Below are 57,437 nucleotides of genomic sequence, written 5' to 3' on the forward strand. Positions count from 1 at the left end.
GTCGATGAAGAGCGTCGCCTTAAGACTGCCGTCAGGATCCTCTGTCGAATACTGAAGTAATTGTGAACGATTAATAAAGATTGGCCGATCGAACCTGAATTGATGATGGTTGCGAGTGGCAGGGAACAAGCCGATAGTTTTGACGTTGTCATGCCAAACGTAGTGGGCCCCCTGCTTTGCATTAGCCTTTTCGGTCGCGAGTTGTCCATGATCATCAATGATAAACAGTGAGTCACGTGCATTGCCGTTTTGGTAGTACAGAGTAATTGGAGAAGGTAAGCGACTATCAACCAGATTGGATGTGCTCACTTCTATTTCTCGGTTGTTGAGTTCGGCGATGGCTTTGAATGTGACTTGAGCACCGTTGTTGGTATGCGATGCATCCCAGAACAAGCGATAAGGTGGTGCGGTATCAGTGCCGATAAAATGAAACCCATCACCGGTATTTACATAAAAACGAACGGCACTGCTTTGTAGGGGGGTGGTGAGGCCATCCAGGCTGACTTTGAGATGAACTTGACCACTGAGAACTTCAGTTTTAATAGGGGTGTCAAACTTTACTGTTGCGGTGTTGGGGGCCGAAGGGACGGTTTGCTCGGCCTTATATACGGCGAAGCTGAGCCCTGGTAGATGTAAGTTCAGTTTCCCGTTCTGGTCTGGCTTCATGGCTTCATTCAGCTTGCTATTTGTCAGTAGTAATTGGTAACTGGGACGGCTTACTGGCAGTGAGACTTGTTTCTCTGTTGTGGCGGAATTAAATACGATGAGATAATCGATACTCTCTTGTTTTAACACTCGAGAGAAGGCGTAAATACCGGGACCATCACTATCGTGATACAAGGGATACATTGCTCCACGTCGTAGCGCGGGTTCATTTTTATATAACTGGGCGTACGCTCGAATACTTTTAAATAGCGGATGGTTATAATCAAAGTTTGAGTCTGCGGCGGTCTTGTTGGTGCCAAGTAGTGGGGTTGTGGCATAGCTTTGAGTCTTGGTTTTGAACATATCGACACGTGACTCTTTATCAGGCCCTGTGCCAACAAAACCCTGTTCATCGCCGTAATATAGGGTTGGTATCCCTCGAGCAAAAAACATAAAGGCATTGGCGACTTCTACTCGCTTGAGTTGCTCTTGCGCTGAGATGCCCTTGTTTTCTAAGCCAACAAAATATGCAAATCGGCCAATGTCGTGGTTTCCAATGAAATTCGCCAAGGTATTGGTTTGGGTATTTGGCGTGATATAGAAGTCATCATTCAAAAATAGTGAGTCAAGTTGTTCCGGCGATTCATGCTTTGAAAACACACTGCGAATGGTACCTTGGATACCAAAATCGAGTAAAGAGGGGAAATGCCCGGCTTTTAAATACTTGCTACGACCCGCTGCACTGTAATCAAAAGCTTCGCCAAAAATAAAAAAGTTGGGTTTACCCAGTTGTTTGGCGTATGACTGGATCTCATTATTCCAGGTTTGCCAAAATTCGATTTCGATATTTTTAACCGTATCGACTCGAAATCCATCGATATTGAAGTTCTTCATCCAAAACTTTGTGATATCAATCAGTCCGTTGATCACTTCTGGTTTGCTGGTATTTAAGTCATCGCCACCATTGAAATCCCCAAGCAGAGCGCTTTCACCAGCGTGATTAGTATCACCATAGTTGTGGTAATTACTGATATCGTTTAGCCAGGCTGGGTGTTTGATAGATTTGTATGGCTCAGGTAGAAAGGGGGTATAAGGGTGGCCGGAATCTGGCCCGCGATATGTGCAGTCGTAATAATTTACTTGTGTATTGCCATGGTTTATTACAAAAGGCGGATTTGCAAATGCTCCTTGTTCATCATGACATTCTCGAAACTTGATGGCATCAAACGTATGGTTGAGTACCAGGTCTAGATATATTTTAATCCCTCTTGCGTGAGCATTTTCAATCAGTGATTTGAGCTCGGCATTCGTACCTAAATGAGGGTCTACATTGAGATAGTCTTCGACCCAATAGCCGTGATAGGAGGCTGATTCAACTAAGTCTGAGTTAACTCTGATAGTGTGGTTTTTGAACACAGGACTCAACCACAGCGCAGTAACGCCTAAATTTTCTAGATAATCTAAATGCTCACTCAGTCCTTGGAGGTCACCGCCATGGTAGTAGTCTTCGTTGCTTGGGTCAAAACCATGTTCGCTGCGAGAACCTTTAATATAAGCGTTATCGTTATCTGGATTTCCATTTGCAAAGCGGTCTAGTAGAACAAAGTAGATAAACTCATCTTCAGGCGATCTATTGGGGTCCGAAATATCCTTATAGATATTATTGTTTGCAATAGATAATGGGCTCATAAAAATTAGCAGCGCTATGCTTGAAAAATATCCTATTTTCATTGTTTCTTATCTATCCCTGTCGTCGATCTCAAATCCATTTTCACCAGTATTTAATATATAAATATATAACTAGAGGTGTGATTCTTTCTTAGTGATATTCATATTATATGAGTATCACTAATGTATTTATTTGGTTTATGTTACTGGTGACGGATTCTAAGTTAACTTTGATTTAGTGTCTACGTTATTATTAATAATAAAGTCAGGAAATCGTTTTCATGTTTATTTTGTACTTTGATAAAGCGTTTTCAACGCTATTTTATTTTTTATTCTTGTGTATTTATTAATTTCATCTGTAATAAGTTTGTTATTTTGCTATTGTTTTTATTGTTATTTGCAACCTGCGTTGATTTATTTGTCTGTGTTTAGTTAGTTTTTATTTATGGATGCCATTCTCGAATGGTTTATGAATGCTTATCTTAAATTCGAAAAGGTTCGGTTATATGCGCGGCTTTAGATTACGGTTTTGGGCCGGTGCTTTTTTTTTAGCATTGCTATCTGGAAGTTTACTTTTTGATGCTTATATTTTGTTGAAAGATGGGATGTTAGCGCTTGCCTACCCCTATGAGCTTGATTATGGGGAAGGGCCAATTTTGTCTCAGACTATTTTACTGGGGCAGGGGCTTAATATTTATCATGACTTTTCGCAAGCTCCCTATACGGTGGCCAACTACCCTCCTGTTTTTCATTACTTTTCTCTTGCGCTCACTCCGTTCGTTGGGTCGTTTTTACAAGCGGGACGGCTGGTGTCATTTATGAGTACCTGGGGTGCTGCGGCGGTCATCGCCTGTTGTGTATTCAGTTTGTCGAATAATCTAGATATTTCTAAAAAAACACGGCTATTTGTCGCGATGCTGAGTGGGGCTGCATTTCTAGGATTGGACTACGTGTATATGTGGGCCGCGCTGATGCGGGTAGACATGCTCGCGTTGCTATTAACGCTCTGTGGATTGGCTTGGTTTATCTGGCGTTATCCAAAACAAGATGGGCTTTGGGTGGCTATCTTGTGGTTTTGTTTGGCTGCATTTACTAAGCAATCGACTTTAGCCGCACCGATGGCTGTTGCTCTTTACCTTCTGTTGAAATCGCGCCAAGACGGATTCCGTTTTAGCATCGCTATAGGAATTTTAGGCGCGAGTGGTTTGGCTCTCCTGGTATGGAACAGCGAGGGGGGAGCATGGCAAAATTTAGTGATTGCGAACAAAAATAATTTTTATTGGTCGGATGTCGCTAAGTATCTCGGGCTAATGGTTCGAGACAATTGGCTATATTTAGTCGCGAGTTTGTTGTTGTTAACATTTTGGTTATATCGAGCACTGAGAAGTCAGCTCGACCCGCGTATTTTACTGATAATCATCTACCTTGGGATTGCATTTTTAACCGCGCTTTCAATTGGTAAAGTGGGTTCTAATTTTAACTATTACATTGAGTTTCTTGCGCTTGCTTGCATTGCCTTTGGACTGGTTCTGCTGATTATCATTCGCCAATCGCAGCTTATTGCCTCTAAGGCTGGTTTAGTCGTGATGCTGATGTTCGCTGTCGCGGTCACAACTTTTCATAGTTTGAAATATCACGGTCAATTCAAAGCAAGTTATAGAAGTCTTAAAGTGGCAATGGGGGAGCGAAATATTCGAAATGAAGTGGCGCATCAACAGCAGTTAGATCGAGTCGTTGATTGGCTTCGTAGTCGCACTGGAGAGGTGATATCTGAGGACATGACCTTGCTCTCGGTTGCAGGCCAGCCCTTAAGTTTTCAACCGTTTATTATGACGCAATTAGCAGGGCAAGGCCTATGGGATCCTTCGCCAGTTGTCGAATCGTTACTCGATCGTCGTTATGCGGGGGCGGTTTTATTGTTTGACCTCGATAACGTGCCAGCTTACGCCAAAGCGAGGTTTAGTTCAGACATACTCAATGCCTTGAAGAGTCGTTATCAATTACGTGAGACCTTTGCGCAATATCACCTTTACGAGCCTCTTAGTGTTTCAGTTCCGCAACATTTTATTTTTTATAGCCGCGCTACCAAACCTGCATTGGGGCCCTTGAAAAAACCGTTGTTATTATCCGGTCTGCATGACTGGAATCAAGCTTCGCGGATGGATTATCAGGGGGATAATTGCTACGCAATGGTGTTGTCATTAACCCCAGGACATTACGACTTTCAGTTTAAAGATATACAAACCTCAGACATCCGTTTGGCATCCAGCCAATTGCGTCAACAGGGTAAAAAATTGAGTTTTGATATCCCAGTTGCTGGGGTTTACACGCTGTTACTTGAGGTAGCTGATGATGCTGCGTTTACCTTGTCACTTGAACCCAGTCATCACCTTATTTTGAACTATTTCGAAGTTGATCACTGGGAGCGAGAATTGGTCCCCTTGGATCGAGAGACCACGGGGATGCAGGTGTGGTACTTGGCTCCTTTTCAGCAAACTTTTTTTAGTGAGAAAGAGGCGCTGGAGTTTTTGCGTCTTCACTCAAGAGCTTAACAAGCTAAGCGAGGCCGGTAGTGTCCGGCCGAATGGAATACGTTTAGTTAATAAGGACAACATTTATGCAAATTGATGCTCGGCGAAGGTTATGCCTGAACGGTTTGATGTTATTCACGCTGTTGGTGTTATGTCGCGCCAATGCGGACGTTTATGATCCGCGAAATATGAATGAACGAAAAATGGAAGATGAAGTGGTCTACTTTGTACTTCCCGATCGATTTTATAACGGCGACCAAGATAATGATCTCGGAGGTCTCGAGGGGACGATTTACCAGCATAGCTTTAATCCGTCCGACACCGGTTATTACCATGGTGGAGATCTAAAGGGCTTACAACAAAAACTCGATTATATTCAACAGTTAGGCATTACCGCGATCTGGATGTCGCCAGTGCTTAAAAATCTGCCTTTACAGGTGGGGCCCGATGGCACAGAGTCTGCCGCTTATCATGGTTATTGGACCATTGACTTTACTCAGATCGATCCACACTTTGGGAGCAATCAAGATCTTCAGCACTTTGTTGATGAAGCGCATCGCCGAGGGATCAAAGTACTATTTGATGTTATTACCAATCACACCGCTGACATCATCAAGTTTCGAGAGTGTCATAATGCTCAAGGTCAATTCTTGACGAAGCAAACGGTTTGTCCTTATCGCTCTCTCGAAGAAAGTCAAACATCACCCTATACCCCTTTTGTGCCAGAAGCTTTTGCCAATATTAAAAAACCCACTTGGTTGAACGATATCAGTGTTTATCACAATCAAGGTGATACGACTTTTGCCGGTGAAGATGCCTTGAATGGTGATTTTGAAGGGATGGATGACCTTAATACCGAAGACCCGCGGGTCGTCAAAGGCATGGTGGAAATATTTAAGCACTGGATTGATGCTGGGATCGATGGCTTTCGTATCGATACGGTGCGCAATGTCAATATTGGCTTTTGGCGTGAGTGGGCGCCGCAAATTTTGGATTACGCGAAGCAAAAGGGAAAGCCAAACTTTTTTATGTTCGGGGAAGTTTACGATTACAGCGTCGAAAATCGCAGCGAGTACATGACCGTCGGTAATTTGCCTTCGGTATTCGATTTTAGTTTTCAAGGTGTGGTTCGTTCCGTTATTTCGAATGGTCAAGCGAACGAAGCGATGCATTATCTATTTTCTTCTGACGATTATTATATTGGTGCTAAATCGAATGCGGGCACCCTAGTCAATTTTGTCGGTAACCATGATATGGGCCGGTTTGCTTATTTCCTGCGTAAGGACTTACCTGAAGCTTCTGAAGCCGAATTGATTAAACGTTTTAAGTTGGCCCATGCTTTCATGTTTTTCGCGCGTGGTGTTCCTGTGATTTATTACGGAGATGAACAAGGTTTTGTCGGTGACGGAGAGGATCGGGATGCGCGCGAAGATATGTTGGCCAGTCAAACCGAGTCTTTTAATGACAACGATCTGTTGGCCACAGATGCCACGACTGCAGAAGCCAATTTCGACCTACAGCATCCTTTGTACTTAAGTCTGAAAAAATACATTGATGTATTTAAGTCAGAGACCGCGTTACGCCGAGGCAAGCAGTTCGAGCGCTATTATGACGATAACGATGAAAGTGCTGGCATATATGCCTTTTCACGGGTGATCCCTGAAGAAGGCTTGGATTATTTAGTGGTCTTTAATACCGCCAATCAAGCTAAGCAAGTGAGCTTGGATGCGACGGGCCAAACCTATCGGTTAGTCTATCAAGAGGATCCCGCAGAGCTAACGCGGCAACAAAATAATCAAGTTGAAGTAAGTTTGGCTCCACTTAGTTTTGCTATCTGGAAGTCGCAGACTGCTCTCGAAGCGGTGGATTTATCAGAGGCGGCACTCTCATTTACTGGGGTCAATAGAGGGGATGTGATTAGTGCCCGCAGTCGTATAGAGGTGACGGTTGACGGATTGAAACCAGCGGCAGTTGATTTGGCTAAAATTGAGTTTTCATATCACGAAAAAGGGAGCACAGAAGAAATTCAATTAGGAGCTGATTGGTCAGCACCTTACAGGATTTTTTGGACGCCTATTGGCATTGACGATGGGACTCAAGTCGAGTTGACAGCTACTTTGGTGAATACCCAGGGTCTGCAACTCAGTCAGTCGATTGATTTAGTGGTTGATCGACGGATCCCTGACGAAATCTCCTTGCACTACCAAAATGGCAATCGTCGTACTCAGGCATTTGCGATTAGCGACCAAGGGGCATTTCGCGGACCACTTGCGGTGGAACAGAACCAGATCCAACTACCGTGGGGCGATAATGATGCGGCACAATTTGTGGTGTTTGAGTCTTTCGATGTTAAAACCGGGCGCTATCAGTTTGACCGACCGTTTTTGGTTGAGCGCTCTCATTTAGTACAAGGAAGCCACCAACTCAAAGATGGCGGTCTTAAATCCGATATTTTTGTGAATAATCTGCAACAGTTGACTAAGCAAGAGCATGCGGTTGATCAAGCCTTACCCCCGACCTTGACACATATGGTCGACCCGCTTGAACAACCTTTTTTCTTGCGAGGTTCGATGAACGGATGGGCGGCCGTTGACCAAATGCTTAAGCAAGCTGACGGCTCCTATGCAGCCACTAGACTGGTTAAAATGGGAGGCAGTGAATTCAAGTTTTCTGACGCTAATTGGACGGCGTTCAATTTGGGAGGGGCGTATGGAAAACTTGGTTTAGTGCAGAGTGATAACCCGGCAAATCTTAACGACATCTTTGTTCGTGATGAGCTCTTTGAGTTTCGTTTGTTCACCATGTCTGATGAGCAAGGGCAGGTGTATCGCTTTCATCATTTGCAGCCAGTACCTGGGCCTTTGGCGAAACCTGTGGCCTTAGAATACCTACCGAAACATTGGAAAATTAAAGGCGATTTACGTTTTGCTTATCTTGATAAAAATAAATATCAGTTGAAAGTTCGTATTGAGCAAGCGGGGACCTATGCACTAAAAATGGATGGCATAGCCGTATCAGACAATAAAAATATTAAAGTTGATCAGAAAGTCGCTGTCAGTACTGGCGAGTCGGATGACTTAACTATTGCGGTGGAACATCCAGGCAGCTACATCTTTAGTTTAGATGCTAAGGATCTCGAGCATCCTAGCTTACTGGTTTATGAAGATACTCACGGCAAGGTTGATCTCGGCCCTTATGCCAAAACCCTATATTTACGGGGTTCGATGAATGGCTGGAGCACTTCTTTACCGATGGGGTACAGCGGGGCCAAACGATATTCGTTGGTCGTATATCTCAGCAAAGGGACTTATCAGTTTAAGTTGGCTGATGAAAGTTGGGGCCCAAGCAGCAATATTGGCGGCGATGCTTCAGTCGCCATCGCTCAAGAGATTGAGCTGGATACGGCGGCAGACAGCGGTAACTTAAGTATGACGCTGGTGGATGACGGGGTGTACCAGTTTACTTTGTTTGCTGCGAATAAGAGTAAGCCTTTACTCACCTTAGAAGAACTTCATCAAGTGATTATTCATTATTACCTGCCAACAGAACAACGCTGGGAAACTGAATTCGTGGATTTAGAACCACAACAAGCAGGCTTTGAGACTTGGTATATCGAATCGCTCGGGACGACATTCGCCAGCGAGCAAGAAGCTCTCGCGGCCTTGGACGCGAGCGAAGAAAGTTAAGCCTCGATAGTTCTAATTTGCTTACCGGTGTCTTTTAAACATCGGTAAGCATACAAGAAATAAGGAAATGTTGAGAATGAATCGCGGTATAAGCAACAAGGAAATCCAACGATGAGTGTTTGTCCTTTGGTGGTCGATCTCGATGGAACGCTGTTAAAAACTGATTTGTTATTTGAATCTTTGATGGCATTTTTACGCCGCCATCCACTGCAAGTTTTACGTTTATTTTGGTGGGTAATTCGGGGGAAGGCCTATTTTAAACATCAGTTGGCTAACTGGGTTGAGTTGGATGTGACCGTGATGCCCTACCACCTAGAATTGTTAGATTATCTCAAGGAACAACAAAACTTAGGGCGCAAATTGATCCTAGCAACGGGGTCGGATTTTGGTTTAGCCACTCAGGTCTCAGAGCATTTAGGGTGTTTTGATAGCACCTTTGGCAGTAGCTTGCATCTAAATTTAGTGGGTAATAACAAACGTGTATTGCTCGATAAACTTTATGGTGCAGGGCGTTATGATTACGCCGGAAATTCCGAGAGTGATTTGTCGATATGGGGATCTGCGCGTCGTGCATTAGTGGTGAACGCGAAGCAAGGGGTGCTTAAAAAAGCTGGTGTTTTAGCCCCTATCGAGCGGGTTTTTCTGCCAGAACGAGGGGTTTGGCGTGGTGCTATTCGAGCGATGCGTTTGCATCAATGGGCAAAGAACAGTTTGGTTATGGTTCCTTTATTTTTTGCTCATCAGTTTGCCGATCCAAATATTTGGTTGAAAGCCTTAGCGGCTTTTGTTGCCTGTGGTTTATGTGCGTCTAGCGTATATTTACTCAACGATTTACTCGATTTGACCGACGACCGCCATCATCATAGTAAACGCCGACGCCCTTTTGCCGCAGGGCAAACGCCGATCCCTTTGGGTTTGCTTATGATCCCGCTGCTGTTAATGGTTACAGCGGTTATTGTGAGCTGGCTCCCGCCGATGTTTGGCAAGGTCTTAGCGGGTTATTATCTGCTGACAATGTTATATAGCTTTTACTTGAAACGGGTGGTGCTGCTGGATGTGCTGGCACTGGCCATGCTGTACACCTTTCGGATTATCGCGGGCGGTTTTGCAGTTGGCATTGCGTTGTCTTTCTGGCTGTTGTCGTTTTCGGTCTTTTTCTTTTTAAGTTTGGCGATTGCGAAACGCTATACCGAACTCATGGTTGCGAAACGAACCCAGAAGCAGGAGTTGCGCGGAAGAGGCTATGAAACCGACGACATTACGCTGATTGCTTCCTTAGGGTCGGCGAGCGGTTATTTATCGGTGCTGGTATTAGCGCTATATATTAACAGCCCCACAATTACTGCTCTTTATACTCATCCGCAATTAATTTGGCTGGTTTGTCCGGTACTGCTGTATTGGATTAGTCGAGTATGGGTGATCGCCCACCGAGGCAACATGCATGATGATCCGATTATGTTTGCGCTCAAAGATCCAACTAGCCTGGTTTTAGGCTCGGGTATAGTTTCAATTATATTAATGGCGATTTAAATTATGAGTGAATTTCAGTCTTGGGGGCAGGTGCCATACGCTGAGCAGAATGTGTCTCCCTTTCTTTGGCGTCATCACAATCCATATCCGGAAGTTGATGCGCAGACCAATATTTTACCCTATGGCAATGGCCGTAGTTACGGTGACAGTTGTTTGAATCACACTGGAAGTCTGTTAAACATTCGACCGCTGAAACGTTTACTGTCATTTGACCGAGTGCAAGGGCGTTTAACTTGCGAAGCGGGGGTTTTGCTGAGTGAAGTTTTAGCATGTATTGTTCCTCATGGTTGGTTTTTACCGGTGACGCCCGGTACCCAATTTGTCACGGTTGGCGGGGCGATTGCGAATGATGTGCACGGCAAAAATCACCATGTTGATGGTACCTTTGGGGTACATGTTGAATGTTTTGAATTACTACGTTCTAACGGTGAACGTTTACTTTGTTCACTGCAACAAAATAGCGAATTGTTTCGTGCCACGATTGGTGGCCTAGGTCTCACTGGAGTGATTACTTGGGTGGAGTTTCGGCTTAAAGCGATCGGCTCGAATATGATTGATTCAGAGAACGTGAAATGCCGTAATCTTGATGAGTTTTTCTCTTTGGCCGAAGACTCTGATCAACAGTATGACTACACAGTGGCTTGGATAGATTGTTTGGCCAGTGGCGCATCACTTGGCCGAGGTATTTTCATGCGTGGTAATCATGCCTCGCAAGGGGTCAAGTCAGCGCCTCGTCTTTCCTTATCGGTGCCGTTGACCCCGCCAATTTCACTGATCAATAAACTCAGTCTGAAGGCCTTCAATTTTGCTTATTACCATAAGCAGATGGAGAAGGTTCACCAACAACGTACTCATTATCAACCGTTTTTCTATCCTCTGGATGCTGTGGGTGAATGGAATCGGATCTACGGACCTAAGGGATTTTACCAATATCAGTGTGTGATCCCTCTGGCTGATGCGAAAGCAGGGATGAAAGCGATCCTAACGGAAATCTCTGCTTCTGGCTCAGGCTCATTTTTGGCGGTGTTAAAAATGTTTGGTGCCGTCGCCTCCCCAGGATTGCTGTCGTTCCCTCAAGAAGGAGTCACCCTAGCCTTAGACTTTCCTAATCAAGGCGATAAAACGCGTCAATTAATGCAAAAGCTCGACGATATCACCTTCAATCATGGTGGACGGGTGTATCCAGCGAAAGATGCACGCATGTCAGCGGAGCATTTCCAACATTATTATCCACAGTGGCGTCAACTGGAAGCCTTGAGGGATCCTAGACATAGCTCCAGTTTTTGGAGACGGGTAACAGAATTATGAAAATATTAGTCATTGGCGCAACCTCGGCAATTGCTCAATCGGTCATTCGTTTGTACGCTGTCGAAAAGGCCGAAATTTACTTGATTGCTCGAGATGCAGAAAAGTTATCAACGGTGTGTGCTAACGCAGAAGTATTGGGCGCATCGCGAGTGCATAGCTGTTGTGGCGATCTCAATAATTTAGCATTTCAAATCAAAGCGCTTGATGATGCTCAAGTTCAGTTACAACGTTTCGATCTGGCTCTGATTGCACATGGTACGCTCCCAAATCAACAAGACTGCAGCCAGTCGGTGAATGCAACTCTTGCCGCCATTGAAACAAACTTCACGAGTACCGCCGCGCTACTCACTGAACTTGCGAACCGCTTTGTGACTTGGCAAGCCGGCACCATTGCCGTGATTAGCTCGGTTGCTGGCGATCGGGGACGTCAATCCAATTATGTGTATGGTGCGGCGAAAGGCGCTTTGAGTATTTTTGTACAGGGCTTGCGTAATCGGCTATACCGCAACAATGTTGATGTGTTAACCATTAAGCCTGGCTTCGTTGATACGCCCATGACGGCAGACTTTAAAAAGGGGTTGTTATGGGCATCGGCAGATCAAGTTGGGCTAGGGATTAAAAAAGCGGTTACTCGGCGACGTTCCGTGGCTTACTTACCTGGATTCTGGTTCTTTATTATGAGTATTATTCGGCTCATCCCAGAAATACTATTTAAGAGGATGTCGCTTTGAGTTCTCGTTTAATCGTTCTGTATATTTTATTCGCCATCGCCGCGACTTGGGGGAATTTGACCACTCAGTGGTTGAGTGATCAGATTTATAAAGGGCCGGGGCAGTTTTATATTTCGTTGTTTACGGGAACTTTTGTTGGGTTATTGCTTAAATATTGGTTAGATAAGTCTTACATTTTTTATTTTCAAACCGAAAGTCGTGGTGATGATATACAAAAGTTCATCTTATATAGTTTTATGGGAGTTATCACCACCGTACTATTTTGGGGGACCGAATTGCTTTTTGCATTGTGTTTCGTCGATCTAGAGGGGGCCAAGTATGTGGGAGGTATCGTTGGCTTGGCGATGGGCTACCTACTAAAGTTTTACTTAGATAAACGCTATGTGTTTGTTACTGCAAATTAGTCATAGGGTACGACTTGACGACTGCTTGGGGGCCTGACAATGAGTTAGGCCTTTCTATTTTGAGTGGAATGAAAAGCCAGCTCTCTGGGCGGGTACTATTGACGGACCAATGGATTTTGAAATTTGCGTGACTGGCTTGAGTGACCGTGGGTATACGCGTTTTTAGCTGTGTTGGCTAATCGGATGAGTGGGGCGTTCATTCATTTTAGGCCGAATTCAGTGCACTTGGCTGCTATTGCAAGTACACTTTTGGCTGGATTCGAGCAGCAAATGGAGTAACTAAATGATGGATATTCAGCCGATCAATGTCGAATTAATACCAGAAAATAGCGCCAAAGCACTCTATCCTGAGCCATTTGCGTCGATGGTTAAGAGCCGGCGTAAAAGAAAGTTAGGTGACTACTTTGGATTGATGAATTTTGGTGTAAATCTGACGACTTTAGCACCTCATTCGATCTCTGCACTCAAGCATCATCATTCTAAACAGGATGAATTTATATACATTGTTTGCGGAACACCAACCTTGATTTACGGTGAAAAAGAAATTCTCATGTCTGCCGGAGACTGTATGGGTTTTAAGGCGAATACAGGCATCGCCCACCAACTCATCAATCGGACTGCGTTTGAGGTGAGTTATCTAGAAGTGGGGGATCGAACGCTGGACGATGCCGTTGCATATCCTGATGATGACCTCGCTTTGATTCATGAAAAGGATGGTTCCTGGTCGGTATTACATAAAGACGGCTCAGCCTATTAGCCCGCTCATGTGTTCATCAAAACAGTCGCTAGTTAAGTTGTCGCATTGTAAGATGCTGGCGTCTGTTTAGCTTGGCTATAGAGAAGGATTGTGCGTGGAAATTAGGTTTGGACGGCAGTCAGATATCGCTGCAATTACCGATATATTTAACTTTTATATATTGAACAGTTACGCTCGTTTTGAAGAGCGCATATTCACGCTGGAGGATCGCCAGCAATGGTTTGAACAATTTCGGGCCGACTCAAAATATCAGCTTTATGTTGCCTGCCATGAGAATGACATTTTGGGTTTTGCTTGTTCTCAACAATACCGGGCGATTGAAGCATTTGACGATACTGTCGAGGTGACCATTTATTTACTTGAACGGGCAAAAGGGCAACGCGTGGGATCATTATTGTACCAGCGTCTTTTTAGCGAACTGGCTACTCAGAATGTTCATCGAGCGCTTTCTGGTATCGCGTTACCAAATGCAGCATCGATTGGATTGCATCAACAATTTGGATTTAGCCAAGTGGGAGTGTTTGATCAGTATGCGAAGAAAAATGGCCAGTATCTCAGCGCGATGTGGCTAGAAAAGGTGTTTTCTAATCATCCCGCTTAAGCATTCATCAGCCTGTTATGGGTGATAGCGAGCATTTAATTTTATAAAGTCAGTGGACTTTATTCATTGCAAATAAAACTGGGTGGTAACCACCCAGTTTTTTAATTCCTGCTCATCCTAGAAAGGGGCGTCGATATCAACCACATTCACCAGTTTATGGTTGACGAACTCCTTGACCCCTAAACCAATCAGTTCGCGACCATAACCGGAGTTGCGTATTCCTCCGAAGGGGAGATCTGCTTTTACCATGGTTGGATGGTTCACGAAAACCATTCCAGTAGAAATGCGGTGGGCAATTTGTTCGCCACGTTTTTCATCCGCAGTGAATACTGAGCCACCTAAACCAAATGGCGAATCGTTGGCAATATTTACCGCATCATCTTCATCTTTAGCGGGTAAAATCATTGATACTGGTCCAAAGAATTCCCAATAGTAAGCCGGATTATCGGCCGTAAGGTTGGTTAAAATAGTTGGCTGTACAAAAGCTCCCTGCTCTGGGACTTTAGGGCCGACTTCAGTTGCCGTAGCACCATAAGCCACCGCTTCTCGGATCTTCTGTTTCACTTCATCTGCGGCGGCTTGCGATGATAAAGGCGCTAATGTTGTTTCCACATCCATCGGATCGCCAGCCTTTAATGCGGCAACCCCTTGGCTATACAGGCTTAGAAATTCATCATAGACAGATTTGACAATAATCATGCGTTTCGAGGATACGCAGACTTGACCACCGTTCCAGTGACGGCCAAATACAGCCCATTTCACGGTTTTTTCGAGTTCTGCATCTTGCAGTACTACAAAAGCATCGGCGCCGCCAAGTTCAAGGGTTGATTTCTTCATTGCTTTACCTGCTTGAGCGGCCACAACTGCCCCAGCACCTTCTGAGCCCGTCAAGGCTACGCCGCGAACAAGTGGACTGCTAATGATTTTTTCAACTTGAGAGCGAGTGGCATATAGCTGTTGGAATGCGCCATTGGGTAAACCCGCTTCAGACATCAATTTAGCAAATGCAGCTGCGGCTTGAGGAACATTAGAAGCATGTTTGAGTAGTAAAGTATTGCCAGCAGATAGTTGTGGCGCCAAAATGCGGGCAATTTGATAGAAAGGAAAATTCCAGGGTTCGATCGCTAGCAGTACGCCGAGTGGTTCATGGTGTAAGGTTGCTTTACCTTCACTGGAGTCTGCTACTGGCAATGTTTCTGGGGCGAGCAGTGTTTCTGAGTGTTTAACATAGTATTCCATGATCTGAGCGGATAGCTCGACTTCGGCTTCAGCTTCAAGCAACAGTTTGCCCATTTCCAAGGTTAGGATCTTGGCATATTTAGTTTTGTTCTCTCTTAGTATATCGGCCGCGCGTTGTAAAATTTCTGCGCGCTGAGCAAACGATGTTTCACGCCACTTTAAAAAAGCTTGGTTGGCATTGTTTAGCGCCAGCTCGACTTCGTCGTCGGTCGCGTCAGCAAATGTTTTGATTAGGTCGCCAGTATAAGGATTCACGCTTGCGTAACTCATAAATAAAACCTCTAGAAAAATAGACTTTGGTGGTGAAGAGATGGCTGTCGGGTCATCGTGTATGGATAGACTGACGCAGCCGCTTAGCATTGCTTGAATGAAGCCGATTTGGCAGAAAAACAACAACTCAAATGGCTTAGGAATAAGATAAATTCTTTTCTTTAAACAAAACCTTAAGCGATTTCGATGAGGTAATTATGATGATAAAGAGTGGATAGAAGAAATTGTTTCAAACTATCTTATTGATAGTTTTTCCTGATGAGTCAACGTTGATACCACATTTTTGACCCCGACCTCATTTAAGCTGGGGCCTTCCGGTAGGGTTTGTGGTTGGTCTCTGGGTAACCGCTGGATTTATTTCAGCGGCGACACCTAGCGTTTTCAACTTTGCTTAAATACAGCGCTAGTGAAAAATGCAGCCATAAGTCATCAAGCCTAGGTGTAATCCTTGCTTGGATCGGTCAATATGAATTGCTTACAAATTGAATAGGAAATCAGCGTGTATCAACTTTACTACTATCCAAATAACGCAAGCTTAGCCCCGCATTTTTTGTTGTTTCATATGCAGCTCAAGTATCAATTATTGCTGGTTGACCGGAAATCCAATTTTCAAAAATCGCCAGAGTATCTAAAGCTAAATCCAGTGGGGCGAATACCGACACTGATTGATGAGGGGGGGGCAATTTTTGAAAGCACTGCCATTTGCATACATTTGTGCGAACAGCATCCCGAGCACCAGCTTATTCCTGACTTGGGGAGCAGGCTGCGCCCCTTGTTTTTTCAGTGGTTAGCTTATTTAAATAATACCCTTCAAGCGGAATTGATGGTTCGTTACTATCCGCACCGACACACCGACGATGCATGCGCCATTCCGAATATTGTAGCGGCACAAGATGAGCGGATCGCGGAAGCGTTAGCAGTGATTAATGCTCAGTTAGTGGGTAAACAATACTTGTTGGGTGAGCAGATCAGTGCATGTGATTTCTTCTTGTTTATGTTGGCCGAATGGTCATTACCGAGTAAGACCTCGCCTTTAGATTTTGAAGATTTGGCTGCCTATTTAAAACGTCTGTCGGCGCATCCAACAATTCGAGCGGTTTGCCAGTTAGAAGGGATTGATTTGACTCCTTTTGAATAACGGTGGGCTCAAGATGAGCCGTGATTGAATTCTCCTCGGCACGACCTTGGTAGGCCTTGCCGAGCGCAATCATCGTCTCTCCAAAGGCTTTATGCCTAACTATAATCACAATCCCAAAATCGACAAGCAAGCTCTGGCTTGATCTGATGCTGCGGTTTTGGCTGTCAGTAGACACTCTCGAAGTCTGTGTAAGATCAACATCTCTTGTTGAACTTTTGTTTTTACGGAAGCTGCTCGGGTATTTCGTCTATTACTGGCCTCAAAAGCTGCCAAGGTGTCCTTAAGCTCATTTTGTTACCACGAACAAATGGTTTTATATGTTGCGCAGGGTTCAGTTCTACATGATGCTCCATTGCTGAAAACACTCTGCCCTGCTAATGATAAAATTATCGAGGAAATTATCGAGGAAATTATCGCGAAATTATCGAGACAGCCATCTTAAGATACGTTAAGCTCATTTTGTTACCACGAACAAATGGTTTTATATGTTGCGCAGGGTTCAGTTCTACATGATGCTCCATTGCTGAAAACACTCAGCACTGCTAATGATGAAATTATCGAGACAGCCATCTTAAGATGCGATTGCATGAGTGACTGCCCCAGCTCATTTCTGTCAAAAAAACGCTTCAAAGGTGGTCAAATTATATTGTTGTTCGGTAGTTGCGGGCTAATCTTGGCTGATTTCATATTTGTGAAAGGTATCTTCAATGCTGAGGTCAAATCCAGAGAGCGCGCCATACTTAACCGTGCTTGAAGTTAACAAACGCATTTTATGCACTCCTAAATGTTGCAATATTTGCGAGCCGATGCCGATTTCACTGCTTGCATATGGACTGTTGTTGCTACCTTGATTCAGCTGATTCAAAATAGCTTGGGCACTGAGTTGTCGGCCAATGAGTACCAATATGCCACCAGTGAGACTGCTTTGGATTTGCTCCAAGGCGTCTTGAATATTCCACTTCTTGCTATCGATCTTAAATAGATCGAGTGGATAATTAAGCGCATGCACTCGCACCAGCGGGGCGCAGGCTTGGTCACTTTGAAAGTGCTCGCTTACTAGCGCGTAATGTAACTGTTGATCGATGGTATCTTGATAGGTCATGAGTTTGAATCTGCCATGTTGAGTATTCAGATGTTGCTCTAAAATACACTTCACGACTGTTTCGGTTTTTAATCGAAATTTGATTAAGTCAGCAATGGTTCCCAACTTGATATCATGTTTTGCTGCGAATTCTTCTAGCTGCGGCCGGCGGGCCATACTGCCATCCGGATTCAGAACTTCGATAATGGCACAAGATGGTTCAAGACCTGCAAGTTTTGCCAAATCACATCCCGCTTCAGTATGGCCCGCACGGATTAATACGCCACCAGGTTTGGCGACGATAGGAAAAACGTGTCCAGGAGAGACGATATCTGAAGGCAGCGCAGCGTCACGGCTGGCCATCTTAATGGTATGAGCTCTATCTTGAGCGGAGATCCCTGTGCTAATTCCAGTGGCGGCTTCAATGGAAACGGTAAAATTGGTGCCATATTGTTCGGTATTATTTTTTACCATAATGGGCAGTTTAAGCTGCTGGGCGCGTTGTTCGGTAATAGTTAAACATAGTAGTCCGCGACCTTCAGTCACCATGAAATTAATCATCTCTGCAGTGATGTTCTCGGCAGCAACTAATATGTCACCCTCATTTTCTCTATCTTCATCGTCCATCAGGATGACCATCTTCCCGAGTCGAATATCTTCAATGATGTCTTCAATGCTACTTAAAGTCATATTTCGTGCCCACTTGAATTTAAAATTACCGATGAATATATATGCTATCGTTGCAGTTTAGCACTTTCAGGTGCGATTTTCATGAGTTCATTTGTGCATGTTTCGTTATCTGGATACAACTTTATTCCAATATATAAATCCTTTTAAATCAGTTAATTAGTATTATTAAGGCTTGGTTTCATCCTTTCCAACAGGCTGGCGTATGGATCGTTATCAGTATTATTTTTGGACCGTTTGATGTGCGGTTACGAGCAATTTATATTCAATGACTGTGATGCTGCTCAGGTTTTGTACATCTCGATGTGGACAGATTTTGGATCATTCACTAAGCTGATTTTGAATAAATAACGTTACGTGAATATATATTCAAGGGGTGATTATAATGATAAATAAAATACTAACTATCAGCGCATTAGCGTTAGCGACTACCTTCTCTAGCTTGTCTATGGCTGATAACGGTTTAATAGCAATTATTACGCCGTCCCACGATAACCCTTTCTTTAAGGCGGAAGCGATGGGGGCAAAAGCGAAAGCAGAAGAGCTGGGCTACACAACCTTGGTAGCGTCTCACGATGATGATGCCAACAAGCAAGACCAGCTCATTTCAACTGCAATCGCGAGAAATGCCAAGGCCATTATCCTCGACAATGCGGGTTCTGATGTGACTATCGGGGCTCTCGAAAAAGCTAAAAAAGCCGGGGTTCCAGCCTTCTTGATTGACCGTGAAATTAATAAAACAGGTATTGCGGTTTCTCAAATCGTATCCAACAACTATCAAGGTGCTCAGCTTGGCGCAGAGAAGTTTGTGGAATTGATGGGAGGAGAGGGGAATTTCGTTGAACTCTTAGGTCGTGAATCTGATACCAACGCCCATGTTCGCTCTCAGGGTTACCATGATGTAATCGACGATTACACCGACATGAAAATGGTGGCTCAACAAACTGCAAACTGGAGCCAGCCAGAAGCGTTTAATCGCATGGAGTCTATTTTACAAGCCAACCCAAATATTAAAGGTGTGATTTCGGGGAACGATACCATGGCTCTTGGTGCCGAAGCTGCGCTTAAAGCGGCTGGCCGGAGCGATGTGATTGTGGTGGGTTTTGACGGCAGTGATTATGTTCGAGATTCCATTATTGCGGGCGCAAATATTAAGGCAACGGTCTTACAACCAGCCTGGGACCAAGCGCAAATGGCGATGGTGCAGGCCGACAAATATATTAAAACTGGCAGCACAGGCTTAGATGAAAAACAATTAATGGATTGTTTATTGATCGATGAAAGCAATGCGAAAAACTTAGATACCTTTGCAATGAAGTAAATCCAATAGGAGCTAAGGCTTGCTTTAGCTCCTTTTTCTACTCAGCAATATCCAGTGGTATGTAAAGGATAGTTAGAACATGAGCGTGATGAATTTAAGCAAGTTTTCTTTAGTTCCATTGTTTTGTGTGGCGCTATTGGGATGTGATGTCGTTAAGTTGGACCAAAATGGCAAACCAATTATTCCGATGACTGCAAAAGAGGCTGCATCTCTTCAAAATTTAACACCAGAGGTGCTCGCAGAAAAATTTTGGGGGGACATTTTAAAAGAAGCAAAGGTCAAATCTAAACCGCTTGAACAGGGGAATAGTGGCGGCCTCAAAAGCCAGTTTGTTCGCATTAGTGGAGTGGTTGACCAGGTTGATGATAGTAAAAAAGCCGCGACAATGACGGTAGTGACCGGTGACCAACATGTGGTGTTACAGATTGGCCCGATCGTACGTGGCAACTCCATTAGAGATGCGACCAGTTTCATTAATTTTGACGACTTTAAGAACCAAGTTCAGTTTGCTCGTTTATCAAAAGAGCTGAATAAAAAAGCAATCCAAAATTTTGCTCGTCCTGATAGCTCTTGGGCCGGGAGTCCGGTCGAAGTATTAGCGGCCGTGACTTATAAAAATATGGGTGTCACACAAGTGATTCCTCTTGAAGTTATGAAGAGGTAGTCGGCATGAATTCGATGAATAAAGACATCATCATGAGGGCAGAAAATATCTCGATGGTATTTCCTGGCACCAAGGCCTTAGACCGTGTTTCGTACAATGTATACCGTGGCGCGGTGAACGTGATTATCGGTGAGAATGGTGCTGGTAAGTCCACCTTAATGAAGATACTCGCAGGGGTACAGAAGCAAACCGAAGGGCAAATGTTTATCGCAGATCAGCCGATCGCTTTCGATAGTACTCGTGGTGCGGCTGAACATGGCATTGGTATGGTTCATCAAGAGTTGAACCTTTCAGAAAATCTTACGGTTGCAGAGAATATTTTTCTTGGGCGTGAGAAGCAGAAGGGTATTTCTCCCATCGATAATGCGAGTCAATGTGAGCTTGCAGCAAAACTCATGACACGTCTGAAACAAGATATTAATCCGAATGACCTGGTTGCCAACCTTAAAGTGGGTCAAAAGCAGCTGGTTGAAATAGCTAAGGCACTCTCAACTGAAGTGGACATATTGATCCTCGATGAGCCGACTTCGGCCTTGAGTAAAAAAGAAGTCGACATTCTGTTTGAGGTGATCCGTGACCTTACCGCGCAAGGCGTTTCGATAATTTATATTTCTCACCGTTTAGAAGAGCTGATGGAAATTGGCACTTACATCACGATCTTAAGAGATGGCAAATTCCAAGCCGAAGCCGCGGTTGAAGATATCAGTGTTCCCTGGATTGTGCGTCAAATGTTAGGCAGTGATCCGGTGGTCGATTTTCTTCCGGAAGATAGAGAGTTTGGAGTCAAAGTTCTCGAGGCAGAGGGCATTACTTATATTAATGAGTCTGAAGCAAAAGTGGTCAACGATGTGACCTTTTATGTTCGAGAAGGGGAAATTGTTGGTATTTATGGCTTGATGGGGGCAGGGCGAACCGAGTTGTTTGAGTGTTTGGTTGGGAAAGCGACTTACGCTGGCCGTTTTTCTTTAAATGGAAAAATTATTCGAGCCACCACCACCACTCCCGACCGAGTCAAAATGGGCATTGGATTGGTCCCGGAAGATCGCAAACAATCGGGTATTTTCCCGGTTAGTTCGGTGGCCAGTAACTTGACAATTTCAAGCCTTTGGAAGCGTTTAAAGGGGCTCGCTATCTCTGAGCAAGAAGAAGACAAGGCGGTTGCGGAAGCGATCGATAAATTGTCGATTAAAGTTTCTTCACCGAAAGTGGAAATTCAGGCTTTAAGTGGCGGGAATCAACAAAAAGTAGTGATCGGTCGTTCATTGCTCACTGAGCCGAAAGTGCTGCTGCTGGATGAGCCCACTCGAGGTATTGATGTTGGGGCGAAAGCAGATGTGTTTGAAATGATGGTTAAACTTTCCGAGCAAGGGATAGGCGTGTTGTTTTCCACCACCGATCTGAAGGAAATCATGGCGGTTTCGGACAGGATATTGGTGATGTCTAACGGCAAGCTATCAGCAAATGTTTTGCGTAGAGAGACCACCGAAGAAGAATTAGTACTAGCAAGTGCGCAGGGATTTTAATTATGAAAGCCAAAGTAATCGAGGGCATGGCGATGCCAACATCTCAGTTTAATTCAGCAAACATCGGTTTGATGTTATTGAAGTTAAGAACTTTTATAGCATTATTCATTATCTTAGGATTTTTCTCATTTACCGTGGATGGATTCCTTGCTCCGGGTAGTTTAATCATCATGGTTAAACATATCTCGATCAATGCTTTTCTCGCCTTGGGAATTACATTTGTCATCATCACCGCAGGTATCGATCTATCGATCGGTGCAACCCTTGGGTTTTGTGGCATGGTTGCAGGCTTCATGATTTCTAAGGGGATCGTGTTACCCATGTTTGGCATTGCTATATTTCCCAGTGTGTGGGTGATTGTGCCAACTGTAATGGTCGTTGGGGGGCTGATTGGTGCATTGAATGGAGTTCTTATCACGCGTTACAACGTTGCGCCCTTTATCTGTACTTTGGGCACGATGTATGTGATTCGGGGAGCTGCCATGTTGTTGTCTGGGGGAGAGACATTTCCAGGGCTACAGGGGAACGCGTTACTGGGTAATACGGGCTTTGACCAGATTGGTGCGGGTTATTTGTTTGGTATTCCGTATGCCATCTGGATGATGTTTGTGGTTGCGGCAATTATTGCATATGTGGCTAAAAAACTGCCCTTTGGTCGACACGTATATGCGATTGGTGACAATGAGCGGGCGGCTGAGCTTTCCGGAGTGAAAGTGAAAAACGTCAAGATTTGGGTTTACACCATATCCGGTTTGTGTGCGGCGATTGCAGGTATTGTGGTGACATCTCAATTAGTTGCAAGTCATCCTGCAACCGGTACAGCCTTTGAGATGAATGCGATTGCTGCCGTGGTTCTCGGTGGAACTTCTTTAGCCGGGGGACGAGGGACGATTACAGGGACGCTTATTGGTGCCTTTGTTATTGGTATTTTGGCTGATGGCCTAGTCATGATGGGGGTGAGTGAATTCTGGCAAATGGTGATCAAAGGCATCGTCATCATTGTTGCAGTTATTATTGATCAGATGCAAAGCAAGATGCAGTACAAAGCTGCGATTACGTCTCAGAAGTCTGTTGACTAGGTTTATTGTTGGAGAAGCAAAATATCGTCTTGTTCACATTTTGATCTTTTGACGCTATTTTTTTTCTCCCCATGAATATATATTCAGTATTGAATATATTGGAGGTTTGTTATGAATCCTTATCGTTTATCAATTGATGAACTTGCTAAGAAAGCCACCGATATTCGCAAACGAATTGTGGTGCTAAATGCGGAAAGTCCCGCTGGTGGACACACTGGTGCTGACTTATCGCAAGTCGAGCTCGTCACATCTTTATATTTTCGAATTTTAAATTGCTCTCCTGATCGGCTCGATGATCCAGAGCGTGATATTTACATTCAATCGAAAGGCCATGCTGCAGGTGGCTACTACTGCTGTTTATCTGAGGCGGGTTACTTTCCAAGTGATTGGTTAGCGAGCTACCAGCACCCTGATTCCAAATTGCCGGGCCACCCGGTGAAACACAAGACGCCGGGCGTGGAACTTAACACTGGAGCGCTTGGTCATGGTTTACCAGTCGCCGTTGGGCTTGCATTAGCGGCCAAAAAGTCGGGTAGCCAGCGAAAGATTTATGTATTGACTGGGGATGGTGAATTGGCCGAAGGAAGTAATTGGGAAGCGGCTTTAGTGGCAGCCCATTATGGATTGGATAACTTAATTATTATCAATGATAAAAATAAGCTGCAGTTAGCGGGCTTTACCAAAGACATTCTGCAAACCGATCCCTTGGATAAGAAATGGCAAGCCTTTGGAATGCAGGTGAGTGAATGTGAAGGCAATAACATTGCGTCGGTCGTCTCGGCTCTGGAAAGTTTGAAGCCCGAGGGAAAACCGCATGTGGTGATTGCCAATACCATTAAAGGTGCGGGGATCTCGTTTATTGAAGGGCGTCCAGAATGGCATCACCGAGTTCCGAAAGGGGAAGAAGTCACTTTAGCGTTGGAGGAGTTGAATCATGGCTAACGCAGAGCATTTTGCAAATATTATGGTTGAACGTTTTATCGCAGCTGTGAATCGAGGGGTCGATCTTGTGCCGGTGGTTGCCGATTCAACCTCTACCGCGAAGATTGCACCGTTTATTCAGGCTTTTCCAGATCGCCTCGTCAATGTTGGGATTGCCGAGCAAGCCTTGGTGGGAACGGCGGCCGGTTTAGCGCTTGGCGGAAAGGTCGCGGCAACCTGTAATGCGGCGCCATTTTTGATCTCACGTGCGAATGAACAGGTCAAGGTGGACGTTTGTTATAACAATACTAATGTGAAGTTATTTGGTCTTAATTCGGGCGCTAGTTATGGCCCCTTGGCCAGTACTCACCATAGTATCGATGATATTTCGGTGATGCGGGGTTTTGGCAATATTGAGATTTTTGCGCCGGCATCGCCCTTACAGTGTCGTCAAATTATCGATTATGCGATTGAAAAACAAGGCCCTGTTTATATCCGGATGGATGGTAAAGAACTCCCTGAGTTATTTGAGCAAGACTATCAGTTTAAACCGGGACAGATTGATGTATTAGCAACAGGCTCTGACCTGGTATTCGTGGGTATGGGCTCAGCCATGCATGAAGTTGTCGCGGCGGCCGAGCAACTTCGTGAGCAGGGAGTTTCGCCGAAAGTGCTGTGTATCTCTTCGATCCGACCGTGCGATGTTGAGCAGTTAGCCAAGCTTTTGGCAGGTATAAAACATGTGATTAGCGTGGAAGAACATAATGTCAATGGGGGCGTCGGTGCTTTGGTTGCGGAGGTGATTGCTGAATTTGGTACGGCAAGTCGTTTGAAACGGCTTGGGATCCCAGATGGTGGCTATGCCTTAGCGGCCGATCGTAAATCATTACGCGCACATCACGGGATTGATGCCAAGGGCATCGTGAGCCATGCGCTTGAGATGCTCAAGGAGAACTAATATGTCTCAGCCGTTTATCCTCGCCATTGATGAGGGGACCACCAATGCCAAAGCGATTGCCGTGAACCAAAGTGGCGAGGTATTGGCGAAGGGTAGTGTGGGTCTTGAATTGACTCACCCTCATCCGGGCTGGGCGGAGCAAGATCCAGAACAAATTTGGCGGGCAACTGTTGCAGCCATCGAGCAATGCGTGGTGGCGCTTGAGCCTGATTTGCTCGCTGGTATCGCGATCAGTAATCAACGCGAGTCGGTGTTAGTTTGGGATCGTAAAACTGGAGCGGCCTTAACACCGTTGGTGAGTTGGCAGTGCCGTCGCTCGGAAGCAATTTGTGAGCAGGTCGGCCAAAAGCCGGAAGCCCAACAAGTCAAAGCCTTAACCGGATCGGTGATCGATCCGCTTTTTCCTGCATCAAAGATCCGTTGGTTGTTAAATCATATCGACAACGGAACGGAGCGGGCATTACGGGGTGAGTTATGTGCCGGAACGGTCGACAGTTGGTTGGTTTGGAAATTGAGTAACGGTAAGCAATTTGTTACCGATGCTTCTAACGCTTCGCGTTACCAATTGTTCAATATTAATCGCTTTGCATGGGATCCCTTATTGTTAGATTTGTACCAGATCCCTATGCAATGTTTGCCAAAAGTGGTTGCCTCTAGCGGTGAGCGTGGCCTAACACAAGGTTTATCCTTTGTTGCCGATGGTGTGCCTATTTTGGCGCAAGCGGGTGATTCTCATGCGGCTCTATATGGTCAGGGTGGGTTTAACCCCGGAGTTGTGAAGGCGACTTATGGTACTGGTAGTTCGTTGATGGTGCGCATCGAACAGGCACCTAAACACGATTTTGGCGTGTCGACTACGGTGGCTTGGGATGATGGTAAACCCAGTTTGGCGATGGAAGGCAATATTACCCATACCGGCTCGGCGATTAAGTTCATCTCTAAAATATTGGGGATCTTGGATATCGACACGCTCAGCCAGCTTGCCTGGTCGGTCGAGGATACAAATGGTGTCTTTTTTGTGCCCGCGTTGGCGGGTTTGGGAGCGCCGCATTGGGACGTGAAGGCGCGAGGTTTAATTACTGGCTTAACCGATGCCGTCACACCCGCACATATTGCCAGAGCAGCTTTCGAATCGGTCGCATACCAAGTGGCTGATTTATTGTTTGCGATGGAAGCTTCTGCCGAAATCTCACTATATGAGCTTTCGGTTGACGGTGGACCTACCCAAAATCGTCAATTGATGCAATTTCAAGCAGATTTACTACAAAAACGGATTGTGAAACGCGATGTTGTTGAAGTTTCAGCTCTTGGCGCGGCTTTTCTTGCGGGTAAAGCTTTAGGCTGGTGGCCAGACGCCGCCAGTCTATCGAAGCTTTTGCCAGCGAGTGAAGTCATCACTCCAAATCCAAATATGATCCATATTCACAATAATTATAAGTCGTGGAAGCGAGCGGTTCAGCGAACTCGTTTTCAAGCTAATGACGGAGAGGTCTAGAATGAAAGATACCCAACAACAAACTACCTTAGCGGTTTTATTTGGTAACCGTAATTTCTTCCCAAGTTACCTGCTGGATGATGCCCGCAAAGATACTCAAACGGTGTGTGAAAGCTTAGGTATTAAAACCATTATGTTGTCAGATACCGAAACTCCCTATGGAGGGGTGGAGACCTATCAACATGCAAAAATTGCCGCCGAAATGCTCAAACAGCATAAAGATGACATTCAAGGGATCTTAGTTTGCTTGCCAAACTTTGGTGATGAAAAAGCAATTGCCGATGCCATCCGTATATCTGGTGTGAATGTTCCGGTACTAATTCAAGCGGAATCCGATTCGCTAGATAAGATGGGCTTAGCCACCCGTCGTGACAGTTTCTGTGGCAAGATTTCACTGTGCAATAATCTTCGCCAATATGGCATTCCTTTTTCACTGACAACTCAGCACGTATGTGAGTTGAAAAGCGATGTATTTCTAAAAGATTTAACTCAATTTGAAAATGTTTGCCGGGTTGTTAGCAAAATGAAAGGTTGCCGTGTGGGGGCGATTGGTGCCAGACCTGCCAGCTTTAATACTGTTCGTTATAGTGAAAAAATTCTTGAGCGTTTGGGCGTTACCGTTGAAACGATTGATTTGTCGGAAATTTTCGCAAGCGTAGACAATGTGCAAGATAACGATTTGCGGATTGCCGAGAAGCTGAGCTTATTGAAGTCGAATGCAGATACCCAAGAGATCGCCGAAGACAAGTTGCTAACAATGGCTAAATTGTTTGTGGTGATTAGCCAGTGGATTGCCGAAAACGACATTCATACCACCGCCATTCAGTGTTGGACCTCGTTGCAGAAAACACTGGGGGTAAATGTTTGTTCGATTATGAGCGTGATGTCTGGCCAGCTGATCCCAAGTGCCTGTGAAGTTGACGTGATGGGAGCGTTGTCGATGTACGCGCTGTCCATGGCTTCGCAAAAACCAGCATCGATAGCTGATTGGAACAATAACTTTGGTGAAGATCGCGATAAGTGTGTGTTATTCCACTGTGGTAACTTCGCGACCTCAGAATTAGATAATCCTTTTATGAGCACCGCCGATATTATTGGCACCACGGTGGGTTGTGGGAATACTTGTGGCGCGATAAATGGCCGGATGAAACCAGGTCCGCTTACTTATTTCCGCCTTTCTACCGATGACTTTACCGGGAAAGTAAAATCTTACGTTGGCGAAGGAAAATTCGTTGATGATGACTTAGATACTGTTGGCTGCCGCGCGGTGGTTCAGGTTAAAGAGCTGGAAACCCTACTCTCGCATATTTGTAATAATGGTTTTGAGCACCATGTTGCAATGAATCACTCGTCAACTGGGGATGTGCTTTATGAAGCATTCACCAAGTACTTGGGGGTTGAATGCTACCAACATAGTTAGTGGTTTGAGATTTCCATCCAAGATAAGTTTTTGAAAGCTTGTTGAGGGCCTTGACCAACTTGCCTCGCAAGTTGGTCTTTTTTAAACATAAGCTTTTCGTGAATTTATATGCAAAATTGAATATAATTGCGGGCAAGTATATCCCGTATATTTGTTGTAAGGATGATTATGTTGAAGAGAGACGAACAGCGATTATTAGTCAAGATTGCCACACTTTATTACAACGAAGGTAAAAAACAGTCTGAGATCGCGAAGAAGCTCGACCTTTCTCAATCATTTGTTTCTCGGGCGCTTTCACGTTGTACCAAAGAAGGCATCGTTAAAATTAGTGTGGTTCAACCTGCCAACGTGTACCTAAATCTAGAAGCTGAATTGCAAAATAAATATTCTTTGATGCAGGCGATTGTGGTGGATGTGGCAGAAAATGCCGATGAGTATATGATTAAACGGGCAATCGGCTCGGCTGCCGCGCACTATATGCAAACCTCTTTACCAGCTAGCTCCTTAGTGGGCGTTTCCGCTTGGAGTGGCACCATTCGAGAAATGGTTGAACAGTTACATCCGCTTAATGTAAAAGCAAATGGTGTTGTTCAACTATTGGGAGGGGTTGGAGTAAATGGCAACGCTCAGGCTTCTATGCTTACTCATTCATTAGCCGAACTACTCAATTGTCAGCCTCATTTATTGCCGTCTCAGAGTATCGAAAGAACAGTTAATTATAAAAAAATGCTACTCAATACCGAAGAAGTCAGCTCAGTGGTCAGCCTCTTTAATCAAGTGGATTATGCCTTGGTTGGGATTGGCATGCTGGAGCCATCTCATTTATTAAAGTCTTCTGGTAACTACTATAACCCTGACATGTTGGAAGAGCTCTCTAAACGCGGTGCGGTTGGTGATATTTGCTTGCATTATTTTGATGCTGACGGGAACGCCGTGTTAGCCGAAGATGAAGATCCGGTGATAGGTATGGATCTTAAGTTACTTAGAGACTGTCCTCGGGTGGTTGCCTTAGCTGGTGGTTTAGATAAATTGGCGGCGATTAAAGGCGCACTTACCGGTGGTTATTTAGATATTTTATTTGTAGATGTTCATACCGCAAAGAAATTGATTTAATCCTTTTAGGCTGGCAGCTTTGCTGGTTTCACACCCAGAGTTTGTGAGTTATTGAAAAACATAAACATGCTGTTTCTACTTAGCACATAAATCATCTTTGGCTTACAAAATACGCAGAATGATATCGCTTCAAGCCAGCTGAATGCTGGCTAACATGCTAAAACACCAGCAATACTTAAATCGACTGCTAATGTTGCCTGTTGCATCAATAAGCAGTCATCAAGGCTTTGATTAAAAAAGAGGATGCCAGCATCTTTATGATGCGTAGTGCATACTTCCCTTAGCAAAATCAGTCTGCTGAGTTCTGCGTAGCCATACTTTTTCGTGGAAGAAGTAAGCCACCGAGTTAATTGTTGGTTCAATCGTCGCCATCAGACCACCAATGAAAGAATCGCCGGTTAATGTATAGGTGACCATAAATGCCACACTGAAGTGAATCACCGCAAAGCTTATCGTTTTCACTTGTGTCATCGATTCATGACGTTTTAGAAATGAGATGTTCTGCCAAGCTTTTTCGTGAGCATAAAAAGCGCAGGTATTGATTGAAGGTTCAATCATGGCAATTAAGCTGCCGAGCAAGAAGTCACCGGTTAAAGTAAAAGCGACCAAGGTTGCAATGGTAAAGTGAATTGCTGCAAAAGTTATTGTCTTGATCATCGTGTTGCCCCTAAGAATTTTCTCTATGTCGATGTGGATATTATTGAGAATTATTCGCATTACTTAAAGTGGATAGTTTCGATGAGTACGATAGTTTTGGGCTATCGAAATTAAATAATTGATTGCCTGTTAAGTGAGGTAGGCAAAACTCAAGCTAAATCTGGTGCCGCCAAATGCTGAAGACATGTGTCATCGTTCGAGTAGAAGTGCTGCATGATGAACACATCGATGCTGGAGGCAGTTCTGAGTGCTGGATTGAACTCAATGAGAAAGAGATATCTAGACATCCACAGAAAGAGATATCTAGACATCCACCCCAACTAGCCAAATACCAGCAATAATCTAAACTATCAATAGTGTTTTTTTTGGAGTTATTGCCATGCCTCGGTCAAGACAGTCGCAAGTGAGCTTATCGGATACACCTTATTATCACTGTGTTTCCCGCTGTGTTCGGCGGGCTTTTTTGTGCGGTAAAGACCAACACACAGGTAAAAGCTATGAACACCGCCGCCAGTGGGTGGAAGACTATTTATTGCAACTTACTGCGGTGTTTGCCATTGATGTCTGTGCTTATGCAGTTATGAGTAATCATACCCATGTGGTATTGCACATCGATAAGGCTAAAGCCGAAGCCTGGTCCATGGATGAAGTCTTGGAACGCTGGCATCGTTTGCACCAAGGCACCTTACTGACTCAGATGTATCTCAATTCTGAGTTACGTCCAAAGTTAAGTGAGGTGCAACTACAGGCCATTCACGCCACAGCTGAAGTCTATCGGACTCGCCTTTTTGATTTAAGCTGGTTTATGCGCCATTTAAATGAATACATTGCTCGAGCTGCCAATAAAGAAGACCAATGTACCGGTCGTTTTTGGGAGGGGCGTTTTAAATCTCAAGCGCTTTTAGATGAAGCAGCCATCGCAGCTTGTATGGCTTATGTCGATTTAAACCCGGTTCGCTCAAATATAGCGAGCACGCCTGAAACCTCAGACCACACCAGTATCAAACAGCGCATTCAGCAAGCCAAACAAGGTCAGCAACCCAAGCCGCTAATGCCCTTTGTCGGTAACCCCAGAGAAACCATGCCTAAAGGCTTGCCTTTCGAGTTACAAGACTACCTGCAACTGGTGGAGCTCACCGGCCGCGTTATCAGAGAAGATAAACGTGGCTATATCGATGATGCACAAGCGCCCATTTTACAGCGCTTACAAATCGATGAAGAAAGCTGGTTAGCCTTGAGCACTGGTTTAGAGCATCACTTTGCCAGTGTGGTTGGGGCTGGGCATTCACTAGAGCGCTACAAGCGTGAGCATAATCAACAACGAATTAAAGGCATGGGAGCTGCCAAGCGCTGGCTCGATGTTGGCTAAGTAATTTATGGGCTGATTTTTTGTCGACCGAGTAGGTCTTTAGCAAACCTAGAAACACTGCGTCCACGAGCTTGCTTATTGCGCTATCTCGCCATAAAAACGTCTATTAATGCTACAACTTTTACATTCAGGTCGCTTTCTGTGTATGAGGAGTTGACGCTCATCGCATGATGTTGGTGGTTCAATTGAAGCCTTAAGATGGCTGTCTTGAATAACTTTCTTGAGCACTGGTTTAGAGCATCACTTTGCCAGTGTGGTTGGGGCTGGGTATTCACTAGAGCGCTACAAGCGTGAGCATAATCAACAACGAATTAAAGGCATGGCAGCTGCCAAGCGCTGGCTCGATGTTGGCTAATAAACTACGGCTTTATTTATTCTCGACCGCGTAGGTATTTAGCAAACCTAGAAACACTGCGTCCACGAGCTTGCTTATTGCGCTATCTCGCCATAGAAACGTCTATTAATGCTACAACTTTTACATTCAGGTCGCTTTCTGTGTATGAGGCGTTGATATTCATCGCATGATGTTGGCGGTTCAATTGAAGCCTTAAGATGGCTGTCTTGAATAACTTTGCGAAAAGGTGTTATTGTTGGTTTTGCTTTTAGAATGGGTGTCTATTTTATTCGTTTATTCAGTTTTCACGAGGGAAATTATGAATTGTACAAGTTGTAAAAATGGAGCGTTATTTCCGAGCTTTATTGACGGCCAATTTCGTGCACATACGTGCTCAAATTGCGGTGGTAACTGGATTTTAATCGAAGACTACGTTTCATGGAAAGAAAGAAATCAAGACTACAAATTTTCTGAAGATATTTCGATTGAAGAATCTGAAGTAATGGATAACAAAAAAGCTATGTTGTGTCCGTCATCTGGGACAATAATGAGAAAATTTAGAATATCTTCTCAAAATGAACATAAAGTCGATTATAGCTCTGTTGTTGGTGGGTTATGGTTAGATAAAGGTGAATGGGAATTATTAAAAAGCGAGGGATTAGCTGGTTGTTTAAATTCAGTAGTAACACAAAGTTGGCAGCGTAATATTCGTCAAGATAGCGCAAAGCAAAATCTTGCAGATATTTATGAATCTAAATTTGGTGTTGAAACTTACTCTAAATTAAAAGAAATGCGTGCTTGGTTAATGTCACAAGAACATAAATCAGATTTAAGAGCTTACCTTTTGGCAGAAGACCCTTATTCCGCAGAGAAGTAGTAAAACAACATAACAAGCCATTGCAGTGCTTGGCTTTTTACAGTGGGCTTCTCTCACTGCGTTCGTTATCTTAGCCAACAATAAAAAGTCCCTGAATGGGGCGTTGCATCCAAGATGGCTGTCTTGAATAACTTTGCGAAAAGGTGTTATTGTTGGTTTTGTTTTTAGAATGGGTGTCTAGTTTATTACTGCGTTGCGCATTCTCAAGGGCGTTGAAGTAACTCGCTACGCTCAAACAGACTTCAACTTTGCTCCCTTGTTCATTTGCGCTACTCGGCGAAGATGATGGGATTTAAAAGCGTAATCTTGGCTATCGAGAGTGTGAAAGGAATGGGTGTCTAGTTTATTTTCTGTAAAATGAAAGTGCGGTAAGCTTAGCGATACTAGAGCCGACGCGTTATGGCTTTACTGGCCATGAAATGCTTAATGAGGTCGGCATTATTCATATGAATGGACGGATCTACGATCAAGCCAGCGGGCGTTTCTTGCAGGCTGATTTTTACATTCCTCACCCAACGCAACCAACCTCATTCAATCGATACGTATATGCGATGAATAATCCGTTAAATGTTATCGACCCAAATGGGTATTGGGACACTTGGAATGACACTGGGCATAATGGTGACCCTGATGGGCCTCATGCTTCGGGTAATGATGGTTGGAAGGGAGACCCTTACTATTCGGATACTTACAAAGACAAATTTGGTCCCGTAGTCAATACCCAACCGGATGGTACTTACACTAATAATGTAACCACATTTGATGCTGGTACTATGACTGTAGTGAATGAGCTTGGAGAGTTTACCAAGCACGACATAACGGGATTCGAAATTGATAGAAAGTTGAATCGGTCTTCATGCTCTGGCCGCCCCTGTGGGAACCGAGGAGAGCGGCGAGGTGTAAAGATTGGACTTACTTTTAACTACACTAATCCAATGATTGTGGGGGCAGCTACAGTGAATTCTATTGTAGCAAAAGAACCATTGTATCCAGGTGGATATACACTTAGTTTAATGCAAAACCCCGATACGACAGAAGGGTATCTAGCTTTTGGCCCAGATTATGCCTTCGGTATATCTGCTGTAAAAGCCGTAAGTCTTGACGTCATGTATGCAGACGCTGACCCTGACACTGAAGCAACACTGGCGTTAGGAGTAGGAGTGAAAGCTCATTTTCAAAATGATAAGCTGGTAGGTGTTAGTCTCGTTGCAGGTTATGGCTTATCTAAAGTATCTAAGGCACTTACGGGGCAGTCAAAATCAACTTCTATGGAAGTGGGAGTTAGTCCTGAAATGGGGAGGTACGAATGGGGGAGTTAGAATTGAGTGGACTGCTATGCAATCCAATAGTTGAAAAGATTGTAATAGGTGCGTTTATAATCAGCTTTTTTGGTTTGATTATATCTAGCTTTTTTTTACATAAAGGGAGTGAGGATGTAGATAAAAAAACCTGGCTTCGAGACTCATTAGGGGGACTGGAAGTTTTCTTTACCGACCGTTACTTAGCTCCAGAAGCTAAAAAATGGCGAGTGCCGATGATTGTTTGCGTATTCATGATCGCTGCGTGCATCTATTTGTTTAATAAAGCGAGTCCATGTGCAATATGAAAAAATTAATGGAGTCAGAGTCATTTTAAATGCTTTAGCCTCTTTCTTAGGTAAGGCTCTATTTTGTGTACAAGGATGTCCCCGTGAACAAGTGATCCCTAGTACTAAAGCTGGACACAACTTTGTAGTTAATTGGCGTGTGTGGCATAGACTAAGTTACCTGAATGTTTAGCTTCACACGCTCATCGTAACTCATTGTTGTCCAAAAGTGAGTTACAAAACTAAGCCAAAAGATAACACCCTATTGTGGCTAGCTCTTTCGATGAGATTGAATTAGCGTTTCCGGTCGAGCTAATTATTTTTCAAAACGAAGACAATCTATTTTCTATGATTTCAATGTGTTAGAGACTTTTACTAAAAAGATTGTCTTCGTTCTATTCAAATAGTCTTCGTTTTAATTTCATCAATACAACTAACAATCCAGCCCGCAGGCGACGCCGGAGGCCCAGGCCCATTGAAAGTTGTAGCCGCCTAACCAGCCGCTTACGTCCATCACTTCCCCAATAAAATACAAGCCTTTTACTTTCGTTGCTTGCATGGTTTTTGAGCTGAGTTCATTGGTGTCGACGCCGCCGAGGGTCACTTCTGCAGTGCGATAGCCTTCGGTGCCGTTCATGGTGATTTGCCAATCATTGAGTTGTTTGGCAATGCTGTCGCGCTCGCCATGGCCCAATTGATTAAGCGCTTTGGCAAGCTGGGCTTGGTCAAACAAGGCTTCGACTAAACGTTTGGGAAGCCATTGGCTGAGGGTGTTTTTGAGGTTTTGTTTGGGGTGTTGTAACAGCACCTGTTCCAGCAGGGCTAGCGCATCTTGTTTTGGGAGCAGGTTAATGTGGATCGCTTCGCCGGCTTGCCAGTAGTTAGAGATTTGCAGAATCGCGGGGCCAGATAGGCCGCGATGAGTAAATAACAGCGCTTCGCTAAATTGGCTGCCGCAGGCGGCGGTGATACAGCAGGGGACGGCGATCCCGGAGAGCGCTTCAAAACGTTGTTTTTGTTCGTTATGCCAGGTGAATGGCACTAGGCCTGCGCGGGTTGGCAATAGTTTGAGGCCAAATTGTTCGGCAATTTTGTAACCAAAGGGACTGGCGCCAAGTTTGGGCATGGATAAACCACCAGTTGCGATGACCAGTGAGCTGGCTTGATAAGATTGGCCAGCGGCTTGGACTTCGAAGCTTTGTTCATCGAGCTGTTGAATACTGCTGATTTCGCTGCGCAAGCGGATGTTCACAGCAGCCCAGTCACATTCGGTGAGCAGCATGTCGACGATCTGTTTGGCGTTGTCGTTGCAAAACAGCTGCCCGTGGTCGCGCTGGTGGTATTCGATGCCGTGGCGCTCGACCAATTCGATGAAGTTACTTGAGGGATAGCGAGCTAAAGCTGATTTTACAAAATGCGGATTACTACACAGATAGTTGTTGGGGGCCACATTGATATTGGTGAAGTTACAGCGTCCCCCGCCGCTGATGAGTATTTTGCGGCCAGCTTTTTTGGCGTTATCCAGCACCAGCACTGAGCGCCCGCGATAACCCGCGGTGGCGGCGCACATTAAACCCGCGGCGCCGGCGCCAATAATAATTACATCGAATGTTTGTGTCATGCCTGCCCCCAAAAAATCAGCGGCATTGTACCGCTAGCGCTGCTCCGGCGCTAGCGGGGATGTTGCGCTTATTTTAAGGCGCGCCCAACGTCTTGGCTAAACGGCTCAGCAAGGAAGGTGATGCCCGCTAAGGGTGCCGGGTTTGGCGCATCGGGCTGAATGTTCGGATTGACCGGATAACTTAAACCGTCGAAACGCAGCAGCCGAAGCCCCGGGATCGCGCCGCCGCCGGAAACTTCCAGCAGTAGATCTTGCCAGCGGGCGTTGCTACTGTAAGCAAGGTAGAAGGGGGGGCGCACCAGCGTGGTTTTACTGAGGAAGCGATAGCCGCTGTCTTTGGCTTCAAAAATTAATAAGCTGCAGCCGCCGCTGCCACACCAGTCCAGATAAGTGATTATTTCATCTTGACCATCCCCGTTGAGATCAAATTTCCACCATTGGTAGCGGGTGCCATTTAGCGCGGTGCGGTGTAGCTTGAAGTATTGTTTGAGCGCGCCTTCAACTTGTGGATCGTAGTTGCTGCTGGCGAGCAGGCTGGCTGGCTCGAAGCGACGTTGGATATGGCTTGGCTCACTGGGGCTTGTTGCCGGTGCGGGGCCATTCATTTTCATCATATTTAAACCCAGTTTGCCCTGCTGCTGTTGCTCGGGGTCACGCAGTCGCAGCAACATACCGTCCCAATCAAAATACATCTGGCTGTTTACTGGTTGGTTTTGGCTTTGGCTTTGGCTCAGGGTAAGTAGCAGGCTAGTTTGATCAAGCGGTTGCCAGTAGCCTTTTTCAATAAAGCTTTTGTCTTGAGCGAGATAGTTATTTTGTAATTCAGCACTTAAATCTTGGTTGAGAGTGAGATTGACCATTCGGCCACTGCCTGATGCGGTGGCGAGTTTGGCTTGGTAGTTGCCGCTAAGTGGTTCAATATTTTGTTGAAAGGGGCGACGGGCGCAGCCCTGATAGCGAAGCCCTTGGTAGAGTAGCTCGGCGTGATAGGCATAAACGGTATCGGCCATGCTGTCGAAACACTGTTCGGCCTTTACCGCGAGTCGCAGCTGGTCAGCAGATTGCCAAAACTGAGTGCCTTGCTCCACACCGCTACGGTAAATTGGGTGGCTGCTCGTACCGGCGAGAGTACTCAGTTGCAGTTTGCCCTCGTTGATGTCGATTCGCCAGCTGGGTTCGTTTCCCATAGCGTGAAGCGCTGGGGTTTTGGCTTCACAGCCGGGGCCTTCGCTGGCCAGATACTGCCAGCTTTGTGGGCTGATCTTGGCCCGATAATCCGCTTCAGGCGCCTGCATACCCACGTTGTTGAAACGACCGTCAAATTCTACGTAGACTTGGCTGTGGTTGGCAAAACGGCTGAGCAGTTGCTGGTCATCGCTGGATAAATCGAGCCAATAGGCTTGCTCTCCTTGGCAGGGGGTGAATATTGTGGCCTCGGGTGAGTTGACTAACCAGCCCTTTAATCGGGTGTTTGGTTGATGAGGACTCGGTGGTGCCTCGGATGGTTCGCTTGGCTGAGTGGGGGACGGTGTTGGGGCGCAGGCTACCAAGCCGATACTCGCGAGGGACGCGATGCAAAGTCGTTTGATTAGCCTCATCGTGATTTCCTTTTATTTATAGCTTAAATGTACCGATTAAAAATTCCGCCACACCATTTTCTTTATTGCTAAGTGTTTGTTCTAAGTGAGGTAATGTCAACTTTAAGCGGTCGTGTGCGTTGGCCATGATTACCCCTTTGCCGACCAAAGAGAGCATTTCTTTGTCGTTAAGGCCATCACCAAAGGCAATACAGTGCTCTGGTGCGATGGATTTTTGCTCCAATACCGCTTGTAAGGCTGCGCCTTTGTTGGCCTTGGCTGTCATTACCTCAAGGCAGTCGGGTAGTGAGAAGGTAATATTGAGGCTGTCACCAAATTCATCGACCAGTTCCTTTTCGAGCTGTTGTAGTAATTCATGCTCGGCAACAAAAAATAGCTTACAGATATGCTGATGATCTAGCCGATCGAAGTCGGTCAACTGATAGTTAAAACCAGAGTGCTTGTTGAAGGAGCGGACGTATTCATTGTTTTCTTCAACGTACCAGTTGTCTTCGTGGTAAATATTTCGATGAAGTGGGTATCTCGCCGATAGCTCCAGAATACGAGTGATTTCAGCGGAACTCAGATCTGCACGATATAGAACTTCGCCGGCTTTATTGTGGACGCGGGCACCATTGGAGGTAATTAAATACATTGGAAAGTCGAATTGATCGGCGATTGGTCGCACATCGTTGTAGTGGCGTCCGGTGGCAATTAAAAACTTAATATTTTGCTCATAGAGGCGAGCAATGGTTTGTTGGGTATGTTCTGAAATTTGATGCTCTGCATTGAGCAAAGTGCCGTCAAGATCGGTTGCGATTAATTGGTACATATCGATTACTCCTCGGTGAAACTGCGACCGGTGGCTTTAGCCTCTGCTGAGACTGGTTTGATGAGCTTAAGCTCGGTGTTGTTCAAAAAAAATGAGAATGCTCGCCAAGGCTGGGTTGCGGATCTCATCACTCTCGAAAAAAATCTCATGTTTGGCCCCTATCACGGGCATCAATTGAGCGTTACTTGATTTACCTGCTGAGGCAGTCAACCTATGGAAAAAGGCATTTTGCCCTTCTGCTGTGACAATAGGATCTTGCTCCGCTTGTAATAATAATAGCGGAATATTGATGTGAGCAGCGTCTTCAATGCTCAGTTGCATGGCTTGAAAACTTTGTTGTAACCAGCGGTTACTTGGGCCGCCGAGTTGGATCGCTGGGTGCTCGACATAAGTTTGCAGGATTTGTTGATAGCGAGCCGGGCTATGGCTCAGATGATTGCGACTAAACTCACTTGGCCGATAGTCGCCTTGACCCAAAGCATAATGAGGTCCATAGCCGAACTGCCGCTCTAAGTGCGCCAGACCTGCGGCTAGCGTCTTCACGATAGGTTTAGGGAGCAGCCCCAAATTAATCCCGAACATGGGGGCCGACAGCGCCACGGCCTGAAAGTGATTTGGATGCTGCTGTAGGTAGCGAGCGGCGATGGTGCCACCCATCGAATGGGCTAATAAAAAATGCTGTTGGTATTGGCAGGGCAAGACAAACTGCTGCACCAGTTGCTGGAGATCATCAACAAAGTATTGAAAATTTTCGACATCCCCAAGTTGCCGGCGAGGGCTTTCTCGATCTGATAAGCCTTGGCCGCGATGGTCAATGATGAAAATATCGTAACCTTGCTGAGCGAGATCGTAGCCTAATTCGTAATACTTGAGGTAGCCTTCGGTACGACCCGGAGAGATCACAATGGCTTGATGTTTAGGCTGAGCGGCGTTTAATTTGGCGAAGTGAATACGCAGGCCATTCACCCCATAAAAGCTGGATAGTTCGGCATATTGTTGCCAGTAGGGCAGGATGAGCTGCTGATATTGCCTCTCGAGTTGATTTTCCTGACCGAGCAGATAAGGCGGTGTACGCATCATTCAACCTCGAATGTGTCGCTATTAATAGCTATGGAGTTGCGCATTATCTCAGCGAATGAACATAGTCACAATTGGCAAATTAAGGCGTTTGCTTGGTCGAGTCGAGAATTTGGCTTACAGGTGCTTTATTTAATCGCCGAAACCGGCCCGGGCGAGGGTGACTAACATTGGAATAAGCAGTAATACGCCGAGCTCTAAACGAATTAACCAAATCACCGAAGCGTGTTGGCGATAGCTAATCATGGACGGTTTGCCTTGTTTTAAGGCTCGTCGCCAGCGATAAAAGGTAGCCGATGGATACAGCGAGAGTAGAACGACAACGAAAAATAGCAGCATTTTTAGTGCAAAAAAAGGATTGTCGAGATAACTTTTGTCGGTGCTTTGAAATACAGATAATCGTAATGCACCGGTAATGAAGATTAATACGGTGGCGATGGCATGGGTGGCATCGGCCAACAGTAGCTTCTTGACATCGTCCTGAGTCATGCCTCGGCGAAAAAGAAAGGCTTCTGAGTACAATGCGCCCGCCAGCAACACAATTGCCGTGACATGCAACCCTGCATTTATGGCCTCAATTAAACTCATCGTTCAGTATCCAAGAAAATTTGTTGTTCTAGAAAACGCTATCAGCGCAGCAGGATAGTACTGCAAAACCATCCTTGATGCTATACCCTAACAGGCCTAAGTACTTGAGGTCTAGGGTATATAAGGACGCATTAATGAAAGCAAAGCTATCGGCATATGATTTGTTGTTGTTACCGCCATTATTTTGGGCCGGTAATTTTGTCACCGGTCGCTATATTGCGGGGCAAATACCGCCAATGTCATTATCTTATTGGCGTTGGACGATAGCCTCGCTGTTGGTCTTGCCTTTTCTTTATCGGAGTCTGTGGCAACAGCGGCGAGTGATTCAACGCTATTGGTTGCGCATTAGCTTACTCGCTTGTTTAGGCGTAGCTGGCTTTAATTCCTGTGTTTACATTGGTTTGCAGAGTACAACCGCGACCAATGCTTTGATTATTAATTCGATGATCCCGATCTTTATTTTGCTGGTGAGTTGCTTAGGCTTCGGTCAGCGAATGGGAATGAAACAGATCCTCGGTATTATATTGTCGTTTTGCGGGGTATTGGCCTTGTTGGTAAAAGGGCAATGGCAGTCACTGGCAAGCCTAAGCATCAATCGCGGCGACAGTTGGATCCTGTTATCGGCAGTCATTTGGGCGTTGTACTCCATTGGTTTACGTTTTAAACCGTCTCAGCTAAGCGGTTCCGCCTTTCTTGGTTCAACCTTGGTGATAGGATCACTGGTATTAAGCCCATTTTATTGGCTTAATTTGCCGCAAGCGGCTTTTTCTTTGAATCACGATAGTATGGTCGCCTTGGCCTATGTGGCGGTTTTCCCATCGTTATTGGCTTATCAAAGTTGGAATTATGGCGTGAAAGTTGTTGGCGCAAGTGTTGCTGGTCAATACATTCATTTGATGCCTTTGTTTGGCGCGATCCTCAGCGTTTCATTGTTAGGTGAGCAATTAGCGGTTTATCATCTGATTGGTGCCTCGTTTATTGCTGCTGGCTTATTGGTGGCCCTGCTTCCCGTTGGTTTGCTGCGCCGACGTTTTGTTGGTTCGTCTATTGAGGCGGAGGGCGCAGAGTCGAAGCATGTTGGCTGAATACTCGCGCTAAGCTGCTTGGTTCATTCAATAGTTTTTTCCTATCAAATAAATCAATGCAATCGAATTTAAGTATGGGCTAATTCGACTTAAGCTAGTCCTATGATTTTCTTGAGAGCATGATGATGTACCCAGCGACTAATTGTTTCGGCCCATGCCAGCAGACCCCAATTGTTGAAAACACAGCTTTAGTCGCCGAAGGGGGCGGACAACGCGGTATTTTTACTGCCGGTGTGCTCGATAGCTGGATGAGCTTGGGGTTCAACCCGTTTCAGTTACTGATTGGCACCTCTGCCGGTGCACAAAACTTATCTAGTTATATGAGTTGTCAGCATGGCTTCGCCCAAAAATCAATTACCGAGACCTCTCGCCATGCACGATTTTTCAAGTTAAGCCGTTCGCTTACCGGGCGAAGCATCATCGATTTGGATTGGTACTTTGAACAGGTGAATCGGCCAGCCGATCCCTTAAATGTGAACAGTGCGGCGTCTTTGTTACGGTATCGCCGTTTATTGTTTGCCACGACCAATACCCGCAACAAGGCGGCACATTATTTTAGCCCTAGTCGGGACAATTGGTTGCATCTGCTAAAAGCCTCAAGTGCCTTACCATATTTATATAAGGGGGGCGTTGAGATTGAGGGGGAGCACTACGTTGATGGTGGCTTGGCTGCTCCGATCCCTGTGGAAGAAGCTTATCGGCGGGGGGCAAAAACGATTGTGGTGATTCGAACCAAGCAACAGGATTATGTGGCTGAATCCCCTTGGAGCCAACGTTTAAAAACCTGGGTTTGCCAATCGGGAGAATGTCCGAAAGCGCTCGATTATCAGTTGATACATGAACAGGCTTACCAACAGTCTTTGGATTTTATGCATCAACCTCCAGAAGATGCGCAAGTGTTTCAAATTCACCCCAGTCAGGCTTTATCGAGTAAGTTACTCGGTAGTAAAACCTCTGCCCTAGAGCAAGACTATCAACTAGGACTTGAGGCCGGTTTTCGCTTTGTTGAACAGTTCGAGCAGACGACCCCGTTGGGAACTCAGTTGGCTTAAGCTTATTATGGATCGCTGAGCTCTGAAGGTTTTGTTTCGAAACTAACCAATCGGCTGCCTTGAACCGTAAGTTGACCTTCGAGGCCCTCGCTAAATTGCTCAAACTGGTTTTTCTTTAGTTGAAAGCGCCGAGATTCACCGCCGGTTAAGGGGGTGAATTCAACAAAGTAACGATAGCTGTCGGGCATGCTGTCACGTGATTTGCCAACTGGCTTGATGGTTTGTCGTTGATGCGAAGTGACCCGAACGTCTAAGCGATGTAGGGGTTGTTGCTTATCCCAGCGACGTTGTTGAATATGACGCCAAGCTTGGTATAAACCAAGGCCAACAATTATCGCCATCCCTGCCGCCCACCACCAAGGCATTAGCGCTTGCTCCGATGGGACTGAATGAAGTGATGAATGGTATGCATGGGTCCTTGGCTCCTGGGGTTTGAAGTGACTATTTATTGGTTTTGGCCTTTATCTGAGACCCTAACCAGTTATCATCATAGCTTGCTATGGAGTCAAGTTTATACTTTTTCTGTTGTATTTGAGTGTTAATACGCCAGCGTAGATTTGTTTAGCGACTCGTTATTGGCGATAAAAGCGCTTAGTATAAAGTGATGTCGATGGTGGATGGAAGGATGAGTGTTTGCTGAGCTTAAGTGGGCTGCGAATAAGATGCTGTAGAGTCATGCGCTGGCGCCACCGTTGGATGCTGATGGCGAGTTTTATTTGCTTGTTGGCGGACAAGCTATACGCCACTGAGCTGAGCGCGGATATGCTTCAGGCTCAGTTTGGAGGGTGCCCACAAGTCCGCACTAGCGGTGTTCGTCTGCAAGCGATCCCCCTGCGTGTTAAGGTGGAAAGTATTGAAATCGACCTTGCTTGTCTGTTGGCGCAAGGCAAGCATGCTCAGCCGTTTCGCTTGGTTTCGCTAAAGCCTCTTGCTCAGCAGTTGTTTCAAGGTTTATTGGACTTACCGAGCTCGGTGGTTGCGAGCTCGGTAGCGGTCGAGCGCCTGCAAGTTAAAGCGGGATCGCAGTCGCTATTTGATGGCCAATTACAACTCTCACAACGAGGCCAGCAATGGCTTGCCAGCTACCAACAAGAGGATGGTTTGGCAATTAAGCTGCAGCTGTTGCCAAAAGCTGAGACCCTCATCTTAGAAGGCCATATAGGGAAGCATAGCTTGCGTGCATTGGCTGGTCTGATTCAGCAGCCGCAATTGGATGGGCCAATATTTGCCGATGCAGATTTTTCCTTGCGGGGAAAAGCGGGCCAGCACTTACAATTAAATGCTCAATTTAAGTTACCTACTTTGGCAATGGAGGGGAAGGCTTGGCTGCAAGGCTGGCAAGATTGGCGGCTAAGGCTGGAGAGTTCTAGTTTTCGTTGGCAGGGGAAAAATTGGCCGAGTGTTGAGAGCAAAATCCAAGCAAAAGGTTGGCAAGTTGAGGTTGCCGATTGGCAACTTAAAGGTGAAGGCCAGTGGCAGTGGACGCCAACGATGCAGCTGTCGGGGCTGCTACATAGTGATAATGTATTACCCTTGCAACAGGCTCTTTTGCCTTTAGCTGAACCAGCAAAATTACTGTCGGGAGCTTTGGAATCACACTTCACTTGGCAAGCGGAACAACTGACAAGCCAGTTTAAACTCAGTGGCCTAAATGCTTTGTGGGGAGAGTTGGCATTGGCCGATGCTCAGCTCGCGGGGCAGCTCGATTATCAGCCAGATCTTGGTTGGAAACACGCGGGAGAGTTGCAAGTTAAGCAATGGGATATCGGTTTTCCGGTGAGCGATATTCAACTGCATTGGCAGCAGCCTAACTATGCCCCCTTGGAACAATGGCACTCGCTACTGTTAGACGATATCTCTTTTGGGTCTTTAGGTGGACGGGGCAGGCTTGCTCAATTGAGCTTGAAGCTACCGAGCCAAACATCTTTGCAGTTGAGCAAGGTCCAGTTATCTCAGTTGGCGACACTTTATCCCGAATTAGCTTTAAGCATGCAGGGCTCGGTATCAGGGACGCTTCCCCTGCAACTGAGCAGACAGGGTTTGGCAATCAAAGGCGGTTCGCTGGCGGTTGTTGAGCCGCATGGGCATATCGCTCTCACTCACCAATCCTTACTGGCGGTAAAAGCGCAGCACCCTTCTTTAGATTTTGCTCTAAGCTTATTGGAAGATTTTGATTATGAAAAGCTTGCAGCTGAGCTAGATTTTGCCGAAGATGGGCTGCTCGATATGCAAGTGCAACTGATTGGACGCAATCAACAACTGAGTCCTCGTTTGGTGACTTTGAACTATCGTCATCAAGAAAATATTTACCAGTTATTACGTAGTTTACGTATTGGCCAACAATTGTCAGGACAACTACAGCAATGGATAGACGACAGCGCTTCAGAAGTATCCCCTTTGCCTTAGCGGTAACTTTTGGGCTTATGGCTTGTACCCCAAGGGTGGAGGTAGCCGTAGATAAGCCAATTACGGTGAATTTAAATGTCAAAATTGACCATGAAATTCGAGTGCGAGTTGATAAGCAGCTCGATGATTTGTTTAACGATGAAAGCGGGCTATTTTAGGAGAGTATGATGAAGTGGAATAGCTGGATTTTAAGCCTATTATTGTGTTTTAGCTTATCGGTATCGGCGATGGACTTAGATGATGCCAAGGCCAAAGGTTGGGTCGGTGAACAAACCAATGGTCTATTAGGAATTGTAAGCCATCGCGCAGAAGTCAGTGATTTGGTGAATAATATCAATCAACAACGACTTGCCAAGTACCAACAAATTGCCAGGGAAAATGGCTTAAGTGAGCAGCAGGTCGCTATCCTCGCGGGAAAAAAAGCGATTGAACGTAGTCAAAGTGGTCATTACATACAATCGCCCGCTGGAACTTGGTTAATAAAACCCTGACCGTTTATACGTCTTAAGACGCTAAATAGCGTCTTACTTCGTGGCACACTTGTTGATAGCAGTCTAAGCAGGCACTTAGATCTTGTTCCAATGTTTCACTGTGCTTGAGTTGCTGTACACAGCGGTTTAGTGGAGTGCTACACAGTAAAGACGCAAGGCCTTGCAACTGTTGCAGTAAACCCTTTGAACAACACTGTTGTTGTTGCGCTTGAGTAATTAAGAGCAAGTCTTGCTCGCTACTCTGCAGAAAATCTTGCAACCAATGTCGAACCAGCGCTTCATCGCCAAACTGAGCCTTCAGTTTAGGCCAGTCGATAGCACTAAGCCGACTCATGGTTTTGGTGTGTAAATGGGCGAAGGAAACTGGGTTATGTTGGTGACTTCATGGATTTTTGCGGTGCCGATATCATCGACAGCATCGATGCGCAAAATATTATGCATCGGTACGTAGGTGCGGCTCACTCCGGAGAACTCAGTTTTTAATTTTTCTTCATTAGGATCGACCACGAGCTTGGTTTGAGTATCGAAGACTAAGTCGGCTAACTCAACGAAGCCGAACATTGAACCTTGGGAGACATCTCTGGCATAGAGCTCATAATTTTTGCCATTAGAAATAAAATTAACGCGATAAAGTTGCGACATGCTTACTACTCGTATGATGTAACTAATTACATGGATTCAAGAATCTGTAATATAAGACTATTTGATAAGGTTTCAAGCTGAGGCTGATTCTAACTAGATAGCGGATCTAAGGCTAGTTCGCTGACATTTATCAACAAAAAACTGCCTTTGCGGCTAATTCTTAGTTAATTCATCTAAGTGGACTTTATCCGCTAGTCTATTCAACTATGCTGTATTGAATAACACGATTCCTGTTCGATGGTGTTTAATTGTTGTCATCGGATGTAGAGGCTGCAAGCTCTGCCATCTCATTAGGGTCAACGCCTAATTCTTGGCAAGCATCTAAAAATGAAGCGCCAGTGTGACACATTAAAATATCAATTGCGGGCAGTAAATTAGGTGCTTCTGACATGTTTGGCCTCATTATATTGTTAATAAAAAGATAATAATGTTAAGCACTGTCCCATAGTTTCACGACAAGCCCTAGAGATCTCGATCACAAAAATACATTTACTCTACGGATGATTTAAGTCGTGGCTGTTGTCGCTTGGCGGCGATAGGCGGTTTTTTAATGAGCTTGCTGACTTTATGTTAAGCGTTTGTGGTGAGCTGAAAATAATTGTTATCGCTTAGCTAAGCTCATACACTGAGGCATTATTGTGACACCCGATGATCCGCAGCGGCTGAATTCGCGGCGGTTCGCTATTCATAACAAGGAATTACCATGCTTGAATACTATTCAATGGCCAAACATCTCCATATGACGCTGGCGACGCTGAGTATTATTGGTTTTGTTTTCCGCTGGTTGTTAGCCTTGAAAGGCTCAGCGATGCTCAATCGCAGATGGTTGAAAGTTTTCCCTCACTTGGTTGATACCTTATTATTGGTCGCAGCTATTTTCTTGTGCATTGCTTCGCAACAATATCCTTTGGTTGAAAATTGGTTGACGGTTAAGGTTGTATTATTAGTGGTCTATATCTTACTGGGAGTGTTTGCCTTGAAGCGTGCGCCGAACCAGTTGATTCGAATATTGGCTGGCCTGGCCGCCATTGCGGTGTTTGCTCAGCTGTTGGTTGTGGCGATAACCAAGTCGCCGCTCGGGCTATTGGCTTAAGTGTATGTTTCGATTATCACTGCGTTCACTGCTGCTTAATCTATGGCATTTCTCTATCGTTTATAGTGTGGTGCTGATTAGTATTGGCTATTGTGAGGTGATGCAGCTGGATTTTGAAGTGGTGGACCAGGGGATTAATCGGCACAAATGGAGCATTATTGGCCTATATTTTCTATATTTGACCTTCTGGTGGTGGCTTAATCCTTATTTTAGCCGCTTACGACGCTCCTACTAAATCAGGCCGCTTTACTTGTTGTGAGTGCGGTTAAAACGGTTCACTGTTGCTTGGTCATATGGGGTTGATTCGCTAAGATTTTTCTGGCCATACTAAGCTCAAATGCTGCTTGAAAAGTTCGAGTCAAAGTCTGCTGTACTGGCTTACGAGGTATGTGGGTTAAAATGCTCCGCAAACACCAGGCGCTTAACAAAGCGCTTCGTTGAATGGGCAGCTAAGCGAGCAAGCTCAATTGCCGCTTAATTATAACGCCAATAACTGGGTAAGAATAAGACCAATACTGTTAGTACTTCTAGGCGTCCCAACAACATGCCGATCGAGAGTAACCACTTTGCGGAATCTGGTAGCAGGTGAAAGTTATGATCAGGGCCGATCACTCGACCGAGACCGGGGCCCACATTGGCTAAGGCGGTCATCGCGCCAGATAAAGCGGTGACCGGGTCTAAACCGAGTAAGGCGAGGCCGCTAGCGAGGATGATCAGGGTAAAGAAGAACGCAAAAATAAAGGCGACCAAGGAGCGAATATGCTGCTCACTCACAACCCGGCCGTTATAGCGGTGTGGGTAGATACCGTTGGGGTGTAGTAATTGTTTGAGTTGGCGTGAAAATAAACCACTGGCTAATTGAAAGCGGAAAATTTTAATTCCCCCCGAAGTCGACCCCGAACAAGCACCCACCAACATTAAAAAGATAAATAACACGGTGGTGAAGTTCCCCCAATGGCTGAAATCGGTGAGGCCATAGCCAGTGGTGGTGATGATGGAAATAATATTGAAGGTGCTAATCCGCATTGCATCGAGCAATGAGAAAGTTCCATGCAGCCATAGCCAAAGGCTCATCATGCCGCCTAATACTAAGATGACGGTAATAAACCCTCGGACTTGAGCATCTCGCCAGATATAGCGTAAATCGCGGTGGCGTAGGGTTTGCACCAATAATAAGAACGGCAGGCCACCTAGCAGCATAAACATACTACTAACCCAATGACTAGCGTTACTAAAGTGTGCCATCGATTCATCGGAGGTGGAGTAACCGCCGGTGGAGATAGTCGTCATGGAGTGATTGATCGCTTCAAACCAGTCCATACCCGTAATATGGTAGGCAACAGCACAAAGTAACGACAGTAATAAATAAACCTTCAGCATATTACTGGCGACGTTTTTAGTTTTGGGCGTGTTTTTATCTGACCAGTCGGAAGATTCAGTTTGGAACAGCCGCATTCCGCCAACATTTAAAAACGGTAAGATGGCTACGCTGAGTACGATAAAACCAATGCCACCTAACCATTGCAACATCGAACGCCACAGCAAAGCACTCTTGGGCATGTCATCTAATCCGGCCAATACCGTTGAGCCAGTTGTGGTCAGGCCAGACATGGTTTCAAAAAAGGCATCGGTAAAACTAATGTGGTCGATACGATAGAGCGGCAGCGCGCCAAATAGACAGGCAACCAGCCAGACCGTGGTGGTGAGCAAAAACATTTCCCGAACCGATAGCTTGAATGTGGCCTTACTGCCCCAACGAATTAGCGCAAAGGAGGTGGTTTGAGTCAGTACAATGGTGTAAAAAAACTCAATGTAGTCGGGCTCATCGTAAGCCATACCTAAAGCGAGTGGTGCTAACATGAGTAAGCTGAGTTTCGATAACACTAGCCCGACGATAAACATAATCGGCCGTAGATTTGGGATAATCACCTGCGGTTACCTTAAATTACAGGAAGAAGGGGCTAGGTTGGAATAAACGTTCAACCTCAGGAATAAACTTCTTATCCACTAAGAACATCACCACGTGGTCATCTTGCTCGATCACAGTATCATCATGCGCGATAATCACTTGGTTATTGCGCATGATTGCGCCGATGGTGGTGCCCGGAGGAAGCTTGAGCTCGCCAACACTGCGGCCGACAACCTTGGAGGTATTATTATCACCATGAGCAATCGCTTCTATCGCCTCAGCAGCGCCATGACGCAAAGAGTAAACATTAACAATGTCAGCACGCCTTACATGAGTTAACAGCGCTGAGATCGTCGCTTGCTGCGGTGAAATTGCAATGTCGATGGCACTCCCACCGCCTTGTACTAATTCAACATAAGCACCGCGTTGGATCAACACCATGACTTTCTTGGCGCCCATTCGCTTGGCGAGCATTGCCGACATAATGTTCGCTTCATCGTCATTGGTGACGGCAATAAAGACATCGACCTGCTCAATATTTTCTTCGCTCAATAGTTCTTGATCGGAAGCATCACCACAAAACACTATTGTGTTATTGAGCATTTCTGCGAGCTGTTCGGCTCGTCGTTGATTATGCTCTATCAGTTTCACGCTGTATTGACTGTCGAGGCGTTTGGCTAAGGCGGCTCCAATATTTCCCCCTCCCACGATCATGATCCGGCGGTAAGGTTTTTCGAGCTTTTGCAGTTCTGCCATGACCTTACGGATGTGATCGCTCGCGGCGATAAAGAACACTTCGTCATCGGCTTCAATCACCGTAGTGCCTTGTGGCCGAATCGCGCGTCCTTGGCGGAAAATCGCAGCAACTCGGGTTTCAATGTCAGGCATGTGGTCCCGTAATACTGATAAAGCGTTTCCGACTAAAGGCCCACCATAATAGGCTTTAATGGCAACCAAACCCACTCGGCCACGGGCAAACTGCATCACTTGCAGGGCGCCAGGGTAGTCGATGAGGCGGCTGATATAATCGGTGACTAGCTGCTCAGGTGCGATCAGATGATCGACGGGGATGGCTTCGTTACAAAACAAAGCCTCTTTTTCCGCGAGTAATTCTTCTGAGCGGATCCGCGCGACTTTATTTGGGGTATTAAAGAGGGTGTAGGCGATTTGGCAAGCTGCCATATTGGTTTCATCGCTGTTGGTAACGGCCACTAACATGTCGGCGTCATGCGCGCCTGCTTCACGTAGTACACTGGGGTGGGCTGCATGCCCCAATACGACTTGTAAATCAAACTTGTCTTGCAGTTCTCTAAGGCGATCCTGATCATTATCAACAATAGTGATGTCTGATTTTTCGCCGACTAGGTTCTCTGCTAGCGTGCCGCCAACCTGACCCGCGCCAAGAATGATTATTTTCATTATCCTAACAATACCTCAAGCATTCATTGCCAATTTTTAGTGTTACCTTTGCTGCAGCTAAAGGCAAGCTTAACTGTTGCTTTTACGCAGACGCGCATAATAAAAGCCATCCATGTTATTGTCACCGGGTAAAAGTTGCCAGCCGGGTTGCTGAGCCGTTTCGTTTTGGTTAATTGGGAGCAACTCAGCATCAGCAGTTTGTTGCAAAAATGCCGCGATTTGTTGGTAGTTTTCTTCTGGAAGTACCGAACAGGTAGCATATAGCAATACGCCTCCGGGCTTAAGATGTTGCCACAGCGCCGTTAATATTTGTTGCTGTAGTTTTACTAGCTCGGCGATATCGGCTTCTCTGCGGAGCCATTTTATATCGGGATGGCGACGGATTACACCAGTAGCGGAACAGGGCGCATCCAGTAGAATTCTATCAAAGGGCTGCTGATTCCAACGCTCAGGTTGGCTGGCATCGGCACAATGTAAGGTGGCTTTTAGCTGCAAACGTTGTAGATTTTCACTAACACGATTGAGTCGAGTTTGCTCGGTATCGACCGCGACGAGTTCGGCCAGTTGTGGCTGCAATTCCAAGATATGACAAGTTTTTCCGCCTGGTGCGGCACAGGCATCTAAGACTCGTTCTCCCGCCTGGGCATCGAGTAGCGCAGCTGCCATTTGGGCTGCGCCGTCTTGCACCGAAGCTGCCCCTTGAGCAAAATCAGGTAACTTATTGACTGCTTGGGCTTTCTCCAGGCATAAGGCTTGGGGGGCTAGCTCGCTATGCTGGCTGCCAATTTCCAGCTGGTTTAACTGTTGTTGATAGTCTAGAGTCGTGCCTTGAAGGGCGTTGACCCGCAGCCACATCGGCGCATGTTGGTTATTGGCGGATAAAATATCCTGCCAACGCTGCGGATAAGCAGCCTTGAGTCGTTTGGTGATCCAGCTTGGATGACAAAATTGCAGACTATCGTTGGCGGTTAACTGCGGTTCAAGTTGCTCGCGTTGGCGCTCGGCATTTCGCAGTACCCCATTGACTAATTTCTTTAAGCTATGCAGCTTGAGTTGCTGGGTGGCTGAGACGGTCTCAGAGACTGCGGCATGCGCAGGTACCCGCATATAAAATAGCTGATAGAGCCCCACCATTAATAAAAAGTGGCCGTTACGGATTTTGCCTTTGAGGGGTTTATCCATCAATTGCTGTAACACCGCTTCGAAGCGCGGCAACCAGCGCAATACCCCAAAACACAGCTCTTTAACTAGCGCATGATCTCGCGCCACGACTTGCGGTAATACTCGGGGCAGCATTTGGCTTAAGGATTGTCCCTGGTCGACCACTTGAAACAAAATATTGGCGGCTGCCGCACGGGCGTTAATTTGTTTGAGCTTTGGCTGTTCAGCCATGTTTATTCTCCAGCACCAGACCGGGGCTAAACCAGTCCTTTCGGGCATTGAGTACATCGGCGGCGGCTAAGGCTTTTTTGCCCGGCAGCTGAATTTGTTCTAAGCGTAAGGCGTCTTTGCCAGTTGCAACCACTATTCCGCCCTTATCGGCGCTGAGTATGGTTCCCGGGGGGGCGGTGTTTGGCATGGCCACAACACTGGCTTGCCAGACTTTCACATTTTGCTCGGCGACCGGAAAATAGCTGACAGGCCATGGATTAAAGGCGCGAATACAGCGTTCGATAAATTCGGCGTCTTGTTGCCAGTTGATACAAGCTTCGGCTTTAGTTAACTTTTTCGCGTAATTCGCTTGCGTATCATCTTGCGGAGTAGCGGTTAACTTGCCTAGGGCCATGCCATCAACCGCCTGGATGAGCGATTGAGGGCCAACTTCGGCCAGTCGCTGATACAGGGATGCGCTGGTTTCATCCTCGGCGAGGGCGACTTTTTCAAGTAATAACATATCGCCGGTATCTAAGCCGATATCCATCTGCATGATGGTGACCCCGGAATGGCTGTCACCGGCCCAAATAGCGCGTTGGATCGGCGCAGCCCCACGCCAGCGAGGCAATAGAGATCCATGCACGTTGATACAGCCCAAGCGTGGGCTATCTAGGATGACTTGTGGCAATAGCAAGCCGTAAGCCACCACCACCATTAAATCGGCATTTAATTCCGCTAACTGTTGTTGTGCGGTTTCAGCTTTAAAATTCTCCGGCTGATAAACGGGAATTTGGTGTTGTTCGGCCAGTTGTTTTACCGGACTAGTTTGCAGCTTTTTTCCGCGCCCCGCAGGGCGGTCGGGCTGAGTGTAAGCCGCGACGATCTGATGTTCGCTATTGATGAGTGCTGCTAAATGGCGCGCCGCGAAATCGGGCGTGCCTGCAAAGATGATCCGCAATGGCTTCACGCTGTTCTCCAAATTTGATGTTTTACGATTAGCGTTTTGCAAGCTTTTGGAGCTTGGTTTTTAGCCGTTGGCGTTTGAGCGGGGAGAGGTAATCGATAAACAATTTCCCTTTCAGGTGATCTAACTCGTGTTGTACACAAATCGCCAATAAGCCTTCAGCTTCAAAAACTTGCTGGTTGCCATCGGTATCTAGTGTTTGTACTTTAATCTTTTCAGCTCTTGGCACATCAGCGCGATATTCAGGCACTGATAAACAACCTTCTTCGTTTAACTGTTCACCTTCACTTTCGATGATTTTGGCATTAATTAACACCAGGGGTTGATTGCGTTCTTCCGATACGTCGATAACCACGATCTGTTGATGAATGTTGACCTGAGTCGCAGCTAGGCCAACTCCTTCTTCTAGATACATGGTTTCAAACATATTTTTGATTATAATTCTAATACTATCATCAATATTCTTAACGGGTTGCGCTATAGTCCTCAGACGCTCGTCGGGAAAACGCAATACTTCGAGTGCAGCCATAACTTTAGTCTTTATTCAGGTTTTGGTAGATTGAAGGTAATTCTAGTCATTTATCTGACTAAAAAACAGCTTTGCATAATAGGGATGTCGTCGGGAGACACTATGAAAGGGATTAAATGGGCTTGGTTAGTGGCTGCGTTACTACTTGCTGGTAACCTAATGGCCGACACTTTGCGTTTAAAAGATGACTTCCCCGAAGTGTATGTGGTGAAGAAAGGCGATACCTTATGGGACATCTCGGCGCTTTATTTACACTCTCCCTGGTTATGGCCACGCTTATGGCAATTTAACCCACATATTGAAAATCCGCATCTGATTTATCCTGGTGATCGCTTATCGTTAATTTATGAAAATGGTGAGCCACGCTTAGTGCGCAAGCGGATCGTTAAGAAATCACCGCAGGTGCACATTGAAGAAAAACAGCAGCCTATTCCAACCATTCCTCTGGCGGCGATTGGCAGTTTCTTGTCGCATGATCATGTGATTGACCAGCAGTCGCTACAAGATATCCCTTATGTACTCGGTGATAACGATGCTGAGTCGCGGATTGCTTTAGGGCGGGCTATTTATGTTCGAGGTGAGGCCGAACCGGGTAAATATTACGGGATCTATCGAGTCGGTGATAAATATACAGATCCCGAGACTAAAGAAAATTTAGGGCAAAAACTGAATTTTATTGGAGTGGGTTTGGCGGAGCGCTTACACCCAAATAATATGATCCAGTTTAAGGTTGTTCAGGTACTAAAAGAAATTAATCAAGGTGACATCATGCTGGCGTTGCCTGACCAAGACCGCTTACCCGCCTATTTTGTGCCAAATAATAAGCAACTTGCTTCGCCCGGGGTGATTCTTTCTGCTGCCACAGATACCTCTGTAATGAGTCGTAACGATGTAGTGGTGATTAATAAAGGTATTCGTGACCATGTTGCGCCGGGGGATATGTTTGCGATTACTCAACCCGGCCAGGTGATGATTGATAAGGTACAACGCAAGTCCTACGAAGAGACGGCTAATCATTACGATAGATTGTTTAATAAGGAAGATCAGCGGGTGACCTTGCCGAATGAAAAAGTGGGCGAATTAATGGTATTTAAATCTTATGATAAGGTCAGCTATGCCATTATTACCGACAGTAGAGTGATGGTGCGGGCAAATTATTTGGTCGAGAGTTTATAGTTGCTGCCAAGCTTAACGCTTGAACAGTACCTGCGGCTGGCCGGAGTGCCCCGCTTTTCTCCCAGCCGCCTGTTGGCGGTCTTAACTCGTTGTAGTGTAGAACAATTATTTGCTGCAGATGCCAAGCAACTTGCTGCCTGGCAGTTTAGTGATGCGCAAATTAAGGCGCTGTTGCACCCAGAACAAGTGCGTATGTCGCTTGCCCTGCGTTGGTTAGAGCAGGAGCGATGTCATTTATTGGGTTGCTTCGACCCGCTTTATCCCGAATGTTTAAGACAAATACAGCGGCCCCCTTTGCTGTTATTTGTGCGAGGCCATCCAACCTTACTCAGCAGCCAGCAACTTGCAGTTGTGGGCAGTCGTCATGCGAGTTGGCGGGGCCTACAGCAAGCTCAAGACTTTGCTCGTCAGTTAACACAACAAGGACTAACTATTACCAGTGGCTTGGCTTTAGGCGTTGACGCTGCAGCCCATAAGGGTGCTTTGCAGGCGAGGGGCGACGGCACGATTGCAGTCGTGGCGACGGGGCTTGATCGCGTTTATCCAAAACGGCATCAGGCTTTGGCGCATGAGATTGCGGAACAAGGCGCGATGGTAAGTGAGTTTTGGCCCGGTACCGCTGCGAAGGCTAATCACTTTCCTCGGCGAAATCGTATTATCAGTGGTTTAAGTTTAGCGGTCTTGGTGGTCGAAGCCGGGCTGCCTAGTGGCTCTTTACTCACCGCAAATTATGCCGCTGAACAGGGCCGTGATGTATTCGCTGTCCCTGGAGCTATTGATGACCCTTTGCATGCAGGTTGCCATCACTTAATTCAGCAAGGCGCTAAATTAGTCACCTCTGCGGCCGATATAACAGAAGAGTTAGTTGGTTTTGTTGCTCAGCCAGAACAGCATTTAGCGTCGCTGGAGAAAAATATGCAAGAACAAGATTTGCCTTATCGGCAATTGTTGGATAACTTAGCATATGAGAGCACTTCAATTGATGATTTGGTCTTAAGCACTCAACAACCTGTTGATGCTGTACTGGCTCAGTTAACTGAGCTTGAGATATTGGGTGTTGTGGCCGTCGTGCCAGGTGGTTATGTGAAGCTGAGGAGGAACTAGTTATGTTTGATATCCTCATGTATCTATTCGAAACTTACATTCATAGTGATGTAGAGCTGCTGATGGATCACGATGAGCTTACAGAAGAGCTTAGCCGTGCGGGATTTCATAAAGAAGAGATCTATAAGGCCTTAGATTGGTTGGAACAACTTGCAGCCTTGCAAGATAGTGACAAACAACCTTATTTGAATCCTTCAGATATACCATCATTACGCATTTATACTGCGCCAGAAATTGCCAAGTTAGATGTTGCTTGTCGAGGTTTCCTACTGTTCTTAGAACAGATGAAAGTCTTGAATGCTGAAACACGTGAAATGGTAATTGACCGGGTGATGGAGCTTGACGGACCAGAACTTGAGCTGGAAGATTTGAAATGGATCATTTTGATGGTGCTATTCAATGTTCCCGGTAGTGAGTCGGCCTATCAGCAAATGGAAGAATTGTTATTTGATCTTGGTGACGGGCCTCTGCATTAAAGTGCTTAGGTTTGAAGCGATGATACACCGCTAACTGGCGGTGTTTCAGGCTGCTTATTGCTCAATCAGACACGCCGCTGTCGAATTAATACGCCTCAACCTGCAATTTTGTTATGCTTAGCCAAGTTGAATGAGGTGTAGCCATGTCCAAAATTGATCCTAAATTGTTTTCTGCGCATGAACATGCCTTAGAGAAAGAATACGAGGTTTGTCCCAAGTGTGGTGGTGAGCTGCAGCATCGCAGTAGTAAATCGGGAGCTTTCTTGGGATGCAGCCAATATCCCAGCTGTGATTATAGCCGTGCTCTACACCAGCAAGACCACTCCTTGGAGAAAGTTTTACCCGGTACTATTTGTCCCGATTGTGGTGAGCCCTTGATGTTGCGACAAGGCCGCTATGGCATGTTTATTGGTTGCAGTGCTTTCCCCCAATGTCAACATATCGAATCGGCTCAGCCGCAAGCCGAAGACTCGCCCGATATCCAGTGCCCTGCCTGCGGTAAAGGGCAACTGGCGAAACGTCAATCTCGTTATGGTAAAACGTTCTATGCTTGTGATTGTTACCCGAAATGTTCGTATGCGGTCAATGATAAGCCAGTCGCGAAAGCTTGCCCAGATTGTGGCTGGAAACTATTAGTACTGAAAAAAACCGCAGCAGGAATACGTGAAGTTTGTCCGCAAAAAAACTGTCAGTATAAGAGTGCACCAATCGAGCAGAATTAAACTGGCGCAAACATTAAGAAAATAGAAAGGGAAGCGAGCTTCCCTTTTTGCTGGCTTTATATCGCACCGCGTGTGAGATAAACAGTTATACCAATCTAACTCATGATCGGTTCATTTCTACTGGCCTAAATCACCGCTAACGGCGTGATGTATTTTGTCATTAGAGCCACTAATTACTGATTATCGGCAGATTTATGCTGCGCAATAAGTTGAGCACATAATGAGTCGGATTGGTATTAGTCTTCGACGTTCAGCTCTTTGAGTTTACGGGTGAGAGTATTTCTCCCCCAGCCTAATAAGCGAGCGGCTTCTTGTTTATGCCCATGGGTATGTTCTAAGGCGGTGGTGAGCATGATCCGTTCAAAGTCGGGCATGGCTTCACCCAAAATATCAATTTGTCCCGAGACTAACTGTTGCGACACCCAAATTTTTAGCAGGGTTCTCCAGTTTCCTTCACTATTCTCCTCGTGTTCGGTGACGACCGGTTTGCTTAACTCAGTCGGAAGATCCGCCGGTAATACTTCTTGACCACTGGCCATCACCGTAAGCCAGCGGCAAACATTCTCGAGTTGTCTTACATTACCTGGCCAAGCTAGTTGCATCATGAACCTTTGGGTATCTTTGTGTAAGGATTTACTCTCTACATTTAGTTCTTTGGCGGCCTGGCTTAAGAAGTGTTTGGCGAGTGATGGAATGTCTTCACGACGTTCACACAGGGATGGTAAGTGAATTCGAATCACGTTGAGGCGATGGAATAAATCTTCACGGAAGTCGCCTTCGGTCACTTTCTTCTCTAGGTTCTGGTGGGTTGCCGCAATGATCCGTACATCCACTTGAACAGGTGAATGGCCTCCGACCCGATAAAACTGTCCATCCGCTAATACCCGTAATAAACGAGTTTGAATATCTAGGGGCATGTCACCAATTTCATCTAGAAATAGGGTACCGCCGTTGGCTTGTTCGAAGCGTCCATGACGAATATTGTTAGCACCCGTAAATGCCCCTTTCTCGTGGCCAAATAGTTCTGATTCGATTAAATCTTTAGGGATCGCGGCCATGTTTAAGGCAATAAAACTGCCATTTGCGCGGGGGCTGTGTTTGTGCAGTGCATGGGCAACCAGCTCTTTACCGGTCCCCGATTGACCGTTAATCAAAACTGAAATGCTAGAGCGGGATAGGCGTCCAATCGCCCGAAACACTTCTTGCATCGCAGGTGCTTCACCAATAATTTCTGGTGCGGGAGAACTGGGTTTGCTACTGACTTTATTACCTTTTTGCTCGCGGGAAACGGCAACGGCCCGTTCGGTTAAGGCGACTGCTTCATCAATGTCGAAGGGTTTGGGTAAGTATTCGAATGCGCCCCGTTGATAGGCATTTACCGCACTATCGAGATCGGAGTGGGCGGTCATAATAATCACCGGCATTTCTGGAAAATGGGTCTGGGTTTTTTCGAGTAAACTTAAACCATCCATGCCTGGCATTCTAATATCAGAAATAACCACATCGGGCTGCTCGTAATCGAGCTGCTGTAGCATCAATTCTCCATCGGCAAAGCTTAAGCAGTCGTAGCCCGCAGTTTTTAATGCTTTTTCCAACACCCATCTGATAGAGCTGTCGTCATCAACTACCCATACTGTTGCTGCCATCTTAGTACATCCTTAACGTCTTAGGGGAAGATGAATGGTAAACTCGGTGTGACCCGGCCAAC

55 protein-coding genes and 1 pseudogene (2 of these 56 running past the window's edge) are annotated in these 57,437 nt (G+C 45.8%); 35 read left to right on the top strand and 21 right to left on the bottom strand.

The window, feature by feature from the left end:
- Positions 1-2,334, bottom strand: the 5' portion of a protein-coding gene (locus ACRRSY_RS01030) for an alpha-amylase family glycosyl hydrolase (RefSeq protein ID WP_432464186.1). Its footprint begins 1,221 nt before the window's first position; only the first 2,334 of its 3,555 coding nucleotides appear in the window; its start codon is at positions 2,332-2,334; its stop codon lies off the left edge, out of view.
- Positions 2,335-2,819: 485 nt separating this feature from the next.
- Between ACRRSY_RS01030 and ACRRSY_RS01035 the strand changes: the two genes are divergently transcribed.
- From ACRRSY_RS01035 to ACRRSY_RS01070, 8 genes are all read left to right on the top strand, one after another.
- Complete coding sequence (locus tag ACRRSY_RS01035; RefSeq protein WP_432464187.1) at positions 2,820-4,865, top strand: hypothetical protein; 2,046 nt, start codon at positions 2,820-2,822, stop codon at positions 4,863-4,865.
- Between the two features lie 65 nt (positions 4,866-4,930).
- Complete coding sequence (locus ACRRSY_RS01040) at positions 4,931-8,530, top strand: alpha-amylase family glycosyl hydrolase (RefSeq protein WP_432464188.1); 3,600 nt, start codon at positions 4,931-4,933, stop codon at positions 8,528-8,530.
- Positions 8,531-8,641: 111 nt separating this feature from the next.
- A complete protein-coding gene (locus ACRRSY_RS01045) occupies positions 8,642-10,060 on the top strand; it encodes a UbiA family prenyltransferase (protein ID WP_432464189.1) in 1,419 nt (472 codons plus the stop codon).
- Positions 10,061-10,063: 3 nt separating this feature from the next.
- Positions 10,064-11,368, top strand: a complete 1,305-nt coding sequence (locus ACRRSY_RS01050) for an FAD-binding protein (RefSeq protein WP_432464190.1) — start codon at positions 10,064-10,066, stop codon at positions 11,366-11,368.
- A complete protein-coding gene (locus tag ACRRSY_RS01055) occupies positions 11,365-12,099 on the top strand; it encodes an SDR family oxidoreductase (RefSeq protein WP_432460659.1) in 735 nt (244 codons plus the stop codon). The genes ACRRSY_RS01050 and ACRRSY_RS01055 overlap by 4 nt, the downstream gene beginning before the upstream one ends.
- The gene (locus ACRRSY_RS01060) at positions 12,096-12,503 is read left to right on the top strand and encodes a GtrA family protein (RefSeq protein WP_432455056.1); all 408 of its coding nucleotides are present in this window, start codon (positions 12,096-12,098) and stop codon (positions 12,501-12,503) included. The genes ACRRSY_RS01055 and ACRRSY_RS01060 overlap by 4 nt, the downstream gene beginning before the upstream one ends.
- 283 nt (positions 12,504-12,786) lie before the next feature.
- Positions 12,787-13,260, top strand: coding sequence for a cupin domain-containing protein (locus tag ACRRSY_RS01065; protein ID WP_432460660.1), 474 nt, complete (start codon positions 12,787-12,789; stop codon positions 13,258-13,260).
- A 94-nt stretch (positions 13,261-13,354) separates the two neighbouring features.
- Positions 13,355-13,861 carry a GNAT family N-acetyltransferase gene (locus ACRRSY_RS01070; RefSeq protein ID WP_432455054.1) on the top strand — a complete coding sequence of 169 codons (507 nt, stop codon included), beginning with the start codon at positions 13,355-13,357 and terminating at the stop codon, positions 13,859-13,861.
- Positions 13,862-13,978: 117 nt separating this feature from the next.
- Here the strand turns inward: ACRRSY_RS01070 and ACRRSY_RS01075 are convergent, their stop codons facing one another.
- Positions 13,979-15,370 carry an NAD-dependent succinate-semialdehyde dehydrogenase gene (locus ACRRSY_RS01075; protein WP_432464191.1) on the bottom strand — a complete coding sequence of 464 codons (1,392 nt, stop codon included), beginning with the start codon at positions 15,368-15,370 and terminating at the stop codon, positions 13,979-13,981.
- Positions 15,371-15,869: 499 nt separating this feature from the next.
- Here ACRRSY_RS01075 and ACRRSY_RS01080 point away from each other — a divergent pair, with 499 nt between their 5' ends.
- Positions 15,870-16,508, top strand: coding sequence for a glutathione S-transferase family protein (locus tag ACRRSY_RS01080; protein ID WP_432460662.1), 639 nt, complete (start codon positions 15,870-15,872; stop codon positions 16,506-16,508).
- A gap of 667 nt (positions 16,509-17,175) precedes the next feature.
- Here ACRRSY_RS01080 and ribB read toward each other — a convergent pair.
- Entirely contained in the window at positions 17,176-18,279 is a 1,104-nt protein-coding gene (gene ribB / locus ACRRSY_RS01085; RefSeq protein ID WP_432464192.1) for a 3,4-dihydroxy-2-butanone-4-phosphate synthase, read from the bottom strand.
- 382 nt (positions 18,280-18,661) lie between these two features.
- On the opposite strand from ribB, the gene ACRRSY_RS01090 reads away from it, so the two are divergent.
- The 9 genes from ACRRSY_RS01090 to ACRRSY_RS01130 all read left to right on the top strand — a co-directional run bounded on the left by ACRRSY_RS01090 (position 18,662) and on the right by ACRRSY_RS01130 (position 28,770).
- Complete coding sequence (locus ACRRSY_RS01090) at positions 18,662-19,597, top strand: D-ribose ABC transporter substrate-binding protein (protein WP_432455050.1); 936 nt, start codon at positions 18,662-18,664, stop codon at positions 19,595-19,597.
- Between the two features lie 79 nt (positions 19,598-19,676).
- Positions 19,677-20,261, top strand: coding sequence for a DUF2291 family protein (locus ACRRSY_RS01095; RefSeq protein ID WP_432455049.1), 585 nt, complete (start codon positions 19,677-19,679; stop codon positions 20,259-20,261).
- A gap of 5 nt (positions 20,262-20,266) precedes the next feature.
- Positions 20,267-21,784 carry a sugar ABC transporter ATP-binding protein gene (locus tag ACRRSY_RS01100; protein WP_432455048.1) on the top strand — a complete coding sequence of 506 codons (1,518 nt, stop codon included), beginning with the start codon at positions 20,267-20,269 and terminating at the stop codon, positions 21,782-21,784.
- Positions 21,785-21,786: 2 nt separating this feature from the next.
- Entirely contained in the window at positions 21,787-22,863 is a 1,077-nt protein-coding gene (locus ACRRSY_RS01105) for an ABC transporter permease (RefSeq protein WP_432455047.1), read from the top strand.
- Positions 22,864-22,974: 111 nt separating this feature from the next.
- Complete coding sequence (locus tag ACRRSY_RS01110; protein WP_432455046.1) at positions 22,975-23,805, top strand: transketolase; 831 nt, start codon at positions 22,975-22,977, stop codon at positions 23,803-23,805.
- Positions 23,798-24,742 (top strand): transketolase family protein, encoded by a 945-nt coding sequence (locus ACRRSY_RS01115; protein ID WP_432455045.1) that lies wholly within the window; start codon positions 23,798-23,800, stop codon positions 24,740-24,742. The genes ACRRSY_RS01110 and ACRRSY_RS01115 overlap by 8 nt, the downstream gene beginning before the upstream one ends.
- Before the next feature lies 1 nt (position 24,743).
- Entirely contained in the window at positions 24,744-26,237 is a 1,494-nt protein-coding gene (locus tag ACRRSY_RS01120; protein WP_432464193.1) for an FGGY family carbohydrate kinase, read from the top strand.
- A 1-nt stretch (position 26,238) separates the two neighbouring features.
- On the top strand, positions 26,239-27,657 hold the full coding sequence (locus ACRRSY_RS01125) for an L-fucose/L-arabinose isomerase family protein (RefSeq protein ID WP_432455043.1): 1,419 nt from the start codon (positions 26,239-26,241) through the stop codon (positions 27,655-27,657).
- 168 nt (positions 27,658-27,825) lie between these two features.
- Positions 27,826-28,770 (top strand): sugar-binding transcriptional regulator, encoded by a 945-nt coding sequence (locus ACRRSY_RS01130; RefSeq protein ID WP_432455042.1) that lies wholly within the window; start codon positions 27,826-27,828, stop codon positions 28,768-28,770.
- 255 nt (positions 28,771-29,025) lie between these two features.
- On the opposite strand, the gene ACRRSY_RS01135 is transcribed toward ACRRSY_RS01130, so the two are convergent.
- The gene (locus ACRRSY_RS01135; protein WP_432456116.1) at positions 29,026-29,241 is read right to left on the bottom strand and encodes a DUF2061 domain-containing protein; all 216 of its coding nucleotides are present in this window, start codon (positions 29,239-29,241) and stop codon (positions 29,026-29,028) included.
- A gap of 90 nt (positions 29,242-29,331) precedes the next feature.
- Positions 29,332-29,487, bottom strand: a pseudogene (locus tag ACRRSY_RS01140) (DUF2061 domain-containing protein); the annotation flags it as partial.
- 113 nt (positions 29,488-29,600) lie between these two features.
- Between ACRRSY_RS01140 and ACRRSY_RS01145 the strand changes: the two are divergent.
- The 6 genes from ACRRSY_RS01145 to ACRRSY_RS01170 all read left to right on the top strand — a co-directional run bounded on the left by ACRRSY_RS01145 (position 29,601) and on the right by ACRRSY_RS01170 (position 33,613).
- Positions 29,601-29,768: a hypothetical protein gene (locus ACRRSY_RS01145; protein WP_432464194.1), complete on the top strand. Its 168-nt coding sequence runs from the start codon at positions 29,601-29,603 to the stop codon at positions 29,766-29,768.
- A 38-nt stretch (positions 29,769-29,806) separates the two neighbouring features.
- The gene (locus tag ACRRSY_RS01150) at positions 29,807-30,796 is read left to right on the top strand and encodes a transposase (protein WP_432464195.1); all 990 of its coding nucleotides are present in this window, start codon (positions 29,807-29,809) and stop codon (positions 30,794-30,796) included.
- A gap of 220 nt (positions 30,797-31,016) precedes the next feature.
- Entirely contained in the window at positions 31,017-31,151 is a 135-nt protein-coding gene (locus ACRRSY_RS01155; RefSeq protein ID WP_432464196.1) for a hypothetical protein, read from the top strand.
- 298 nt (positions 31,152-31,449) lie between these two features.
- Positions 31,450-32,007 (top strand): zf-TFIIB domain-containing protein, encoded by a 558-nt coding sequence (locus ACRRSY_RS01160; RefSeq protein ID WP_432464197.1) that lies wholly within the window; start codon positions 31,450-31,452, stop codon positions 32,005-32,007.
- Positions 32,008-32,426: 419 nt separating this feature from the next.
- Entirely contained in the window at positions 32,427-33,326 is a 900-nt protein-coding gene (locus ACRRSY_RS01165; RefSeq protein WP_439033342.1) for an RHS repeat-associated core domain-containing protein, read from the top strand.
- Positions 33,314-33,613 (top strand): hypothetical protein, encoded by a 300-nt coding sequence (locus ACRRSY_RS01170; protein WP_432464198.1) that lies wholly within the window; start codon positions 33,314-33,316, stop codon positions 33,611-33,613. Before ACRRSY_RS01165 ends, ACRRSY_RS01170 begins: the two co-directional genes overlap by 13 nt.
- A gap of 412 nt (positions 33,614-34,025) precedes the next feature.
- Here the strand turns inward: ACRRSY_RS01170 and ACRRSY_RS01175 are convergent, their stop codons facing one another.
- The 5 genes from ACRRSY_RS01175 to ACRRSY_RS01195 form a co-directional block, all read right to left on the bottom strand.
- Positions 34,026-35,213 carry an NAD(P)/FAD-dependent oxidoreductase gene (locus ACRRSY_RS01175; RefSeq protein WP_432464199.1) on the bottom strand — a complete coding sequence of 396 codons (1,188 nt, stop codon included), beginning with the start codon at positions 35,211-35,213 and terminating at the stop codon, positions 34,026-34,028.
- 68 nt (positions 35,214-35,281) lie between these two features.
- A complete protein-coding gene (locus ACRRSY_RS01180) occupies positions 35,282-36,811 on the bottom strand; it encodes a copper resistance protein NlpE N-terminal domain-containing protein (RefSeq protein WP_432464200.1) in 1,530 nt (509 codons plus the stop codon).
- Positions 36,812-36,827: 16 nt separating this feature from the next.
- A complete protein-coding gene (locus ACRRSY_RS01185) occupies positions 36,828-37,622 on the bottom strand; it encodes an HAD family hydrolase (RefSeq protein WP_432464201.1) in 795 nt (264 codons plus the stop codon).
- Positions 37,623-37,688: 66 nt separating this feature from the next.
- Entirely contained in the window at positions 37,689-38,702 is a 1,014-nt protein-coding gene (locus ACRRSY_RS01190) for an alpha/beta fold hydrolase (RefSeq protein WP_432464202.1), read from the bottom strand.
- Positions 38,703-38,831: 129 nt separating this feature from the next.
- Positions 38,832-39,287 carry a DUF2214 family protein gene (locus ACRRSY_RS01195; RefSeq protein ID WP_432455029.1) on the bottom strand — a complete coding sequence of 152 codons (456 nt, stop codon included), beginning with the start codon at positions 39,285-39,287 and terminating at the stop codon, positions 38,832-38,834.
- A gap of 134 nt (positions 39,288-39,421) precedes the next feature.
- On the opposite strand from ACRRSY_RS01195, the gene ACRRSY_RS01200 reads away from it, so the two are divergent.
- Together ACRRSY_RS01200 and ACRRSY_RS01205 are read left to right on the top strand one after the other, a co-directional pair.
- Positions 39,422-40,372, top strand: a complete 951-nt coding sequence (locus ACRRSY_RS01200) for a DMT family transporter (RefSeq protein WP_432464203.1) — start codon at positions 39,422-39,424, stop codon at positions 40,370-40,372.
- A 119-nt stretch (positions 40,373-40,491) separates the two neighbouring features.
- Positions 40,492-41,424 carry a patatin-like phospholipase family protein gene (locus ACRRSY_RS01205; RefSeq protein WP_432464204.1) on the top strand — a complete coding sequence of 311 codons (933 nt, stop codon included), beginning with the start codon at positions 40,492-40,494 and terminating at the stop codon, positions 41,422-41,424.
- Positions 41,425-41,429: 5 nt separating this feature from the next.
- On the opposite strand, the gene ACRRSY_RS01210 is transcribed toward ACRRSY_RS01205, so the two are convergent.
- Positions 41,430-41,789: a DUF2500 family protein gene (locus tag ACRRSY_RS01210; RefSeq protein ID WP_432455026.1), complete on the bottom strand. Its 360-nt coding sequence runs from the start codon at positions 41,787-41,789 to the stop codon at positions 41,430-41,432.
- 337 nt (positions 41,790-42,126) lie between these two features.
- Here ACRRSY_RS01210 and ACRRSY_RS01215 point away from each other — a divergent pair, with 337 nt between their 5' ends.
- From ACRRSY_RS01215 to ACRRSY_RS01225, 3 genes are read left to right on the top strand one after another with little or no spacing between them, the layout of a single operon-like run.
- Positions 42,127-43,830, top strand: a complete 1,704-nt coding sequence (locus tag ACRRSY_RS01215; protein WP_432464205.1) for an intermembrane phospholipid transport protein YdbH family protein — start codon at positions 42,127-42,129, stop codon at positions 43,828-43,830.
- Positions 43,831-43,847: 17 nt separating this feature from the next.
- Positions 43,848-43,988 carry a YnbE family lipoprotein gene (locus ACRRSY_RS01220; protein WP_432456115.1) on the top strand — a complete coding sequence of 47 codons (141 nt, stop codon included), beginning with the start codon at positions 43,848-43,850 and terminating at the stop codon, positions 43,986-43,988.
- 6 nt (positions 43,989-43,994) lie between these two features.
- The gene (locus tag ACRRSY_RS01225) at positions 43,995-44,321 is read left to right on the top strand and encodes a YdbL family protein (RefSeq protein WP_432464206.1); all 327 of its coding nucleotides are present in this window, start codon (positions 43,995-43,997) and stop codon (positions 44,319-44,321) included.
- 13 nt (positions 44,322-44,334) lie between these two features.
- Here the strand turns inward: ACRRSY_RS01225 and ACRRSY_RS01230 are convergent, their stop codons facing one another.
- From ACRRSY_RS01230 to ACRRSY_RS01240, 3 genes are all read right to left on the bottom strand, one after another.
- A complete protein-coding gene (locus tag ACRRSY_RS01230; RefSeq protein ID WP_432464207.1) occupies positions 44,335-44,655 on the bottom strand; it encodes a hypothetical protein in 321 nt (106 codons plus the stop codon).
- Positions 44,652-44,963: a DUF1820 family protein gene (locus ACRRSY_RS01235; protein ID WP_432455022.1), complete on the bottom strand. Its 312-nt coding sequence runs from the start codon at positions 44,961-44,963 to the stop codon at positions 44,652-44,654. Before ACRRSY_RS01235 ends, ACRRSY_RS01230 begins: the two co-directional genes overlap by 4 nt.
- A 244-nt stretch (positions 44,964-45,207) precedes the next feature.
- Complete coding sequence (locus ACRRSY_RS01240) at positions 45,208-45,354, bottom strand: hypothetical protein (protein ID WP_432455021.1); 147 nt, start codon at positions 45,352-45,354, stop codon at positions 45,208-45,210.
- 312 nt (positions 45,355-45,666) lie between these two features.
- Between ACRRSY_RS01240 and ACRRSY_RS01245 the strand changes: the two genes are divergently transcribed.
- Together ACRRSY_RS01245 and ACRRSY_RS01250 are read left to right on the top strand one after the other, a co-directional pair.
- Positions 45,667-46,056 carry a SirB2 family protein gene (locus tag ACRRSY_RS01245; RefSeq protein WP_432464208.1) on the top strand — a complete coding sequence of 130 codons (390 nt, stop codon included), beginning with the start codon at positions 45,667-45,669 and terminating at the stop codon, positions 46,054-46,056.
- Between the two features lie 4 nt (positions 46,057-46,060).
- On the top strand, positions 46,061-46,291 hold the full coding sequence (locus tag ACRRSY_RS01250) for a hypothetical protein (RefSeq protein ID WP_432464209.1): 231 nt from the start codon (positions 46,061-46,063) through the stop codon (positions 46,289-46,291).
- A gap of 239 nt (positions 46,292-46,530) precedes the next feature.
- On the opposite strand, the gene ACRRSY_RS01255 is transcribed toward ACRRSY_RS01250, so the two are convergent.
- The 5 genes from ACRRSY_RS01255 to def form a co-directional block, all read right to left on the bottom strand.
- Complete coding sequence (locus tag ACRRSY_RS01255; RefSeq protein ID WP_432456114.1) at positions 46,531-47,979, bottom strand: TrkH family potassium uptake protein; 1,449 nt, start codon at positions 47,977-47,979, stop codon at positions 46,531-46,533.
- Between the two features lie 22 nt (positions 47,980-48,001).
- On the bottom strand, positions 48,002-49,384 hold the full coding sequence (gene trkA, locus ACRRSY_RS01260; protein ID WP_432464210.1) for a Trk system potassium transporter TrkA: 1,383 nt from the start codon (positions 49,382-49,384) through the stop codon (positions 48,002-48,004).
- Between the two features lie 69 nt (positions 49,385-49,453).
- The gene (gene rsmB, locus ACRRSY_RS01265) at positions 49,454-50,776 is read right to left on the bottom strand and encodes a 16S rRNA (cytosine(967)-C(5))-methyltransferase RsmB (protein WP_432464211.1); all 1,323 of its coding nucleotides are present in this window, start codon (positions 50,774-50,776) and stop codon (positions 49,454-49,456) included.
- The gene (gene fmt / locus ACRRSY_RS01270) at positions 50,769-51,725 is read right to left on the bottom strand and encodes a methionyl-tRNA formyltransferase (RefSeq protein ID WP_432464212.1); all 957 of its coding nucleotides are present in this window, start codon (positions 51,723-51,725) and stop codon (positions 50,769-50,771) included. Before fmt ends, rsmB begins: the two co-directional genes overlap by 8 nt.
- A gap of 28 nt (positions 51,726-51,753) precedes the next feature.
- On the bottom strand, positions 51,754-52,251 hold the full coding sequence (def, locus tag ACRRSY_RS01275) for a peptide deformylase (RefSeq protein WP_432464213.1): 498 nt from the start codon (positions 52,249-52,251) through the stop codon (positions 51,754-51,756).
- A gap of 102 nt (positions 52,252-52,353) precedes the next feature.
- On the opposite strand from def, the gene ACRRSY_RS01280 reads away from it, so the two are divergent.
- The 4 genes from ACRRSY_RS01280 (at position 52,354) to ACRRSY_RS01295 (ending at position 55,729) form a co-directional block, all read left to right on the top strand.
- Positions 52,354-53,427, top strand: coding sequence for a LysM peptidoglycan-binding domain-containing protein (locus ACRRSY_RS01280; protein WP_432464214.1), 1,074 nt, complete (start codon positions 52,354-52,356; stop codon positions 53,425-53,427).
- A complete protein-coding gene (gene dprA, locus ACRRSY_RS01285; protein WP_432464215.1) occupies positions 53,428-54,531 on the top strand; it encodes a DNA-processing protein DprA in 1,104 nt (367 codons plus the stop codon). It abuts the gene before it with no gap.
- 2 nt (positions 54,532-54,533) lie between these two features.
- The gene (locus tag ACRRSY_RS01290; RefSeq protein ID WP_432455012.1) at positions 54,534-55,007 is read left to right on the top strand and encodes a DUF494 family protein; all 474 of its coding nucleotides are present in this window, start codon (positions 54,534-54,536) and stop codon (positions 55,005-55,007) included.
- A 143-nt stretch (positions 55,008-55,150) separates the two neighbouring features.
- Complete coding sequence (locus ACRRSY_RS01295) at positions 55,151-55,729, top strand: DNA topoisomerase family protein (RefSeq protein WP_432455011.1); 579 nt, start codon at positions 55,151-55,153, stop codon at positions 55,727-55,729.
- 236 nt (positions 55,730-55,965) lie between these two features.
- On the opposite strand, the gene glnG is transcribed toward ACRRSY_RS01295, so the two are convergent.
- Positions 55,966-57,375, bottom strand: a complete 1,410-nt coding sequence (gene glnG, locus ACRRSY_RS01300; protein WP_432464216.1) for a nitrogen regulation protein NR(I) — start codon at positions 57,373-57,375, stop codon at positions 55,966-55,968.
- A 12-nt stretch (positions 57,376-57,387) separates the two neighbouring features.
- Positions 57,388-57,437, bottom strand: the end of a protein-coding gene (gene glnL / locus ACRRSY_RS01305) for a nitrogen regulation protein NR(II) (protein ID WP_432464217.1). The gene runs 1,006 nt beyond the window's last position; 50 of the gene's 1,056 nt are visible here — the last part of the coding sequence; its start codon lies beyond the right edge, outside the window; its stop codon occupies positions 57,388-57,390.

Origin of the sequence: Agarivorans sp. QJM3NY_33, assembly GCF_050870865.2 — a bacterium.
Lineage (GTDB): Bacteria > Pseudomonadota > Gammaproteobacteria > Enterobacterales > Celerinatantimonadaceae > Agarivorans.

What these genes read in the sequence shown, in the direction of transcription:
- ACRRSY_RS01035 (WP_432464187.1), top strand. Translation starts at nt 2,820, where the DNA reads ATGCGCGGCTTTAGATTACGGTTTTGGGCCGGTGCTTTTTTTTTAGCA.
- ACRRSY_RS01040 (WP_432464188.1), top strand. Translation starts at nt 4,931, where the DNA reads ATGCAAATTGATGCTCGGCGAAGGTTATGCCTGAACGGTTTGATGTTA.
- ACRRSY_RS01045 (WP_432464189.1), top strand. Translation starts at nt 8,642, where the DNA reads ATGAGTGTTTGTCCTTTGGTGGTCGATCTCGATGGAACGCTGTTAAAA.
- ACRRSY_RS01050 (WP_432464190.1), top strand. Translation starts at nt 10,064, where the DNA reads ATGAGTGAATTTCAGTCTTGGGGGCAGGTGCCATACGCTGAGCAGAAT.
- ACRRSY_RS01055 (WP_432460659.1), top strand. Translation starts at nt 11,365, where the DNA reads ATGAAAATATTAGTCATTGGCGCAACCTCGGCAATTGCTCAATCGGTC.
- ACRRSY_RS01065 (WP_432460660.1), top strand. Translation starts at nt 12,787, where the DNA reads ATGATGGATATTCAGCCGATCAATGTCGAATTAATACCAGAAAATAGC.
- ACRRSY_RS01075 (WP_432464191.1), bottom strand. Translation starts at nt 15,370, where the DNA reads ATGAGTTACGCAAGCGTGAATCCTTATACTGGCGACCTAATCAAAACA.
- ribB (WP_432464192.1), bottom strand. Translation starts at nt 18,279, where the DNA reads ATGACTTTAAGTAGCATTGAAGACATCATTGAAGATATTCGACTCGGG.
- ACRRSY_RS01090 (WP_432455050.1), top strand. Translation starts at nt 18,662, where the DNA reads ATGATAAATAAAATACTAACTATCAGCGCATTAGCGTTAGCGACTACC.
- ACRRSY_RS01095 (WP_432455049.1), top strand. Translation starts at nt 19,677, where the DNA reads ATGAGCGTGATGAATTTAAGCAAGTTTTCTTTAGTTCCATTGTTTTGT.
- ACRRSY_RS01100 (WP_432455048.1), top strand. Translation starts at nt 20,267, where the DNA reads ATGAATTCGATGAATAAAGACATCATCATGAGGGCAGAAAATATCTCG.
- ACRRSY_RS01105 (WP_432455047.1), top strand. Translation starts at nt 21,787, where the DNA reads ATGAAAGCCAAAGTAATCGAGGGCATGGCGATGCCAACATCTCAGTTT.
- ACRRSY_RS01110 (WP_432455046.1), top strand. Translation starts at nt 22,975, where the DNA reads ATGAATCCTTATCGTTTATCAATTGATGAACTTGCTAAGAAAGCCACC.
- ACRRSY_RS01115 (WP_432455045.1), top strand. Translation starts at nt 23,798, where the DNA reads ATGGCTAACGCAGAGCATTTTGCAAATATTATGGTTGAACGTTTTATC.
- ACRRSY_RS01120 (WP_432464193.1), top strand. Translation starts at nt 24,744, where the DNA reads ATGTCTCAGCCGTTTATCCTCGCCATTGATGAGGGGACCACCAATGCC.
- ACRRSY_RS01125 (WP_432455043.1), top strand. Translation starts at nt 26,239, where the DNA reads ATGAAAGATACCCAACAACAAACTACCTTAGCGGTTTTATTTGGTAAC.
- ACRRSY_RS01130 (WP_432455042.1), top strand. Translation starts at nt 27,826, where the DNA reads ATGTTGAAGAGAGACGAACAGCGATTATTAGTCAAGATTGCCACACTT.
- ACRRSY_RS01135 (WP_432456116.1), bottom strand. Translation starts at nt 29,241, where the DNA reads ATGACACAAGTGAAAACGATAAGCTTTGCGGTGATTCACTTCAGTGTG.
- ACRRSY_RS01145 (WP_432464194.1), top strand. Translation starts at nt 29,601, where the DNA reads ATGCTGAAGACATGTGTCATCGTTCGAGTAGAAGTGCTGCATGATGAA.
- ACRRSY_RS01150 (WP_432464195.1), top strand. Translation starts at nt 29,807, where the DNA reads ATGCCTCGGTCAAGACAGTCGCAAGTGAGCTTATCGGATACACCTTAT.
- ACRRSY_RS01160 (WP_432464197.1), top strand. Translation starts at nt 31,450, where the DNA reads ATGAATTGTACAAGTTGTAAAAATGGAGCGTTATTTCCGAGCTTTATT.
- ACRRSY_RS01165 (WP_439033342.1), top strand. Translation starts at nt 32,427, where the DNA reads ATGCTTAATGAGGTCGGCATTATTCATATGAATGGACGGATCTACGAT.
- ACRRSY_RS01170 (WP_432464198.1), top strand. Translation starts at nt 33,314, where the DNA reads ATGGGGGAGTTAGAATTGAGTGGACTGCTATGCAATCCAATAGTTGAA.
- ACRRSY_RS01175 (WP_432464199.1), bottom strand. Translation starts at nt 35,213, where the DNA reads ATGACACAAACATTCGATGTAATTATTATTGGCGCCGGCGCCGCGGGT.
- ACRRSY_RS01180 (WP_432464200.1), bottom strand. Translation starts at nt 36,811, where the DNA reads ATGAGGCTAATCAAACGACTTTGCATCGCGTCCCTCGCGAGTATCGGC.
- ACRRSY_RS01185 (WP_432464201.1), bottom strand. Translation starts at nt 37,622, where the DNA reads ATGTACCAATTAATCGCAACCGATCTTGACGGCACTTTGCTCAATGCA.
- ACRRSY_RS01190 (WP_432464202.1), bottom strand. Translation starts at nt 38,702, where the DNA reads ATGATGCGTACACCGCCTTATCTGCTCGGTCAGGAAAATCAACTCGAG.
- ACRRSY_RS01195 (WP_432455029.1), bottom strand. Translation starts at nt 39,287, where the DNA reads ATGAGTTTAATTGAGGCCATAAATGCAGGGTTGCATGTCACGGCAATT.
- ACRRSY_RS01200 (WP_432464203.1), top strand. Translation starts at nt 39,422, where the DNA reads ATGAAAGCAAAGCTATCGGCATATGATTTGTTGTTGTTACCGCCATTA.
- ACRRSY_RS01205 (WP_432464204.1), top strand. Translation starts at nt 40,492, where the DNA reads ATGATGATGTACCCAGCGACTAATTGTTTCGGCCCATGCCAGCAGACC.
- ACRRSY_RS01210 (WP_432455026.1), bottom strand. Translation starts at nt 41,789, where the DNA reads ATGCCTTGGTGGTGGGCGGCAGGGATGGCGATAATTGTTGGCCTTGGT.
- ACRRSY_RS01215 (WP_432464205.1), top strand. Translation starts at nt 42,127, where the DNA reads ATGGCGAGTTTTATTTGCTTGTTGGCGGACAAGCTATACGCCACTGAG.
- ACRRSY_RS01220 (WP_432456115.1), top strand. Translation starts at nt 43,848, where the DNA reads ATGGCTTGTACCCCAAGGGTGGAGGTAGCCGTAGATAAGCCAATTACG.
- ACRRSY_RS01225 (WP_432464206.1), top strand. Translation starts at nt 43,995, where the DNA reads ATGATGAAGTGGAATAGCTGGATTTTAAGCCTATTATTGTGTTTTAGC.
- ACRRSY_RS01230 (WP_432464207.1), bottom strand. Translation starts at nt 44,655, where the DNA reads ATGAGTCGGCTTAGTGCTATCGACTGGCCTAAACTGAAGGCTCAGTTT.
- ACRRSY_RS01235 (WP_432455022.1), bottom strand. Translation starts at nt 44,963, where the DNA reads ATGTCGCAACTTTATCGCGTTAATTTTATTTCTAATGGCAAAAATTAT.
- ACRRSY_RS01240 (WP_432455021.1), bottom strand. Translation starts at nt 45,354, where the DNA reads ATGTCAGAAGCACCTAATTTACTGCCCGCAATTGATATTTTAATGTGT.
- ACRRSY_RS01245 (WP_432464208.1), top strand. Translation starts at nt 45,667, where the DNA reads ATGCTTGAATACTATTCAATGGCCAAACATCTCCATATGACGCTGGCG.
- ACRRSY_RS01250 (WP_432464209.1), top strand. Translation starts at nt 46,061, where the DNA reads ATGTTTCGATTATCACTGCGTTCACTGCTGCTTAATCTATGGCATTTC.
- trkA (WP_432464210.1), bottom strand. Translation starts at nt 49,384, where the DNA reads ATGAAAATAATCATTCTTGGCGCGGGTCAGGTTGGCGGCACGCTAGCA.
- rsmB (WP_432464211.1), bottom strand. Translation starts at nt 50,776, where the DNA reads ATGGCTGAACAGCCAAAGCTCAAACAAATTAACGCCCGTGCGGCAGCC.
- def (WP_432464213.1), bottom strand. Translation starts at nt 52,251, where the DNA reads ATGGCTGCACTCGAAGTATTGCGTTTTCCCGACGAGCGTCTGAGGACT.
- ACRRSY_RS01280 (WP_432464214.1), top strand. Translation starts at nt 52,354, where the DNA reads ATGAAAGGGATTAAATGGGCTTGGTTAGTGGCTGCGTTACTACTTGCT.
- ACRRSY_RS01290 (WP_432455012.1), top strand. Translation starts at nt 54,534, where the DNA reads ATGTTTGATATCCTCATGTATCTATTCGAAACTTACATTCATAGTGAT.
- ACRRSY_RS01295 (WP_432455011.1), top strand. Translation starts at nt 55,151, where the DNA reads ATGTCCAAAATTGATCCTAAATTGTTTTCTGCGCATGAACATGCCTTA.
- glnG (WP_432464216.1), bottom strand. Translation starts at nt 57,375, where the DNA reads ATGGCAGCAACAGTATGGGTAGTTGATGACGACAGCTCTATCAGATGG.